Source organism: Roseiconus nitratireducens (genome assembly GCF_008629675.1).
Taxonomy (GTDB): Bacteria; Planctomycetota; Planctomycetia; order Pirellulales; family Pirellulaceae; genus Stieleria; species Stieleria nitratireducens.
In genome coordinates this window covers 346,029-403,299 of the sequence record NZ_VWOX01000007.1, presented here as the reverse complement: position 1 = coordinate 403,299, position 57,271 = coordinate 346,029, and the positions used below count along the sequence as shown (strand labels likewise).

The 57,271-nt window shown below is 59.6% G+C and carries 37 protein-coding genes (1 of these 37 running past the window's edge); 18 read left to right on the top strand and 19 right to left on the bottom strand.

The genetic code is table 11. The features are described 5' to 3' along the window. Positions 1 to 2: 2 nt before the first annotated feature. Entirely contained in the window at positions 3 to 542 is a 540-nt protein-coding gene (locus tag FYK55_RS14835) for a hypothetical protein (RefSeq protein ID WP_150077198.1), read from the bottom strand. Between the two features lie 181 nt (positions 543 to 723). Here FYK55_RS14835 and FYK55_RS14830 point away from each other — a divergent pair, with 181 nt between their 5' ends. Continuing rightward, the gene (locus FYK55_RS14830) at positions 724 to 3,126 is read left to right on the top strand and encodes an arylsulfatase (protein WP_150077197.1); all 2,403 of its coding nucleotides are present in this window, start codon (positions 724 to 726) and stop codon (positions 3,124 to 3,126) included. A 274-nt stretch (positions 3,127 to 3,400) separates the two neighbouring features. Here the strand turns inward: FYK55_RS14830 and FYK55_RS14825 are convergent, their stop codons facing one another. Both FYK55_RS14825 and FYK55_RS14820 read right to left on the bottom strand, forming a co-directional pair. After that, positions 3,401 to 4,807: a sulfatase gene (locus tag FYK55_RS14825; protein ID WP_235908705.1), complete on the bottom strand. Its 1,407-nt coding sequence runs from the start codon at positions 4,805 to 4,807 to the stop codon at positions 3,401 to 3,403. Between the two features lie 59 nt (positions 4,808 to 4,866). Further along, positions 4,867 to 6,525 carry a sulfatase family protein gene (locus tag FYK55_RS14820; RefSeq protein WP_235908704.1) on the bottom strand — a complete coding sequence of 553 codons (1,659 nt, stop codon included), beginning with the start codon at positions 6,523 to 6,525 and terminating at the stop codon, positions 4,867 to 4,869. 390 nt (positions 6,526 to 6,915) lie between these two features. Between FYK55_RS14820 and FYK55_RS14815 the strand changes: the two genes are divergently transcribed. After that, positions 6,916 to 8,829, top strand: coding sequence for a hypothetical protein (locus tag FYK55_RS14815; protein WP_150077196.1), 1,914 nt, complete (start codon positions 6,916 to 6,918; stop codon positions 8,827 to 8,829). A gap of 51 nt (positions 8,830 to 8,880) precedes the next feature. On the opposite strand, the gene FYK55_RS14810 is transcribed toward FYK55_RS14815, so the two are convergent. Then, positions 8,881 to 10,191 (bottom strand): TrkH family potassium uptake protein, encoded by a 1,311-nt coding sequence (locus tag FYK55_RS14810; protein WP_161604518.1) that lies wholly within the window; start codon positions 10,189 to 10,191, stop codon positions 8,881 to 8,883. 271 nt (positions 10,192 to 10,462) lie between these two features. Further along, positions 10,463 to 11,356 carry an archaetidylserine decarboxylase gene (asd, locus tag FYK55_RS14805; protein ID WP_150077194.1) on the bottom strand — a complete coding sequence of 298 codons (894 nt, stop codon included), beginning with the start codon at positions 11,354 to 11,356 and terminating at the stop codon, positions 10,463 to 10,465. Between the two features lie 279 nt (positions 11,357 to 11,635). Here asd and FYK55_RS14800 point away from each other — a divergent pair, with 279 nt between their 5' ends. Continuing rightward, positions 11,636 to 12,268 carry an efflux RND transporter permease subunit gene (locus tag FYK55_RS14800; RefSeq protein WP_150077193.1) on the top strand — a complete coding sequence of 211 codons (633 nt, stop codon included), beginning with the start codon at positions 11,636 to 11,638 and terminating at the stop codon, positions 12,266 to 12,268. A gap of 34 nt (positions 12,269 to 12,302) precedes the next feature. On the opposite strand, the gene FYK55_RS14795 is transcribed toward FYK55_RS14800, so the two are convergent. Together FYK55_RS14795 and FYK55_RS14790 are read right to left on the bottom strand one after the other, a co-directional pair. Next, positions 12,303 to 15,233 carry a hybrid sensor histidine kinase/response regulator gene (locus FYK55_RS14795; protein WP_161604517.1) on the bottom strand — a complete coding sequence of 977 codons (2,931 nt, stop codon included), beginning with the start codon at positions 15,231 to 15,233 and terminating at the stop codon, positions 12,303 to 12,305. A 158-nt stretch (positions 15,234 to 15,391) separates the two neighbouring features. Beyond that, positions 15,392 to 16,594, bottom strand: a complete 1,203-nt coding sequence (locus FYK55_RS14790) for a hypothetical protein (protein WP_235908703.1) — start codon at positions 16,592 to 16,594, stop codon at positions 15,392 to 15,394. Between the two features lie 599 nt (positions 16,595 to 17,193). Between FYK55_RS14790 and FYK55_RS14785 the strand changes: the two genes are divergently transcribed. The 5 genes from FYK55_RS14785 to FYK55_RS14765 all read left to right on the top strand — a co-directional run bounded on the left by FYK55_RS14785 (position 17,194) and on the right by FYK55_RS14765 (position 24,341). Next, positions 17,194 to 18,252: a heparan-alpha-glucosaminide N-acetyltransferase domain-containing protein gene (locus FYK55_RS14785; protein WP_150077191.1), complete on the top strand. Its 1,059-nt coding sequence runs from the start codon at positions 17,194 to 17,196 to the stop codon at positions 18,250 to 18,252. A 107-nt stretch (positions 18,253 to 18,359) separates the two neighbouring features. Next, positions 18,360 to 19,703: a lactonase family protein gene (locus tag FYK55_RS14780; RefSeq protein ID WP_235908702.1), complete on the top strand. Its 1,344-nt coding sequence runs from the start codon at positions 18,360 to 18,362 to the stop codon at positions 19,701 to 19,703. A gap of 255 nt (positions 19,704 to 19,958) precedes the next feature. Further along, positions 19,959 to 20,864 carry an ATP-binding response regulator gene (locus tag FYK55_RS14775; protein WP_201743719.1) on the top strand — a complete coding sequence of 302 codons (906 nt, stop codon included), beginning with the start codon at positions 19,959 to 19,961 and terminating at the stop codon, positions 20,862 to 20,864. 43 nt (positions 20,865 to 20,907) lie between these two features. Beyond that, entirely contained in the window at positions 20,908 to 23,760 is a 2,853-nt protein-coding gene (locus FYK55_RS14770) for a response regulator (protein ID WP_150077190.1), read from the top strand. A 389-nt stretch (positions 23,761 to 24,149) separates the two neighbouring features. Further along, positions 24,150 to 24,341 carry a hypothetical protein gene (locus FYK55_RS14765; protein ID WP_150077189.1) on the top strand — a complete coding sequence of 64 codons (192 nt, stop codon included), beginning with the start codon at positions 24,150 to 24,152 and terminating at the stop codon, positions 24,339 to 24,341. An 82-nt stretch (positions 24,342 to 24,423) separates the two neighbouring features. Here FYK55_RS14765 and FYK55_RS14760 read toward each other — a convergent pair whose 3' ends face one another. From FYK55_RS14760 to FYK55_RS14750, 3 genes are all read right to left on the bottom strand, one after another. Then, entirely contained in the window at positions 24,424 to 25,458 is a 1,035-nt protein-coding gene (locus tag FYK55_RS14760) for a molybdopterin-dependent oxidoreductase (protein ID WP_150077188.1), read from the bottom strand. A 43-nt stretch (positions 25,459 to 25,501) separates the two neighbouring features. Continuing rightward, positions 25,502 to 29,704 (bottom strand): ThuA domain-containing protein, encoded by a 4,203-nt coding sequence (locus tag FYK55_RS14755; RefSeq protein WP_150077187.1) that lies wholly within the window; start codon positions 29,702 to 29,704, stop codon positions 25,502 to 25,504. Positions 29,705 to 29,904: 200 nt separating this feature from the next. Further along, positions 29,905 to 32,247, bottom strand: coding sequence for a serine/threonine-protein kinase (locus tag FYK55_RS14750; protein WP_161604516.1), 2,343 nt, complete (start codon positions 32,245 to 32,247; stop codon positions 29,905 to 29,907). Between the two features lie 59 nt (positions 32,248 to 32,306). Here FYK55_RS14750 and FYK55_RS14745 point away from each other — a divergent pair, with 59 nt between their 5' ends. Both FYK55_RS14745 and FYK55_RS14740 read left to right on the top strand, forming a co-directional pair. Beyond that, complete coding sequence (locus FYK55_RS14745) at positions 32,307 to 33,671, top strand: hypothetical protein (protein WP_150077185.1); 1,365 nt, start codon at positions 32,307 to 32,309, stop codon at positions 33,669 to 33,671. 167 nt (positions 33,672 to 33,838) lie between these two features. Beyond that, positions 33,839 to 35,173, top strand: a complete 1,335-nt coding sequence (locus FYK55_RS14740; RefSeq protein ID WP_150077184.1) for a hypothetical protein — start codon at positions 33,839 to 33,841, stop codon at positions 35,171 to 35,173. 55 nt (positions 35,174 to 35,228) lie between these two features. Here the strand turns inward: FYK55_RS14740 and FYK55_RS14735 are convergent, their stop codons facing one another. From FYK55_RS14735 to FYK55_RS14725, 3 genes are all read right to left on the bottom strand, one after another. Further along, on the bottom strand, positions 35,229 to 35,471 hold the full coding sequence (locus tag FYK55_RS14735) for a hypothetical protein (RefSeq protein ID WP_150077183.1): 243 nt from the start codon (positions 35,469 to 35,471) through the stop codon (positions 35,229 to 35,231). Positions 35,472 to 35,481: 10 nt separating this feature from the next. After that, positions 35,482 to 35,991, bottom strand: a complete 510-nt coding sequence (locus FYK55_RS14730; RefSeq protein ID WP_150077182.1) for a CBS domain-containing protein — start codon at positions 35,989 to 35,991, stop codon at positions 35,482 to 35,484. A 533-nt stretch (positions 35,992 to 36,524) separates the two neighbouring features. Beyond that, positions 36,525 to 38,423 (bottom strand): redoxin domain-containing protein, encoded by a 1,899-nt coding sequence (locus tag FYK55_RS14725; RefSeq protein ID WP_150077181.1) that lies wholly within the window; start codon positions 38,421 to 38,423, stop codon positions 36,525 to 36,527. Positions 38,424 to 39,204: 781 nt separating this feature from the next. On the opposite strand from FYK55_RS14725, the gene FYK55_RS14720 reads away from it, so the two are divergent. Beyond that, entirely contained in the window at positions 39,205 to 40,629 is a 1,425-nt protein-coding gene (locus FYK55_RS14720) for a hypothetical protein (protein WP_150077180.1), read from the top strand. 24 nt (positions 40,630 to 40,653) lie between these two features. Here FYK55_RS14720 and FYK55_RS14715 read toward each other — a convergent pair whose 3' ends face one another. After that, positions 40,654 to 41,241 (bottom strand): hypothetical protein, encoded by a 588-nt coding sequence (locus tag FYK55_RS14715; protein WP_150077179.1) that lies wholly within the window; start codon positions 41,239 to 41,241, stop codon positions 40,654 to 40,656. A gap of 72 nt (positions 41,242 to 41,313) precedes the next feature. Between FYK55_RS14715 and FYK55_RS29130 the strand changes: the two genes are divergently transcribed. The 6 genes from FYK55_RS29130 (at position 41,314) to FYK55_RS14690 (ending at position 50,560) form a co-directional block, all read left to right on the top strand. Further along, positions 41,314 to 41,520, top strand: a complete 207-nt coding sequence (locus FYK55_RS29130; protein ID WP_161604515.1) for a hypothetical protein — start codon at positions 41,314 to 41,316, stop codon at positions 41,518 to 41,520. Next, complete coding sequence (locus FYK55_RS14710) at positions 41,501 to 44,593, top strand: WD40 repeat domain-containing serine/threonine-protein kinase (RefSeq protein ID WP_161604514.1); 3,093 nt, start codon at positions 41,501 to 41,503, stop codon at positions 44,591 to 44,593. The genes FYK55_RS29130 and FYK55_RS14710 overlap by 20 nt, the downstream gene beginning before the upstream one ends. A 178-nt stretch (positions 44,594 to 44,771) precedes the next feature. Beyond that, a complete protein-coding gene (locus FYK55_RS14705; protein ID WP_150077177.1) occupies positions 44,772 to 46,133 on the top strand; it encodes a hypothetical protein in 1,362 nt (453 codons plus the stop codon). Between the two features lie 336 nt (positions 46,134 to 46,469). Then, complete coding sequence (locus FYK55_RS14700; RefSeq protein ID WP_150077176.1) at positions 46,470 to 47,480, top strand: mechanosensitive ion channel family protein; 1,011 nt, start codon at positions 46,470 to 46,472, stop codon at positions 47,478 to 47,480. 173 nt (positions 47,481 to 47,653) lie between these two features. After that, positions 47,654 to 49,192, top strand: coding sequence for a zinc dependent phospholipase C family protein (locus FYK55_RS14695; RefSeq protein ID WP_150077175.1), 1,539 nt, complete (start codon positions 47,654 to 47,656; stop codon positions 49,190 to 49,192). Between the two features lie 126 nt (positions 49,193 to 49,318). Then, positions 49,319 to 50,560: a Glu/Leu/Phe/Val family dehydrogenase gene (locus FYK55_RS14690; protein WP_150077174.1), complete on the top strand. Its 1,242-nt coding sequence runs from the start codon at positions 49,319 to 49,321 to the stop codon at positions 50,558 to 50,560. Between the two features lie 27 nt (positions 50,561 to 50,587). On the opposite strand, the gene hemW is transcribed toward FYK55_RS14690, so the two are convergent. Both hemW and FYK55_RS14680 read right to left on the bottom strand, forming a co-directional pair. Next, positions 50,588 to 51,736 (bottom strand): radical SAM family heme chaperone HemW, encoded by a 1,149-nt coding sequence (gene hemW / locus FYK55_RS14685; protein ID WP_235908701.1) that lies wholly within the window; start codon positions 51,734 to 51,736, stop codon positions 50,588 to 50,590. Positions 51,737 to 51,850: 114 nt separating this feature from the next. Next, the gene (locus tag FYK55_RS14680; RefSeq protein WP_150077173.1) at positions 51,851 to 53,503 is read right to left on the bottom strand and encodes a hypothetical protein; all 1,653 of its coding nucleotides are present in this window, start codon (positions 53,501 to 53,503) and stop codon (positions 51,851 to 51,853) included. A 105-nt stretch (positions 53,504 to 53,608) separates the two neighbouring features. On the opposite strand from FYK55_RS14680, the gene FYK55_RS14675 reads away from it, so the two are divergent. Further along, complete coding sequence (locus FYK55_RS14675; protein ID WP_150077172.1) at positions 53,609 to 54,100, top strand: thiol-disulfide oxidoreductase DCC family protein; 492 nt, start codon at positions 53,609 to 53,611, stop codon at positions 54,098 to 54,100. Positions 54,101 to 54,330: 230 nt separating this feature from the next. Here the strand turns inward: FYK55_RS14675 and FYK55_RS14670 are convergent, their stop codons facing one another. The 3 genes from FYK55_RS14670 to FYK55_RS14660 all read right to left on the bottom strand — a co-directional run. Further along, on the bottom strand, positions 54,331 to 55,134 hold the full coding sequence (locus tag FYK55_RS14670; protein WP_150077171.1) for a phosphoribosylformylglycinamidine synthase subunit PurQ: 804 nt from the start codon (positions 55,132 to 55,134) through the stop codon (positions 54,331 to 54,333). A gap of 209 nt (positions 55,135 to 55,343) precedes the next feature. Further along, entirely contained in the window at positions 55,344 to 56,744 is a 1,401-nt protein-coding gene (locus FYK55_RS14665) for a sporulation protein (protein ID WP_161604513.1), read from the bottom strand. Then, positions 56,719 to 57,271 carry the 3' portion of a hypothetical protein gene (locus FYK55_RS14660; protein ID WP_150077169.1) on the bottom strand. It continues 191 nt past the right edge of the window, so the window shows 553 of its 744 coding nt (coding positions 192–744); the start codon falls outside the window, past its right edge — the gene reads right to left on this strand; its stop codon occupies positions 56,719 to 56,721. The genes FYK55_RS14665 and FYK55_RS14660 overlap by 26 nt, the downstream gene beginning before the upstream one ends.

The following is a 57,271-nucleotide window of genomic DNA, read 5'->3' as shown; positions in this document are numbered from 1 at the left end:
AGCTAAAAGTGCCTCGCGATCCAAGCCAGAAACACACACGCCGCGACCACCCCTACCAAAATCGTCGAGATGATTGTGGCTTGCAAAAGACCACTCTTCAATCGCAGCAATGAGTCGGTCTGCGCTGGAGTCGAAATCCAGACGCCGGTGACGCATCCGATGAACAATCCCGCGATCGAGGTGATGTAAGTCACAAGGAGGAGTTCTTGTTTGAAGCTTACGAGCATCCCTGCGATCGAACCGATCAAGAGTCCAAACGCCGACATGCTGTACGATACGATGCGGTTCGGTGCTCCACTCAAAACTGTTGTCACCCCGATGCCGAGAAGGCCTCCCGCCATGCCCCCAATAGGAATGCCGATCAGAATCGCACCGATGATTCCACCCAACGGACCAAACTCCTGGGCCGGAACAAGCCAGTTTCCAATGAGAAAGAACACTGGCGCAGCAATCACGGAACCGGCAAAAGCACCAAGGATGCCTCCAATCGATGATGCAAGAATCCGGATGCCCCCTTTCGTTCTCCCACTCTCTTTCTCCATCAGATTGCACTCCGGACGCGAGCGGCACGATCAATACCCCAGTTTCGGTAGTCTGAAAGTCGCCGGACTTCCGCGGGACGCAACTACGCTCAACCAAAACGCTTGCGTTCTTTATTCTGATGCGTTCCGGGCGGATATACTCGGCGGTTGACAATTCCCTCGCCCCTCGGAGTCCAGTCCCATGAAGCGTCTGTTGCACTTGTCAATCATCTTGGCCTCGTTAACCGGTGTGTTGCGGGCAGAAGACTTCAATCGAACTTCGCTTCCCATCCCGCAGTCTCCGTTTGACGGAAAGATTGGACTGACACCGGCTGAATCGACCAAGGACTTTCCGGCTGAGGTAAAGGCGCCCGAGGAGGCCCCCAATGTGCTGATCATCCTGACCGATGACGTCGGCTTCGGCGCCAGCAGCACGTTTGGCGGTCCGATTCCGACGCCCACCTTCGACAGGTTGGCAAAGTCCGGGTTGCGGTACAACCAGTTTCACACCACGGCGCTGTGTTCGCCGACGCGCGCCGCGTTGATCACCGGTCGCAACCACCACCACGTCTCCACCGGAGTCATCATGGAGGCGGGCGTGGGCTTCCCCGGATACAACACGTTGGTTCGCAAGTCGTGCGGCACGATCGGACAGATCCTGAAATACAACGGCTACAACACCGCCTGGTTCGGCAAGAACCACAACGTCCCGGATTGGCAGACGAGCCAAGCCGGTCCATTCGATCTGTGGCCCACCGGTCTTGGGTTCGAGTATTTCTATGGCTTCGTCGGCGGCGACACCAACCAGTGGGCTCCCGCGTTGACCGAGAACACACGTCCGATCGAACCTCCCGCTGACGATCCCGATTACAACTTTGATGAAGACATGGCTGATCGGGCCATCGCCTGGATGCGGATGCAAAACGCGGTCGCACCCGACAAACCATTTTTCTGCTACTACGCCACCGGAACGGCACACGCCCCGCACCACGCCCCCAAAGAGTGGATTGATAAATTCGACGGTCAATTCGATCAGGGCTGGGACAAAGTCCGGGAAGAAACGCTTGCCCGTCAAAAAGAACTGGGCGTCGTCCCCCAAGGCACTCGACTCACGGAACGCTCGAAGGGGATTGCGGCGTGGGATTCACTGAACGACAAGGAGAAAGAGCTGTATGCCCGGATGATGGAAGTGTACGCCGGAGCCCTCTCGCACGCCGACCATCAGTTCGGCCGCATCATTGACGCGATCGAGGAAACGGGCGAACTGGACAACACGCTGATCATCTACATCCAAGGTGACAACGGTGCCAGTGCCGAAGGCAGTGCGACCGGGTTGTTGAATGAAATGACCTTCTTCAACAACATCGAAGTACCGTTCGAAGACGTCTACAAACGCATGGATGAACTGGGCGGACCGATGACGTTCAACCACTATCCCATCGGCTGGGCACACGCCATGGACTCTCCATTTCAGTGGACCAAGCAGGTTGCTTCGCATTTCGGCGGCACTCGCAACGGCATGGTGATTTCCTGGCCGAAAAAGATCAAAGATGCCGGGAAGATTTGTTCGCAGTTCCACCACGTGATCGACATCGCCCCCACCATCCTGGAAGCGGCCGGCCTGCCCAAGCCTGAATCGATCGATGGCATCACGCAGGAACCGATGGATGGCATCAGCTTGGCCTACACCTTTGAAGACACCAAGGCAGAGCCGAAACGCACGACACAGTACTTCGAGATGTTTGCCAACCGCGCGATCTATGACAACGGATGGATCGCGTGCACCACGCCCCCGATTGCTCCCTGGGTGAGCGTCGCCGACCCCGTCGACGTCATCGAAGGCTACGACTGGGAACTGTACAACATCAACGAAGACTTCTCGGAGTCGAACAACGTCGCCGAAGAGAACCCGGACAAGTTGAGGGAACTGCAGCGTCTGTTTTACATCGAAGCGGTGAAGTACGACGTGCTGCCGCTGGATAACAGCAAGGTCGAGCGTTTGGACGTCAACAACCGACCCAGCCTGACGCGGGGTCGTGACGAGTTCACTTACTTCGAAGGCATGACCCGAATCCCTGAAGGATCGGCCCCCGACTTTAAGAACAAGTCATTCGGCATCACCGCCGTGTTGGAGGTCCCCGAAGGCGGTGCGGAGGGCTTGCTGATGACCCAGGGCGGACGATTTTCGGGACTCGGGTTGTACGTTCTGGATGGCAAACCCGTGTTCATCTACAACCTCGCCGACGTGGAACGCTACCGGGTGGAAGCGAAAGAACCGCTCGAACCGGGCAAACATGTCGTGACCCTTGACTTCAAGTACGACGGAGGTGGCATCGGAAAAGGCGGCGTGGCCACGCTCACCGTTGATGGCAAGGAAGCCGCCTCGGAGAAGATTCCTCAAACGATCGGCTATCGAATGTCGCTTGATGAAACGCTGGACATTGGCGAAGACACCGGCACGCCGATCAGCGAGGATTACGAGGTCCCATTCAAGTTCAGCGGCGAAATCGAGAAGGTGACGATCAAGATCACCGAACACGAACTCACCGAAGAGCAACTTCGCCAGTACCGCCAGCAACAGGTCAAAGCTGCGATGTCGCGTTGAATGCCAGCCATGGAGATGATGCCCGTTAGCTTCATCTAGCCAACGGGGCTGGTGCGGGAACAAACGGCCGGGCCGTCGGCCCTCCACCGTTTCCCTGTGAATTCAACACCCCAGCCCTGCCGGGCTGGGAGAAGCAAACCAACGGGCCTTCGGCCCGATAACTGAAAGGGGCAACGCCTCGTTCATTTGCCCAGGCCTGCCCAAGGGGCTGGGAAAGCGGCCACCATCGAACTCAGGGCCGGCGGCCCGATACATTCGCTCGTATCAATCCGTGCTAACGAGCGTCACTGTGGTAGGGCAGATTCGCGTTGACTTCTGTGAGCCACGCGTCCAGCTTGTTGCCTAGCTGCTTCGCCAACTCAGGCTGCTGGTCGACAAGATTGTGCTTCTCGCCGAGATCCTGCTTCAGGTTGTACAACTCGAGGGAACCATCGTCGTAGCGCCGGATCAACTTGTGATCCCCGGCTCGCACGGCGCTCGCGAGCCGGTTTCTTTTGTGAAAGGCGTAGTTGGGATAGTGGAAAAAGATCGCGTCTCGTTCGAACTCGCCGGTTTGCTTCAAAAGCGGGACCAGACTTTTTCCGTCAAGAACTGCATCGGGCAGTTTTGAAAGCTTCGCGACCTCCAGGATGGTCGGATAACAATCCGTGCTGATGACGGGGACGGAGCAGGTGGTTCCCGCTTCGACGACCCCGGGCCAGCGGACGATCCACGGGATGCGAATCCCGCCCTCGAAGATCATCCCCTTGAAGCCGCGCAGTGGGCGGTTGTCTCCGTTGTAACCGCCGTTGTCGGACTTGAAGATCACGAAGGTATCGTCTCGCATGCCGGCATCATCGAGTGCTTTCATGACGCGTCCGATCGCGCCATCAACGCCCTCGATCATCGCGGCGTAAGCGGGATCGCGGATTCCCTTTCGTTTTCGGTACTTTTCAATGGTGGCCTCGGGGGCCTGCAGCGGATAGTGGACCGAGAAGGGCCACCAGCTGAGAAAAAACGGCTCCTCCCTGGGCTCGGTGACGAATTCGATTGCTTCCTCCGCCAGCCGATCGGGAAGGTATTCTCCTTCTTCGCCATCGGTCAAAGCATCGTTGCGGTAGGGGGAGAAATAGCTGGGCGGGCCGCCAAGCCGTGTCCCACCGATGTTGAGGTCGAAGCCTTGATGCTGTGGCCTGAGTTCTTGCTCGGCGATCCGCGACTGGTCTTTCTTTGCCACGTGCGACAGGTGCCACTTCCCGATGTGCGCGGTTGCGTAGCCGGCCGCCTTCAGCCGTTCGGCAATCGTCGTGTAGGAGAGGTTCAGGTGCCGAACGGTCGGTGCTTCGCACAGGTCCGACCCTTCCAATGAGAAACCATCCGGATGCCCGGGCGCGTGGTTGGTGATCCCCAACCGCGCCGGCGTCTGGCCGGTCATCATCGCAGCCCGCGTGGGCGAGCAAACGGGCGATGCCGCATATGCATCGGTAAAACGCATGCCCTCGTTGGCCAGCTGGTCAATGTGTGGCGTATCGATTTGCGTGTTGCCGTAGCAGTGCAAGTCCCTCCAGCCCAGATCATCGACCATGATGACCACGATGTTCAGACGGTCCGCGGTCGCGTCGTTTTGCATCCCCAACGAGGTTGCAACGAAAGCCAGCCAAACGGGGATCCAGCGTGAATTCGAGAAAAGGTTCGTGTTCATGGAAGGATTCACTACACATCGCGAAGATTTGCCGGAGAACTGCGGCTGAGATGTTTGGCTCAGGGCGTCTCTCCCTGTTGAAGGTGATTGATGCCGATCGGATGACGGTCTCGCGGTGCCGTGCGTCCTTCACTGCCGACGAGACGTTTGAGCAGAGCTTGCATTTCCTTGCGTTTGTCGGCCTCAGCGAAAAACAGATTCTGCGTTTCCCCCGCGTCGCGTCCCAAGTGAAAAAGCTGCCCGGTCGCCCCGGGGGCGGTCTCGGGCAAGGCGTATTTTTTCAACATGCCGCGATCGTAGTTGTTGCCGCCCGAACCTGGGTGATCCAGATATTTCCAAGGCCCCTGGCGCAGCTGGAATTCTCCTCGGAAACTTTGCGTCAACATGTACGGGCGAATGGGCTGGTCGTCCGACCGCGTGCCAAGCATTGCCGGCAACAGATCGTAGCTGTCGACCGCGTCGTCATCGGACAACGGGTAACCAACGATGGAGGCAACCGTCGCGAACAGGTCCGTCGTGTTGGCAAGCTGGCGCGTGACGCGCCCGGCCGGAATTCGACCGGGCCAACGCACAATCAATGGCACGCGATGCCCGCCTTCCCAGCCGTCACGCTTCATGCCGCGGAAACCTCCACTCGCATCATGCTCGTGATCTTCTCGCATCCAGTCCGTGTGAACAGTTTCGGGACCGTTGTCGGAATTGAAGACGACCAACGTTTCGCGATCGATCTGCAACTCGTCAAGAAGGTCAAGCAAACGTCCCACCAGCGTGTCCAATTCGCGAACGAAATCCCCCCGCGGACCGGCCCCAGTCACGCCCCGGAATTCTTCCGCCGGCAGCACGGGAGCATGGGAAATCTGCGTCGACAACACGGCAAAGAAAGGCTGATCAGAAAACCGTTCCCGATGATCCCGAATGAAAAGAGCCGTGCGATCGTAAAACAACAAATCGGCGTCGACGAACCGATAGTTGGGCGCCATCCAGCCTTCGTCATTATCCCACCGCCACTTGCCACCGGGATTCGGCAGGTTCTCGCGGCGGTGCCGCTGGCTTGCGGGCTCGCGTACCATGCCGTTTTCCAGATACACGTACAGCGGATCGGTGGTCGGACAATTGGGGGTGACGAACGACTCGTCAAATCCGCGGTGATTGGGCCCGTCTTCCAGCGGTGTGCTTTTCTGGTAGTCGATCAGCAGCGCGTTTTCGAAACCGCCGCCCAGCCGCTTGCCTTCTTTGTCGTACCACGTCAGACCCAGGTGCCATTTTCCGAACACGCCCGTGCGGTACCCGACGCGTTTGAGCATCTGCGCGAGTGTCAATTGGCCGGGCGCGAGATAGCTGGGACCGCCAGGGCCTTCGAAGGCGGTCGAACGACGGCCGGTACGGCAGACCAACTGGCCCGAGAACAGCCCATAGCGTGAAGGCGAACAAATGGTCGACGGGCTGTGAGCGTCAAGGAATCGTACGCCTTCGGACGCCATCTGATCCAAGCGAGGTGTTTGATAGGCAGCCTGAGGGTTGTAGATCGACAGGTCGCCGTATCCCAGGTCGTCCGCATAGACGATCACGATGTTCGGAAGCCCCTCGGCGGGCTCTTGCTGCGGGGGCCGTTGCTGAGCGGGGCAATCCTGCGCCAACGTGCCAGACAGCGCGAACAGCAGGATGGCCAAAGAGCACGGCAGCATCCTTGGGGCGACGAATCGGAACGATGAATTCATACGAGTCTTCTGGTTCGTCTGGAGCAAATCGCGATGACGTTTCGATGCCATCCGAAACGAAAGGCGAGAAGACGGCATCCGCAGACAGAGTGTAGTCGATTCCGTCTAGTCCCCGGTTTTCACGCTGGCTAAGGTTTGAAAAACGGCAGCTCTGCCACCGTCCGACGAGGATCGCGACAGCTTGATCCATCAGTATTTCGCTCCCCGCGACGGGCTGGCCGCTCGCATCGCCCCGCCTGGCGTCATTCCATCCCATCTTTTCTACGTTTGACGCGAAGAATCTGGATTCGACGGGCTCCTAACGACGGGTGCGCGCCGCTGCCGAGGTAGAATCGGACTGGCGGTCGATTTCGCCGGAAATCAGCACGGGTTCTCAGCTCCGGATGGTTCATGGGCTGGAATCGAATCAATCCGTTCGCCGCTCACGTGGAGATCCAGCCCGTGCGATCGCGTCTCGCTCTTGCCATCATTTTCCTTTGCGGGGGAGGCGTGGTTGCCGACCGATGCTGCGGTCAGGACGCTCCTCCGAAGCTTCTTCGCAATATCGAGAAAGCGGTCGGTGCGATTCCTCAGGCCATCGGTGCGCCGCAGCCTGCCGCCCCGCTGGTGATTCCCGCGGCGCCGGCCTGGTCCATCGCCCCGTCGGAGACCATTGCTCTGAGCGTGGTGCATGACATGCAGGCGTTTAGCGACAAACTGGATCACGTCGCGAAGGCCTGCGGTAGACCCGCTCCCGCGATTCTGGAGTGGTCCATTTCGGAATCGAGAATCCGTGACGGGTTGGATCGCGGCGGATCATTGATCTGGATGTTCGGGAAACCCGAGAGACGTCATGACGGTGTCCCCATCGTCTATGCTCTGCCGACGAATGAATACCACCGGTTGATCGCGCCGCTGGACCCTCGCTACCGCGGCCCGATTGCCCAAGTCAATGCATACGGTACGACGCTCCACGCGAGAGCGACTCCGACACACGCGCTATTCGCGCAACCGGAAAACCTGCGTTGGCTTTCGGCATGTGCGCGGTCCAGTGGTGGTTTCGATCGCCGACTGGGACCGCTGAACGACTTTCTTTCTAGTCATGACGTCGCCTTTGCGCTGATGCAGGAAGGACTGATCGATCAAGGCGAGATCCGACTTCCCTTTTCGGAAGGGACCACCGTGGTTCCACCAGTATTGCGCCGGATCGCGAATGAATCATTCGAAATGTCGGGATTCACCGCCATTGCCAGCGGTATCGAGCTCGCCCCCGGGACTTCGCTGTCGGCCGCACTCGCCGCCTCCATTGACCCGCGAAGCGAGGTCAGCCGGTGGCCGGCGACCATGACGTTTCAGCCCAAACGGGCGATGGAAGATCTTCCCAACTGCCAGCCCGCCTTGATTGCGTCATTTGCAATGTGCGATCAATGGAACGAGTGGCTTGAGCGATTGCTCGAAGAACAACTCGCACGGGCTTCCCGTTCCACCCCCGATCAATTTTCCGAGTGGGTTGACTTCGACCAGATTCGCGGCGCAACCGTCCTGATCGCGAATGAATCCAACCCGGCCGGTGATCGCATTGACCAGCTGTACCATCTGCAGCTCCATGTCCAAAACGCGCACCAGGCGCTCGCGGGGATGGAAGATTGCTTGCAACACTTGCTGCGGTTCTACGAAGACGAATCTCCGATCCAGATCGTGCCGGAAGAACGGGAGGGCCGTCAATTCTTGCGAATCTCTGTGACCGGGTTGGAAACGCTAGGTTGGCAGCGGCGAGAGGAACCGCTTGTCATTTCGGCGTCAACCTTGAATGCGACGACCGTGGTGGTCCAAGTTGGCGAAGCACGCCGATTGAGCGAGACCATTGCCGAGATTCAGACGGGCGAGGGGCTTGAAGGCGTTCCCGGTGTCGCAAAGTCGCTGGACCTGGTGGCCGACCGCGCCCAAGCGTTCATCTTGGTGGATCCTTACAGCGCTGCGACGTTGCTGCCTCGGATGGGGTTTGGTCAAGAAGTCGCAATGACCTTTGCAAACCGGTTTGGTTCGATCAGCAGTTTGATGTCCATGGCGCCGCTGATCGCTCTTTCAAAAGACGCCCCTCCGCTGGCCATTGACGCAGAGTTCCAGCCCAGCCATCTGGTGCTGAACGTCGCGGCGACGGAGGAACTGGTGGCAAAACTCGGCAAGCCCACCCAGCGAGTTTTCCCACAGGTCGGGCGAGCCCCCGGAACACCGGTTGGAACACCGGTTGGAACACCACTCGGCTCACCCCGAGCTACCGGGGCACAGCTGATCAAAGTCTTTTCGAAAATTTTCTTCTGGTAGCGACTGAAACGAGTCCACGGATCCGCTGGAGTCACCCTCGATCTTTTTAGATCAAACCGCCAGATCATCGCGTCGCCTTTTATCCGGCTCGCTCGCAAACAGCGCCAACCCGAACGTGATCGGTCCGACGCGGCCGATAAACATCAGGGCAATCACGACCACCTTGCTGAGCGGTTCTAAATCACCGGTTAACCCACGTGACAGACCAACCGTGCCCAACGCGGACGCCGCCTCTAAAACCACGTCCTCAAACATGCTGCCCGACTGCAAGAGCAAAAGGATCGTGGCGCCAACAAAGAAGATTACAACGTAGAACACGATCGACGCGAATGCGAGCAGCAGACGATGCTGTGGGACTTCCACACCCCAGAAGGTGATCTTATCGCGTCCGCGGAGAGTACTATACACGGTCGCAAACGCCGCCGAAACAGAAGTGGACTTCAACCCACCTCCCGTGCCCGATGGCGAAGCCCCGATGATCATGATTGCCAACAACAAAAATGTCGGTGCTGCTGAAAACTCACCGATGGGTGTCGTGTTAAATCCGACGGTCGTCAGTGCCGTCATCGCTTGAAAGCCCGAGACAAGCAACCGCTCCTCGCTGGGCAGTTCTCGGTACGAAGGCTCCATCAGGAACAACAAGGCCCACGCCACGACTAGCGTCCAGAACGTCGCATGCAAAATAATCTTCGTCGTCAAAGTCCGTCGCTGCCGAAAACCCGTAAACGACCAGAAGAAGTCACTGAAAACGAGAAACCCTATTGCTCCCGACAGGCTAAGAATCGCAATGATCGCGTTCACCCAAAAATTGGACGCAAACTGTTCCAGTCCATTAGGAAACAAGCTGAATCCGGCGGTGCAGAACGCGCTTACCGCATGAAAAATTGCCTGCCAGAGAGGATCCTCAATACTGGCCGCACGAAACGCGAAAAAAAGGCATACCGCACCACAGATTTCAATCACAGCGGTAAAGAGCACGACGTTCAACAACAGCCCTCGAACGCTGAACCCTTCAGGCATCGCAAAAGTAAGCTTTGCAATCTCCTTATTGGTCGACGGAAGCTCCCGCTTTCGGGCAAGCAGAATAAATGAGCCGAGGGTCATGTAACCGATACCGCCCAACTGGATCATCACCAGAATGGTCGCCTCGCCCCAGAAGGAATAGCTATCAGGGGTACCAACGGTCGCCAACCCGGTGGTACTGACCGCTGACGTTGCCGTGAACAGATTATCGAGCGCTGAGATTCGTTCGTTCTGATGACAGACCGGCAAGCTGAGCACGATCCATCCGACAGTGATGTAAAATGCATAGCCGACCAGCAACAACTTAAGAGGATGAAGGGATTGGATGCGACTTCTCATAAACCCAAACGCCGGTAACCGGGGGAAAGTGATCGACTTGTTCGGCTTTCTATCTTCAACCAGAGGTTTTCGGCAATAGCTGCGAATCGATGCGGTTACCAAAGGGTCGTAACGGGAACGGAATGGTCTCCAGGGCAACCTACGAGACGCCCTGGAGTTGACGATCCCTGAAACGCGCGGCATCACCCGGCAATCCACTGTTGCATGCTGTGATCGTCCCTGCCCCAACGCGCGGTCAAAGCACGTTGCTTGAGGATGTGCTGCCGTTGCGTCACAGGATTGTGCCCATGTGGTCCCCGACGTGCGCGTACAGCTCTCTTTTCTGTTGCGACTGGACAAGCAGGTCGTCGTCGAAGCGGATGCGACCGGGCTCGAAAATCACGATGGTCGACGAGGCGCCGAAGCGGAAATACCCTTTCTCGTCCCCCTTCGAAACGTTCAAACCCGCCGAATAGGTCTGACAAATCCCGCCAACGCACGTGGCTCCGATTTCCAGAAGCAGCACCCTGCCTATCGTCTCGGTATCCAGCACGGTCAGGACACGTCGATTGGTGGCCAGGATCTGGATGTTCTGCCGAAGCGCGATCGGATTCACCGAATAGAGCGGGCCGTTGACGTGCCGGGGTGGTCCAGGACATCCCGCGACCGGAAAGTGAAAACGATGGTAGTCGACCGGACACAGACGTGAGACCAACAGCGATCCACGCGCGTAATGCCGCGCCAAATCCGCATCGGCCACCAACGTCTCCAGGTCCAACCGCTCTCCCTTGACCAACAACCCATCGCTTTCGGAGAGGTCCGGAATGCACAGGTGGCGTCCATCGGCGGGAAAGACAACCGTCGTTGGATCGGAATCGATCGGCCTCGCCTGGGGCTTCAAACGTCGATAAAAAAAAGCGTTGAAGTTCTCGAACTGGTCCGGGGCCCGCACAAATTCGTCAGCATCAATTTCGTACCGTTCGATGAACGGTGCAATTTTCTCGCGCGAGCTGCGTCGATCCATGAGCCAGCCGTAGAAGCGTGAGAACCACAACCGTTTGACGACCGTGGCCAACGCGATCTTGCCACCGACCGATCCATACGTCCAACGCAACGACTTGTCACCGTAAACCTTTTCGACGCATGTCTGCTGTCGGTACCGGTCAAAAAAGACGATCTCGTCCACAAGCCTGATTGATCATGGGTGGGGAAACTTTCGGCCGCGTCAGAGAGCATCTCGAAACCGATGCATGGCCGCTGCTGGGCGGATCGATTTTGCGACCGCGATCCGCCGCTTCACGATACGTCGCCAGATCGGTCCGGGGAATCCCAGGGGCGGTGGCGGATCCCAGAGCGACCTGAGCAGAGCGACCTGAGCAGAGTGACCTGGGAAGAGCGGCCGGACTTGCGTTTGCCGTGCGGCCCACCTACGTTGCAGACTTGTGAAGCACCGCGAGCCGATGACATGTCTGGGAGCAGCGCAACCGTGGAAACCGATCCGACCACGTCCGACGGGCCGTTGTCCCCCGATGGCCCCCAGGCCCCCGATGGGCCTTTGACTCCAGAGCACTACGACGAGCTGGCGCGGGCGAAAGATCGTATCAAGCCGATCCGCCGAGCCGCCGGCGTGGCGGCTTTCAACGGCTGGACCATCGCAATCATCGCGGCGTTGTCGCTGCCATTTGCCGTTCTCGGCTGGGACGGACTGCTGGTCTCCATCGGCCTCTTTATCGTTGCCTATTTCGAATTCCGCGGTCGCCGCCAACTGCTGAAGTTCGACCCCGGCGGGGCCTCCCTGCTGGGCTGGAATCAGGTCGGTTTTCTCAGCCTGATCATTGTCTATTGCCTGTGGATGCTGTTCGGAGGCACGTCGGATATTGAAAACCATCCCGAACTTTCCCAATTCCTTGGCACGGCCGGGAAAGAACTGTATCGATCGCTCGTGATCACACTTTACGGGAGCGTCATTGTGCTCAGCCTGGTGTTCCAGGGAGGCAACGCGATCTACTACTTCACCCGGCGCAAATACGTCGACGCCTATCTGCACGAAACTCCTCAATGGGTGAGAGACTTCCAACGCGCAACGGCCGCCAACTGACGGCTGTGGAACGGAAAGGAGAACCGCGGGGTCGCTATTGGTTGCAGGCGTCCAGCAGTGACCGTTCCAAAATGGGAAGGGATGCTTCCAATTCTGGCACCAGCGACGCGGCAGCCTTCATGTCAGCCTCGGCGGCGAAGGCTTCCAGCCGTTGCGAGGTTTCGAAGATCTGGCTGGCGCCGAGGGTTCGGGCATTGCTTTTCAACGTGTGCGCCGCGCGGCGCAGCAACTTGTCATCGCCCTGCTGCAATCCGTCGCGAATCTGCGAGAGCAAGATGGGATACTCCTCACAGAACGCCTGAACAACATCCGCGAACAGGGCTTCGTCTCCGCCCATGAACTCCAGGGCCGCGGCTCGATCGAAGGTCACGACCGGTTGCTGCACGGACGGTTCTTCATCGGACGCTTGCTGATCGCAGGGTTCCTGATTACAGGGTTCCTGATTAACCCGTTCGGCCCCGTCGGAACACAGCGAAGCCGATGCTTCCGTCGTATGCGCCGCCTCGGAGGTTGGTTGGGCCGAAGCGTTTTTTTCGATCGTGTCGAACAGGTCGCTCGGATGCAAGGGCTTGGAAACATAGTCATCCATTCCCGCATCCAGACATCGCTGGCGGTCACCCTCCATGGCGTGCGCGGTCATCGCAATCACCGGGACATGACCACCCGTTTGTCGTTCGCGTTGACGCAGCGCGATGGTCGCGTCAATGCCGTCCATCTCGGGCATTTGAACGTCCATCAACACCGCGTCAAATGTTTCCTCGGCCACCGCCGCAATCGCTTCCCGACCGTTTCCGACGACCTTCACCGAGTGCCCCCGCTTCTCCAGCAGGCGGATCGCCAGCTTTTGATTGACGGGGTTATCTTCGGCCAGGAGCAATCGCAAGGGCTTCGAACAGGTTTCCGTCGTTTGTGGTCCCTCCGGTGGTTGGTTCTCGGCGGCAGCGATCCCCAATGCTTCATTCAGCGATTCCATCAGCTCGACACGTCGAATCGGCTTGCTCAGGTAGTGCGAGACACCGATCTTCTTGCAACGGATTGCATCTTCACGGCGCGCCGCTGAGGAGATCATCATCAACGTCGCGTCGACCAATTCCGGATGGCGTCGGATGTGTTTGGCCAATTCAAAACCGTCCATCGTCGGCATCATGTTGTCCAGCAAGACCAGGCGATAGGGCTGGCCGGATTGGTGCGCGCTATCCAGCATCGCCAGTGCTTCGCGGCCGCTTTCGGCGGCTTTCACCGCCATGCCCCAATGTGACAGCATTCGGGTCAACACATGCCGGTTGGTTTGGTTGTCGTCGACCACCAGGACGCGGATGCCCTGCAGGTTGCTCGACGGCGGCGACAGTTTGCGTGGCACTTCCGCGTCGGACAGGCCGAACTGGGCCGTGAAGTAGAACGTGCTGCCGCGGCCCGGTTCGGCCTCCACCCAAATCCGGCCATTCATCATCTGGACCAACTGGGTGGAGATCGCCAGTCCCAATCCGGTCCCGCCGTACTTTCGCGTGGTGGAGGCATCGACTTGAGAAAACGCGACGAACAACCGCTCGCGTTTGTCGTGCGGGATGCCGATCCCGGTATCGGACACGGAAAACTGCAGTTCGACGGTCTGGTCATCCTGATGCAGGCTTTCGGCGTGCAAAACGATTTCCCCTTGCTCAGTGAATTTGATCGCGTTGCCGACCAAATTGAAGATGACTTGGCGGAGCCGTCCCGGGTCTCCGACCAGCGTGTCCGGCACATCCACGGAAACATCTTCGATCAATTCCAGCCCCTTCGCTTGGGCCCGCATGCCGAGCGCGGCGAGGATGTCGTCCAAACAGGCGCGAAGCGAAAAGGCGATGGACTCCATTTCCAGCTTGCCGGCTTCGATCTTGGAAAAGTCCAGGATGTCGTTGATGACCGCCAACAGATGGTCGGCCGATGATTTGACCATGCCCAGGTATTCACGCTGCTCCGGCGTCAACTCGGTGTCCAATGCCAGATCCGTCATGCCGATGATTCCATTCATCGGAGTCCGAATCTCATGGCTCATGTTGGCAAGAAACTCACTCTTCGCCTTATTGGCAGCTTCAGCATCACGTTTGGCTTGTTGCAGTTCCGCATCCGAACGGTTGAGCGAAAAACCCATCCACCAGATCAGCAAGCTGAACACGATGATGTTGGCGAGCACGAACAAGGACAGCCCCATCCCTTCATCGAAAAGGGCGTGCTGGCGGGCATACCAGCGCAGCATGCCGATCAGTGCCGGGATCAGAACGGCGGCGGGCAGCAGTCGACGTACCATCAGGCCGCCGGAGCCGCCACTACTGACAATCGCCATCAGGCCCTCGGCGGGCCGGGCGCACAGAATTCCAATATTCAAGACCGCGAATGCTACGGCGGTATTGAACGCCATCGGTATGAACGACTCGATACCGGTCAAACTCATGGCACGGTAGGAGTAGCCGACGATCGCCAGCAAGCTGATCAAGGACGCCAGTAACGCCAGGGATTCCGAAGGTCGAAACAGACGCCCGATGCGCACGTTCAACATCAGCAGAGCGGCACCGCTAAGCAGAAAGCAGGCGGCGGTGTTGGGCGCCATCCGGTTGGGAATCTCGTAGGCCTCCAGACTTTGACGAAACAGCCAGCGATCGGGCCCCTCGTCCCAACCGTAGGCGTATCCGACCAATCGCACCGCCGCCAGCGCGGTCACGCCGGCCGCCAGCCCCAGCCCCGTGGCCATGTGGCGCTTGCCGGAAGCCTCCTGCATCAACCACAAGGCGACCCCAGCCAATAAGAAACCGAGCGCCGTCCCGCCCGGGTTCATCGCCACCATTCCCGGGAAGACCGTCTTCAGCGTTTCGGCGTTCACAGCCCAGCCCAGCAGCACCAGCAGTGCCACGGCAACGACGGCAACCGACGCAGATTTCGAAGCGAAACGAAATCGCTGAACCAGATTCGGATCGTGAAGGACGTCCACCGCGAAAACCCCAGAAATTGGGCTCGGCCCCACCTTCATCGTATCCCACCCCCCGAAGAAAAACAGCCGCGTGGTGCCGGTTCATCGGTTGGAATCAAGATTCTTCAGGCGCATTCCCTGAGCGTCACGGCCGCCGAACGACGTCCAGCGGTTAACCGTCAGGCCGCTTTGCGGTCATGGCTGACGCGACCGCCCAGCCATTTGCGGATTGCTTGGCGGTCTTGTTCCCAATCGTCGCTGATGCGACGGTTGACGTAGGTCTGCAGCATCAGATCGGTCGTATCGGTCAGCTGGCGGATCGCGTCAATGCGGTCTTCGTCATCGAACTCTTCGTCGTCTTCCAAGTGGATCTTCGCCCCGCTGATACCGAATGACTCCGCTTGCAGCGTTAAATCAAATTGACGCCCTTCGCGGACGATCGTCATGCCGGCTTTTCGAGGCAGTTTCCCAGACTGAATCGCCTGCATCGCTTCGGGCAATTTAACGGGACATTCCGCGGCGATGGTTTCTTTGCCGGATTCGCCATAGGGGCATTCCAGGCTAAGCGTTTTGGCAAGCATCACCGTGACTTCGGATTCGTCGACCAGGGTGATCGAGTCCGATTCGTTTTCGAGCGTCCACCACAACCAGACCAGGAACTCATTCCCCAGGAAGTCGGGAGCCTGAGAATGCTCGTTGGACCAGACGTGGTCCCCGGCAATCAGATCGCTGACAAAACTGATCGGATGCAGATCATCCACTTCACCGAACACCTTGTTGTCAATCGCCCATTGGGTGGCGATCGAGCCGGCGCCGCGATGACTCAGTTCCAGACCGAAGGTACGTTGCAACAGCTCGATGCAATGACGGGCCGAGTTACCAACGGATCCTCCGAAATACAACATCTCCTGCGAAAGATCCCAGAGCAGCGGGAAGGTTTGCATCTTTCGATACTTTCCGGTTGCCGCTTCCTGCTCGCACCGTTGCTCGACCGCTTCTTTGGCCTCTTTGCGTTGAGCCTTGGTGATCACCCCGTCCTCGCTGTCTTTAGCAAATCCGGCCAATTCCATCTGCAACCATGCCGCACGATAGGACGCAGGGATCTGGTTTGTATCGATCCGAACGGCGGCGTGCAGAGCATTGTTGATCAGATTCTTGCCAAGATTAAAGTCAACATCGAAGAGATGTTCACCGGCCAGAAACCCGACGGACACGTTCTCAGCTGATGCAGTCTCGAAACCGCCAGCCGCCTGACCGGCGAGCGCTTCGAGGTGCTCGTCATCGAATGAGTCCGATTCGAAACCGGAGACACTAAATCGTTGAAATCCGAGGCTTCCACGCAGAAAAGGCATCGACCACCTACAAACGTTTGGGGGGAGCAAGACGACATCTTCGTGATCCTATCGACGTTTGTCGGCGAAAGTTTGAGCGAACCTTGCGGGAGGCTCCTGAAGCTGCCGTCGCCCCCTTGACCCGGTGCTTGGCGGAGCCAGACGGGAGGGTATGCGCGGGCAGGAACCCGGGGATGAGAGGGGGAGCCTCCCCAGCCGGGTTGCAACACTCCGGTCTTGGCAGCGACCGTCTTGCCGCGCTCGGCCGGCCAAATCAGCAAAGTCGTGTGTCGGAATCGCGACGCGTTGGGGAAAGGAAAGTGTCGCGCCGGATGCGTCGGGTATACGGGGAACCTCCACCCCCGAAGGACGCGGCGATGAGCGGTCAAGCCTTCTTAGCGATTCGTTGCCTTGCCCCACGCACGTCCGCACCCGAACGGTTGCCCCGAAGCAGGCCGTTGGTTTCCTGGCCCAGTCTGTTTCAAGGCAGTGTGTTTCAAGGCCCAGTGTTCTGCAAAGTCGCGTTCAGCTCGTCGTGAGCAGCCGGAATGGACGCAGCTTTCACGGAGTGCAAGGCGACGATCAACAATCAAAACGCCGCGTTTCTGTCTCTCGAACAATGAAGCCGGTTTCGGAAGACCGGAGGAATCATGGAGCACCAGACATCGAAAGTGCGTTACGTCCAACTGGACCAGACGCGAGGATTGGCGATCGCCGCGATGATCGTCGCGCACTTCGGCCCCGGTTTCTATGAACGGCTGGACATCAGCGGTGTGCTGCTAGACTCGCTCTTGTTCTTTGGACGACTGGCGACCCCCTCCTTCATCATTGTGTACGGAATCACACTGGGGCTGGTCTATCTGCCGCGGTACATGAGCAGTCGCGAGCAAACGTCCATCAAGTTGTTCCGACGCTCGGCGACGGTTCTGTCGTACGCGATTCTGATCAGCATCCCCGCGGTGATCGATTTGGTCGCCGACGCGGAGCCGAGTGACGACGATTTCACCTGGCAGTTTGCACTCTGTCTGTATTCGGTCCTGCTGTTCTACACCCTGGCGATGCTGATCACGCCCCTCGTGCTGGACTGGATCAAAGACGAACCGATGTGGAAGTCGATCGCGATCGGATCGGCGCTGATCCTCATCGGCACCAAACTGGCTTTCAGCGTTTGGCCGTACACCGGCCCGGGGCCCCTGGAGTACACAAGACTGCTGCTGGTGTCGGGCAAATACGGCCTGCTGACGTGCTATGGATGCGCCGCTTGCGTGATCCCCATCGGATACGCCTTGCACCAACAGATCCGTGCGCCGGCGGAAGTGGAACGACGGATTCTGTATCTGTCGTTCGCAACGATCGGGCTGTCGCTATCGGCAAGCTTTCTGGTGGGCGCCAGGCAGATCGGTGATTACGCAACCCAGTACGGCAACCCGCCCCAATTCTGGTACATCTTCTTGGCCGGCGGTTTGAGCGTGTTGTACATGATCACAATCGCAAAGGTGCACATTCCCTTCTACAGTCGCTTTCTGGAGAACACCGGCAAACACCCCCTGCAGATCTACGCCGCTCACGAGTTCGTACTTCCGGTTGCGAGTTGGTTGAAGGATGTGGTCGACCCGACGGTCGCCGTCGTGGTTCCACTTGCCACGTTTCTCCTCTACTGGGTTCTCAAAACGGGGATTGTCCGGACGTCTTCTCAGGCCGGTCCCTGATTCCATTCGCAAGCACGCATCCTCCCGCGGCGATGATCGCGGACCGTGTTTGATCGCTTACAATGCGGCTCCTCCAAAACCGCGATGTCTCTGACGGGAGTCCCTTTGTGAAGCCAGTATTGTCGACCGCTGCGTTCATCTTTGCCGTTTGCCTGGGCATGAGCGGCCCGGACATCAGCGGCCTGGGCATCAGCGTCAGGGCCGGCGAAGGGGATTCGCCACAGCCTCATCCGTCCCAAGGGCCAACGGAGGATTCGCGGCTGATGGCCTACGTGGGCACCTTCAGTTCGCCGATCAAGGACACCCTGCCGACCCAGGTGGATCTGCCGCCGGGCAATGGGCGGGGCATTCACCGTTTTTGGGTCGACCGGGAATCCGGTGCGCTGACCGAGGCGGGCGTCTACGAGATGGGCACCAGCCCCAGTTGCCTGGTCGTCAATCAAGCCGGCGATCGGTTGTACTCTGCCAACGAGACGGATCGGGTTGGACCCCATGGCCACGGCAGCATCAGCGCGTTTGCGATTGATGCGTCCGATGGTAGCCTCCGCCTAATCAACACGGTCCCGTCCGCCGGGGCGGGGCCCACGTACGTCAGCATCCATCCGTCGGGCAAGTACCTTCTGGTGGCCAACTACTTTGGCGGCTCCATCGCCGTGCTGCCGATCGAACAGGACGGCCGACTCGGCCATGCGGTGGACGTCAAGGAAGACTCCGGACAGCTTGGCCCGACGCGGGCAACCAACGCGCCGCTCGGCAGCAAAGCATTCAGCGGGCATGATCACACGCATGCTCACATGATCCAGTCCGACCCGTCCGGCAAGTTCGTGCTGCACGTCGATTTGGGCTTGGACCGAATCTTCGTTTGGAGAATCGAGATGACGACCGGAAAGCTGACGCCGGCCGCCACGCCGTTCGTCGCATTGCCACCGGGCGACGGCCCGCGACATTTTCATTTTCATCCCGACGGTCAATGGCTGTATTCCATTCAAGAGGAGGGCTCGACCGTGGTGTTGTTCGACTTCTCCAGCGAAACGGGTGAGCTTTCGCCTCGACAGACGGTTTCCACGCTACCGCCAGGGTTCGCCGGGAGCAATTTCTGTTCGGAGATCCTGGTCTCGCACGACGGACGGTTTGTGTACGCGGGGAACCGACTGTACGACAGCATCGCCATCTTTTCGGTCGGTCCCAAGGGCCGGCTTGAACGTGTCGGAGAAGTATGGACGCGGGGTGATTACCCGCGAAGTTTCACGTTGGATCCGTCGGGTCGATACCTCTACTGTGGCAATCAACGGGCCGACAATTTGGCCGTCTTCAAAGTCGATCGGGCGAGCGGCGGATTGGAGTTCACGGGGCAGTTCGTTCCCGTCGGAAACCCTTCCCATATTGTGTTTCTAAAACTGGCTTCGTCGACGCCCCAGGTTCTGACTGACAACCCGGTCAACGAGAATTGATGAGCCGTGGATGTTCGCGGGGTCACGCCGCCCGGTCGCGGGATGCGCGTTGATCACGAAGTCGATGGAGCTACCGTCGCCGGACGGTGGCGGCGCTGTCATCGCGGTCGCGTGCCCCCTCCGGACGTCTCGCCAGAATCCCCGATTGGATTTGATTCCGCTGACCCTTGACTCTCGCGATCGTGTAGAATTGCCTTGGGGGGTCGGGACGACCCTCGAATCCCCAACAGCGTCTTCCCGACGAGGAGAGTAGCGATGGCCAAAGTGCTTTTAGTTGAGGACAGCCCGACGCAGGCCGTCGAGATGCGAATGCTTCTGGAAGAAGGGGGGCACCAGGTTCGCCATGCGGCCAACGGCAAGGTCGCTTTGGACGTTCTTTCGAACGAGTCCACCGACATCGTCGTGACCGACTTGGAGATGCCGGAAATGAACGGCTTGCAGCTGGTTCAAAGCATGAACTCGTTGCATTCGTACGTCCCGGCCATCTTGGTCACGGGGCAGGGATCGGAAGAACTGGCGACGCAGGCGTTGCAAAGCGGCGCGGCCAGCTACGTGCCCAAGAATCACCTGCAGTCGATGCTCAATGACACGATCGCGAACGTCTTGGGGATTCTCCGCAGCGACGCGAGTTATGCGCAGCTGATTGCGGCGATGCAAAAGAGTGTGTTCGTATTTGAGCTGGGCAATGACCCCGCCTTGATCAGCCCGCTGGTCAGCCTGGTCACGCAGATGGTAGCCGGCATGGACCTGCTCTGCGGCCGCGAACTGACTCGACTGGGCGGCGCGGTGGAGCACGCGGTGTTCAACGCCATGTTTCATGGCAACCTCGGGCTGGGCTCATCGGTGCTTCCCTCTCACCGGGCGGTGATCTACGACGGGGCCACCACCGATTCGATTGAACGACGCAAGCAGGAAGAGCCCTTCAAAGATCGCAAGGTCTATGTCGAGGTATCGGCAGCGAAGGATCAGATTCGGCTGATCGTGCGTGACCAAGGACAGGGGTTTGCGAAAAGCAAAATCCCGGATGTTGCCAAGTCGGGCACGCTGGAGGCCGAATCCGGCCGCGGACTGGTATTGATCATGAGCTTTGCCGACGAAGTGACCTTCAATGACGAAGGGAACGAGATCACGATTGTCAAGAACTGCGTCCCCACGGAGTAATGACAAGCGTTTCCTTTGATACTCCTCACCGGAGAGAAGACCGATGTCCGAGCAGGGCATTCAAAACGTGGCGTCCGACGACGCGCGATCGACCTATGAGTCACTCGTCAACACGCTCCCCCTGAGCGTCCTGATCAAGGACTTGGACGGCCGGCGACTGTTCGCGAATCAAACGTACCTGGAACTTCGCGGTTTGAAGTGGGAGGACGTGATCGGCAAGACCGACGCGGACCTTTTCCCCGAAGAGATTGCCAACCGATACTCGCATGACGATCAGCGCGTCATCCGCGAGCACAAGGTCCTCCACGACGTCGAAGAATCCGTCAACCAGGATGGCAAGCCCTGTTGGATCGAACGCATCAAGAGTCCGATCTTCGGAGAAGACAATGAGATCATCGGGATTCAATTGGTGTTCTGGGACGTCACCGCCCGCCATTTGGCCGAGCGTGAACTGCAGCACGAGCGTCATCTGTTGAACGCGCTGCTGAAAAACATTCCGGACAGCATCTATTTCAAAGATCGCGATAGCCGGTTCATGCGAATCAGCAAGGCGATGGCCCACAAGTTCGGGTTCTCCGGGGAACAGGACGTGGTGGGGAAGACGGACGCCGACATCTTCACGGCCGCCCACGCCGAAGCAGCGAGAAGCGATGAATTGAGGATCATCGAATCCGGCAACCCGCTGGTCGACCTGGTGGAACGCGAGACGTGGCCGAACCGCGATGACACCTGGTGCATCTCCACAAAAATGCCGCTGTTCAATGACGACGGAGAGATCATCGGGACCTTCGGCATTTCTCGCGACATCACGGAATTGAAGCGTTACGAAGACGACCTTCGCGAGGCGCGTGATGCGGCCGACGCCGCCAACAAAGCCAAGGGCGATTTCCTGGCCAACATGAGTCACGAGATCCGCACACCTATGAACGCCATCATCGGCATGTCGGAATTGCTCGCCCAGTCGGAACTCAAAGCAAAGCAGTACGACTACGTCCACCTGATCCGTGATTCCGCCGAATCACTCCTGCAGCTGCTGAACGAGATCCTGGATTTTTCCAAAATCGAGTCTCGGAAACTGCAACTGGAATCGATCTCCTTTTCCCTCCGCGACTTGATCGAAAAGTCAGGACAGACGCTGGCCATTCGGGCCGCGGAAAAGAATCTGGAGCTTGCGTGTCGGGTCGCACCGAACCTTCCCGACCGCTGGGTCGGTGACCCGGGACGGTTGCGGCAAGTGTTGATCAACTTGATCGGCAACGCCATCAAGTTTACCGATGAAGGCGAAGTGGTCGTGGACGTCAGCAAGGGGAAACCGCACTCAAGCGATCCTCCCGGAACGACGCCCCTGCGATTCAGCATCCGTGACACGGGAATCGGAATTCCAAAAGACAAGCAGGCATCCGTCTTGGATCCGTTCACACAAGCCGACGCCTCGACGACACGACGCTTTGGCGGCACCGGATTGGGGCTCGCCATCTCCAGACAACTTGTCGAATTGATGCACGGCGAGCTTGAATTGAAGAGCCGGCCCGGCCAGGGGACGGAGTTCTATTTCACCGCGCACTTCCCTCTGGCCGACGAACAGGTGATCGACCCCAAGAAAGAACTCAATCGTTTGGCCGGACTGCCCGTGCTGTTGGTCGATGACAACCAAACCAACCTGCGAATTCTGAAAGAGATCTTCTCGACGTGGCGGTTGAAACCGGCACTGGCGACCGGAGGCTCCGAGGCACTCGATTTGATACGCGAGGCGGACGAACGAGGAAAACCATACGCTTTGGCCGTCCTGGACTGCATGATGCCCGGCATGGACGGATTCGAATTGGCCAAACGCATTCGAGAAACGCATTCGCGTGACCAGATGAAGCTGATCATCTTGTCCTCCGCCACCAGCACCGATGACACCGGCCGCTGCGAAGAATCGCAGATATCGCGGTACATGACCAAACCCGTCATCCAGTCCGAGTTACTGGATGCGGTTTTGGACGTGATGCACATTCGAGAAAGCGGCGAGCCCCGGAAGCGGAATTCGCTTCCGTCCTGCCCGCACTTGCGTGTTCTGGTCGCCGAAGACGGCTTGGCCAATCAGCAGGTGGCGATCGGGATGCTGGAAGCGGCCGGGCATTCCGCCGTGGTGGTCAGTGACGGGCGTCAGGCGGTCGCGGCGTGGAAAGAGGAGCCGTTTGACTTAATCCTGATGGACATGCACATGCCCATCATGGACGGATTGGAAGCCAGTGAAGCGATCCGAAATCACGAACGCACAACCGGAGGCCACATTCCGATCGTCGCGCTGACCGCCGCCGCGATGAAAGAAGACGCCGAAGCATGTCTCAAGGCTGGGATGGATGCCTACCTGGCCAAGCCCATCCATCACCCGGATCTTCAGGAGACGATGGCTCGATTTGCTCCGGAAAAATCAGTCCTGGAAGGACTCGAAGCGACCCGTTCGACGCCCGATACTGGATCTCCACCGGATGTGACCGAAGAGCCCTCCCCCGAATCGGATTCCGAAGCCGACCCACCGACGCGATCCAGCGATATCATCGACCTGGGTGCCGCGGCAAGCCGCATCCCGCATGGGCTGCGAGGCGTTCGGCAACTCGCCAAAGTGTTCGTGAACGAGTGCACGGACATGATCGCTGCGTTGCACGAATCCGTTTCGCAGACCGACGGGCCGGCCATCCGACGCACGGCGCACACGCTCAAGGGTTCTGCAAATCTCTTCTCGGCTAAACGAGTGCACGACGCCGCAGAAGAATTGGAAACGGCCGCGCGCAACGAGCAGTTGGACAATTCGCAATCGTTGCTGGAACGCCTGGAAACCGAAGTCGAGATGATGCTCGACGAGTTGAATCGGTTCATGGAATCAGGCGAGGAATCTTCCGGCGGTTAATTTCCTCAAGGGCACGTGTCGTCCGGCGTCGTGCTGCCGCGATTTCATTCGCACCGCCCGTCTGATGGTGAACGAAGCCACCGAAAACGGGGACTTGGTTTTGGAAAACGCACGACGAAGACGCTGATCGACAACGGCGCGATCATGCTCGCCGCAACGACGCCGCCGCTGGCTCAAGCCGATTCTTCACCGACACAAACGAAGTTTGGTGACACGAAATGTCACCGATCGATTTCGATCTTGATGTCGACTTCCCCCTGGAATCGCATCAACGAACGCATCTATCATCGAAGAACTGCTGGTCGCCGACCGATGAGTGGAACCTAGATCGGTCCCATCGAACCGCACCGCGAAACCACCGACAGTGACTGCGTTCCGGTCAACTTTAGATGAGCCAATCGAACCCCTACCGACCTCCGCGAAAGTCCGAGGAAGGTTCAAACGACGCGAAACCGCCGGGACGCAATCACCAGCATCTGGGAAAATTCATTGTGCTCTGCTTCGTCGCAATGATCGCGCTGACCGGCTTCCTGTCCGCCATCGACTACCTCGCGCGGACGCTTGTTGATTGGATCTGGTAGTTCCGCCGTCAGGATTAAAGCTGCACGACCTCCTTGCGGGAGCGTGCGACTTGACTGTCCAGTTCGTTTGCGTTTCTTTGCATCAGTCATGAGAGGACTCCACGAACTGACGTTGTTCGGCGGTCAGGCCCTGCAGCGAAGTCGGATCCAATCGGGTCGAGGAATCGATTGTTGCCGCCGAATGAGTGAAACCGGTCTGGTCGACCACGCAAAAAGTGGCGCCAAAGAGTGACGTCCCGCGCAAGTCAGCGCCACGAAGATCCGCGTCGCTCAGATCGGCCCCCTCCAGATCCGCATCCCGAAAGTCGGCGTCCCGAAGATCGGCCGACTGCAGGTGCGCGTTGGAAAGGTTCGCCCCGCGGAAGTCGGCATTGCGCAAATTGGCGCTGCGAAAGTCGGCGTTGCGCAGCAGGGCTCCCGTCGCGCGAAGCTTTTCCAAGTTCATCCCGCTCGCCTGCAGACTTAACAAATCACGCCCACTGAAATCCCGTTGCCGAATCAGCCGGGAAGCCTCTTGCTTGCCAACGGATGCCGCGATGTAACGCTGCTCCCGCCAGGGATCCGCGCCGTTGTGGTATCCTGCTTCGCCCTCCCAGTAGCCCGGCCGATCCGCCCGCAGGAACTCGATCCGCTCCAGCCATTTCACGCTTTTGTAAAAGTACTTTCCCGGGACCACCATCCGAACCGGCCCGCCATGCTCTTGGGACAGCGGCTGTCCCTGGGCGGAAAACGCGAGGATCGGATCGAGTCGCAGTAGCTCGTCCAATGGGAGCGAAGTCGAATGGCCCCGATCACTGCGCGCGACGAAGGAAACATGGGTGGCATCTTTCTTCCACAGCGGGTCGCCGGATTGGTCATGAACGATCTCGGCAAATCGCACCCCTTCGAACGGCATCTCCAACTTGCTCCAGCGGGTGACGCAGTGCACGTCGACCTGACGATGAACCTGCGGAAGCGATCGCAATTCCTCCACCGTCCACGTGCGACAGGACTCGACTTCACCGCACAGGGTGACGGTCCACGGGGCATCGTCCTCTCGTGGGGCGCGTTCGCCAACCACCGGCCAGCGATCGCCCTTGACCAATTGCTGGTTTGGGGGAAGTTGATCGTGATGCATCGCCATCCTGGGGGAACCGAAAAACGAAAAGGACGCTGTCCAGCTAGCGTGACATTCTGGCCCCGGGACGAACCAGTTCGTTGAACCGATCGACGGGCTCTGACGCCGTCCAGGCAATTCCCCGCAGCAGCAGGATTCGAAACAAGGGATCGTCGAAGGTCCAACTGTAGTGACCCGGGATGCTGACGAAGACCCGACCGCCCAGTCGTTCGGTCGCCCACATCTGCGGCGTGGCCTTGCCATCCTCACGGCTGGTCGCCAGCAAGGTGATTTGGCTCGGATCGCCGCTCAGCTCCCAATAGCTTTCGTCATACAACTGCAACTGTTCAAAGTTTCGAACGATCGGATGTTGCTGATGGTGGATCTTCAGCGTCAGCGGACCGTGACGGTACTTAATGCTTCCGCCCTTGGAAGCCAAGCCGATACGGTTAGCAAACTCCAACGATCGATCGTTCCCATTGACGGCCCAATGAATGTAGACCGCGCCACCGCCTTGTTTCAGGTAGGCATCCAGCTTCTGCTGACGCAGCCCACCAAAACTGCCCTTTTGAAAAAACACCACAACATCGGCCTGATTCAATTGCTCGTCCGACGGGAAATCAAACGCCGTGGAGACGGTTAACGTTGGGTCAGCCAAGAACAGCTGTTCCCAGACACGTTGCCAGGCCGGGTAGTCGTGTTCCCCAGGGCCGTGATCTTTGATGCCATCGACCAGGACCAGATTCAGATGCTTGCGGGTCGGATCGGCCGCTTTCGACCCGGCCAACGCTTGGGCAACTTCCGCGGCAGTTCGGACCGGCGGGGCGTCGAGCGGCGAATCCTCTGGCATCCGCGGCGGAGCGGACAGCAGGTACGTCATCAAGTCCCGACGCTGGCTGTCATTCAACGAATCCAGCAACCCCTTCGGCATGACAGAAACCGCAGACGGTTTCAGCTGGTCGATCCGGGATCGATCCAGCGTCACCGACTTGCCATCCTTGTCGCCCAGAATCAATTCCTGGCCTTCGGTACGCAGCACGCCCGTCATGACCCGTCCGTCATCGAGCAATGCGATGTGCGTGACATAGTCCGGATTGATCGCGTAGCTTGGCTGTTCGATGTCACGTCGCACCGAAGCGTAGTCGCGGTGGACCAAATTGCCGAGGTCCGGCCCAATCGGAACACCGCCGCTTTGGCTGAGGTGACACTTGAAACAACCGACCTGTTCGCTGAAAAACAGGCGACGCCCCCGTCCCCAGCTGCCGCCCGCGATTTCCGGCGGCGGTTCCGTCGCGGAACCTTCGGTGGACTCGGAATCTGACCGGACTTCCAACCAAGGGAGAATGAAGCGTCGCAACTTTAGCGGACGCTCGGCAGAATCTTCGTTGGTGGAAACGGTGCAGTGAAGTTTCAACGCATCGCCCCGGCCGGTCGGGACAACCAGCGAGAGCCGCACGGGCTCAGTCACGTCGGTCGGCATCTGAACCCGGTGTCGTTTTCCTTGCTCCGTCGACTGAACCTTCAACGCGGTCCGGAGCGTCGCGTCGACGGTGCACGGGACGTTGCAACGAAGACTCAGCTCCACACTCTCCGGCGGCCACTGGTAGTCGAGTTCCGCCCCGGGCTGCACCGCCGGACGGAGCACATCGCTTAGATCAACCTGGGTCGACAGGGTCAGCTTCCCCGGCTCGGACAATCGTTGCCAGAGGCTACGGTGGGCGGTGCTGCTTGAGAGCAGATGCCGGGAGACGTCCAGGTCCGGGTGCGGAACCCAGCCGCTCCATGACTCCATCTCGCTCGCGGAATCGGGAACCCACTTCACCGCGACGCCGCCGAGCGAATAACCGAGATCGATTTGATCCTGTTTCCTGTGTCGGGTTGCCTTCGCGGGATCGCGTTCCGTCGCGGAACGATCCACGGCATCGTCATCATGCGTCGCTGCCAGACGTCCCGGCAGGGTGATCGCATAACCGACGTGACGCAGCATGGGATCGGTCTGCAGGATCACGGTGTGCAGGTCGGCCGAAACCGACAGCCCTCGCACGGGAAGTTCAAAGCGTGGTGCCATCTGCTGACGCTGGACGACGGCATAGGGCGGCGTCAGATTCTCAAATCGATCACCGGGCTGCACGAACTCTCCGTATTCGATCCGGATTTGCGATGTGGCTTCGCGCAGCGACAAAGGATCCAGCGGGTGGTCAAACGTGATTCGGACCTCGCGATCCGTTTCGGCCCATGCCGCGACGGGTCGGGGAATCTCGGGCTGGATCATTTGGATCCGAAAAAGTTTTCCCGGACCCTCCGGACCGGTTCCCCAGTCCGGTGGACCGCTGTGGCAAGCGACGACAAGGTCACCGTTGGGTGCAACGCACGCATCGACCGTCAGCATTTGAAGACACGCCAACAACTGAGACTGGGCGACGTAGCCTTCAGCCGTTTTCACCAAATCAGTCTTCCAAAGTTTCCCCCGCGACTCGCCACAAACCAATGCCTGATTCACCCATTCCGGGGGACCAAACGTCGCGCCTTCGGACGCCGGCGGATTAAAGACCATGCCGCACGTGGACTGGTGTTGCGGACGGTAGTCGTAGGTGGAGGGTTCGTCGATCACATCGGGGTTGTGCCTCGGATGTCGAGGCGGAAAGCCGTAGTGCCGGTCCGGACGAATATGAAGCAATTCGTCGAACGGATTGCCGTTGGCCAGCCAGGTCGCGCCCTCCTGTTCGGTGCAAAACAAGTCACCGTGTTGATTGAATGCAAACGCGATCGGAAACCGGATGCCGGTGCACACGGTTTCGCGTGTCTGAAAATCGGCGGAGACTTTTTGAACGGTCCCTCGGTCACTTTCGAGCGAATACTCCGCGACGCCCCGGTCGTTGACCAGGTAGGCGTTTGCGTAATTGGCCGTTCCCAGTCCGAAATAAAGATTCCCGTCGGAATCCAACGCCATTCCAACCGCGTCCACGTTCTGCGGGATCTCTTCCCAGCCGTCCGCGACCACCGTTTCCTGATCCGCGCGGTCGTCACCATCGGTGTCCACGATCAGCGAAACCTTGCCTTTGCTTGGGACGAACATGCCCTGTCCCTTCGGGTAGTTCGGCGGAGTGAGGGCCAGCCCGATCGGCCCGCGAAGGCTTCCCTCGTTGTCATAGAACAGCTCCGATCGGTCCTCCAGCCCGTCGCCGTCGGAATCGCTTAGCAGATGGATATCGCCGTTGTATCCGAGCGTCACCAACCGACCGTCCGCCCGAAAACGCACGTTGTTGACGTTGGTCAGTGCCACCGGAATCTCCTGAACACGGAATCCCGGCACCAGCATTTGAATGGTCGGCGGATCCTGTACCTTGACCAACGGAATCCCCGGCTGCGAGATACCCGGCACCGTGTCAGGAATGGCCTCGGCCAGCTTCGAGTGCTTGGACAGCAAGTGTTTGCGAATCGACTGTGATTCTGATTCGTTGAGCGCCTTATCGTAGATGACGATCTCCGCGACGTCTGCTGCGGCGTGACCTTGCGCCCGCTGTTCGCCCGGACCGATGGTATGATGCCTCGCGCCCACGGTCAGCTGCTGGATCGAAAACGAACCGGGCTGGAACGGGCGAGTGCCTTCCCGATTGCCATCCACCCAAACTTCGACGCGTCTCGCGATCGGATCGATACGAATCTCGATCAATTGCAGGGTTCCGAATTCACTCTCCTGAGTGCGCAGATTCCTGGCCCCTCCGAAGCCACGTCCCTCCACATTCAGCTGGCTGAAGCTGCGAGTGGGACCCGCCCCCAAATCGACATTGAATCCCGATTGGTAATCGCGTTGTCCGTCCTGATTGGCTGCCAACAAAGCGCGATACTCGCCTTCGTTCCGGTGGGGCGCCGCGACGATGAAGATCGACGCCGCTTCCAAAGCCGTCGGCGAGGACTCTTCATGCAGGAAGTCGTCTTCGCCGTCAAAACGCACGAACCAATCATCGCCAAGCTGCATCAGCTTTGGCTGTCGTGACGCATCGCGCTGAACGCAATCGCGGCGACCCGCCGAAGCATCGGGCCAAACGGGCAGAGCGTCGCCTGAGTCGATCTCGGGGTCGCCGTTGGCGCGTCGTTGATCGTTGATTCTGCCGGCATCAAGCCAGAGCTCCAAGTCCGCAGACACCGTCGGCAAATCGGCCGCCGGCACCGGGCCGCCGGACGCCAGCAAGACGCAAAAGAAGGCACCAACGATCATCGCAAGCGACGGGCGAAACGGCAGCAAGGCATTCGCAGTGGACTGCATGAGAAAACCTTTCCGCAGGGAACGCGGAGGGAGGAGTCATCGCGGGGGAGAATGGGGCATTGATTCTACACAATGGGCTTCCTGTGCCGGGCAATTGAATACACCGTGACTTTCAGTGCAATCAGCGGGAAGCCGCAAACAGCCTTCACCGCTTAGAGGAAGTGTGAATCAGAGAACGTATGACACTCATTGCCAGGCACTCATTCGGCGTGCAATCGGCCGAACAACAAGACGCCGCGTCCGGTCGGATCAACGTAGAAACGTCGCGCGATGTACTGGTCTTCGACGTGAAGTTCGAACGGCTGCGGTTTCCCCATCAACTTTTCGGCGACCGCCTCCGGCAGGTCAGGGATCTTTTGCGCCGACGCTGCCATCCGCACGCCACGCTCCGGATCCGCCATGGCCCACACCTGTCCCTCGCCGTCGGCAACGAACAGTTCGTATTCCAAAGTCCCCAGGCCGGCGAGTACCTCTTGAACGCGGGTGGAAATGTCCGCCTCAATCACGGTCATGCCGAAGCATTCGCCCGACGCACCGCTGAACACCGGCGTCGCGACGATCAATCGCTCCAGCCCGAAAGAATCGATCGGATCCTGCTTGCGCGGCTCAAGCGATAGCTTCACATCCCCCGGTTCAAGCAATGCCACCTGATCCGCCAACGGATCTGATTCGATGGTTTTCAAACGACTCTGGGGCAGCACGCGGATCAAGGATGGATAGGCTGGATTGCGTTCCACTCGCACGATGTCTTCGGCATCCCCGCCGTTCTTCATCGCTTCGAATCCCAGCGTCAAGTAATCCGGGTTGGACCGCAACATTCCCGTGAAGATTGTCTGCAGACGCTCACGCCACGTTTCTTCGTCCTCGCCTTCCTGGCCGTTCCGGGCGGCGATGATGCCTTCGATGGGTGGAAGCGAGGCGGTGAAGCGAACGTCCCTGGAAAGCTCGGTCGCGACGCCCCTGAGTTGAATCTGGAGTTCGCGGACATCGCCGTTCATCTGCGAGAATCGGGTGTGCAGGGCCGCCAGCCGGTTTTGTCGCGCGGTCATTGCCATGGTGGTCAAAACGACCAAGACGACCATGGCGGCGGCGATCAAGAACTGCGTCAAACGCTGATGGGAAGACACCCAGCGGTTGACACGCTGCCAATGGTTCTCGCGGTAGGCGGTGACCGGTTCTCCCGCCATCCAGCGCTGCACGTCTTCCCCCAGGTCGGTCGCCCGCTGGTAACGTGCATAGCGGCGCCGCGCCATCGCCTTGCGGCACACGGCGTCCAACGCCGGATCCACGGACGAACTGGCCTCGCGGGCCGATGGGGTTTCGCCCCCGGCGATCACACTGATCATCCCGCGCGCCCCCACCCCAGAATTGACCGAATCTCGCTGCGTCTTCTCGTGCGGCGCGTGACCGCTGACGATCGCGAACAGGATCGCACCCAGACCATAGATGTCCGTTCGGTAATCCAGTTCGTCCAGGCGACCGGCGGCTTGCTCGGGTGCCATGTACAACGGCGTCCCCAGGACCTGTCCCTCGGCCGTTCGATCACCGCTGCCGATGGTTCCGGAATCCATCAGGCTCTCGACCGATGTTTCGTCCACCACCTTGGCCAACCCCCAATCGATCACGATCACCTGACCGAAACTGTCGATGACCACGTTCTCGGGCTTCAAGTCACGGTGGATGACCTTGCGTGAGTGCGCGTAACCGATCGCGTGACAAACGTTGACGAAGGCGGTCAACAAGTGACGCAGCAACATCGGGTCTTCGTCGCCGTCTTCCCGCCGCTCGTGGTACTCGATGATCGAGTCCTCCAGGGTGGAGCGTCCGAGGAAGCGCATGGCATAAAACAATCGCTTCGACGCAACGTCTTCGCCCAGTTGATAGATCGGGACGATGCTGGGGTGGTCCAAACGGCCGGTGATCTCGGCCTCGTGCTTGAAACGTTGGACCACCGCGTCACTAACGCCCTTGGACCGGCTGATCTCCTTGAGTGCCACGTAACGGTTCAGGTTGACGTCGCGTGCAAGCCAGACTCTTCCCAGTCCCCCCTGACCGATTTTGCGAATCAGCTCGTAGCGACCTTCCATCACGCGCGCGTCCTGCTCGCCACCACGACTGGCGACGGTCACGCCCAACAACTTGGCCACGCGCCCCGAACCATCCAGCCGCTCCAGCGTCGCCAGCAGCAGGCTTTGCCCCCCACCGCCGGACCCGCTGCCAAATTCCGAACCACCCGCGGCGCTCATTCGCGCCCCATCGACACGTTGCAGCGCCAATTGGCGAAGGGAGTCGATCTGCTCGGGCTTCAGGAACGACCGCTTTTGGAGATGCTCGGCAAGCGAAACATTGCCGTGAATGGACCAGTCCGACACGTTGGCGGCAATCTCCCGTTCACTGGCGATTCCCGACCGCATCAGCTCCGCCGCAAACGCGATGTCTTCTTCCTGGCGTGAAATCGTGTCGTCCGGCTCCCAGAGTCGCGTTTCGGCAAAGTGGTTTCCGTCAGTCGTTGGCGAGTCCGAGGCTGGTTGGAAATCTGCCATGGCGCAGAAGCTTCTCTGAAAGTTCGATTCGGGACCCATCGTCGATGCCGCCATCTTAGTTGACCGCACCAAAAAACCGCTGCTTTTTCAGCGGATCCGCCGCCAAATCGTTGCCCCGCAGCGTGAGCGTCGGCGGATTGGCCGGCGCGCGGGCGGTTCGCCGACGGCGGACTTGGTCCGCCGTTTGCACCTGCCGCGATGCCGCTGCCGGCGGTGGAGACCGATGGAGTCCCTGGTTCCGCCTGCGCGTCTTTCAACGCATCGCTCTCCCCGCTTTTAATGCCCCAGCATTCCTGATCCGCTTTGAGTTCTCAACGATGGTTCCCTGGCACCGCGTGTCCTGTCACTTCTTATCCCTGCCCGTCCTCGTCGCTGCAACGTGCTTGTCCCTGACGAATCCCAGCACCACGTTCGGCCAAGATCAGCCAGCTGCTGAAGTCGATGCGCCGGTTCCCGAAGCGCTTCGTGCGACCATGGTGTTGCGAATTTCCGAGGATCTGCTGCAAAAAATCTTTGCGCGAGACATCGACCGCCAAACGCCTGTCGATCGTTGCATCTTGGGAACGCATTCACGGGGCACCGCGGTGACGACGGGGCATGCCGACGTCGAAACGAAGCACGACATCGACGATGGTGTCTTTCAAATCCAGGTCCGCGGAACGACACGCTCACGAACCGTCGGCCGCAACGGACCGGCCATCATTCACAGCCAAGCGGTTGTGAACTGGACCGTTGCCAAAGTCATCCGGTTTGACCAGGGCCAATTCATCACGCGGCCGGGGTCGATTCGCAGTGACACCACGCTGAACCTGATCCGGGTCGATTCGAGCCTTCCCGGCTTGCGAGGGGCATTGGTGCGAAGAATTGCCAACAAGCGTTACTGTCAACAAAAGCCCACGGCGACCGCGATCGTCGATCGACTCACGCGACAACAGATTCTCGATCACATCAATCATTCGCTGGATGAACGCATCGAAAAGCTGAATCACAGGATTCAATCTCGTCCCTTTCTCAGCTATCTGTTGAACTCGCTGGACTCTCCCACCCTTCACCTTTCAACCAGTGAGAATTGTCTTCGCTTGGCCTTCCTTGACGATCGCGAGGACGCCCCCAGCTGCCCACTGGAGCAACTCGATCCGTCCGACACTGAACTCTGGATCCATGCGTCGTTATTTGGTCTGCCAGATCTGAAAAGCGTCGATCTGCCGGCCATCGACGAGGATTGGATGAAGACCCTGTTCCCGGACATGCCACTGGCAGCGCTCGGGGCGACCGCAAGCGATGCTCCGAAAGCGAAAGCATCGACGCCACTCGCGGCCCAATGGGTCGACCAATGGATCGTGCTGCGGCCGAAGCTGGCCCCCGAAATGGCTCAGCCAGAAGTCGCCGGCGAGACGTCCACCGGATCGCCCGAGCAAAAGTGATCGGCATCTCCGCTGTTTTACTTGCCGGTCCGTCGCGGGGTGATCTATCATCAGGCGTGTTCGGACAAGGAGTGCCCTCAATCTCGGCCTGCTGCGAAACCACCGCCGGTACGAAACACGCGGTTGCGGGCTCTCTTCTTTCTAACTCCTCAGGCGATGGCGGTGCGATGAATCGAACCTGGAGACTTTTGTTGGTCCTGCTTGTCTGGACCTGTGCAAGTGTTGCCGCTCGGGCACAACAGCGCGATCCGTTTTCCAACTCGAACGATCCAAACGATCCGTTTGTGAAATCCCAGCCCGCCGCTGGCAAACCGGTTGAGATCACGTTCAAGGTGCTGGACGAGAACGAACAGCCTGTTCCCGACGTGGTGATCCATCCGAGGTCCAGTCGCGATCGGTTTGTGACCGACAAAGACGGGATTGCGACCTGGAAGACGACCGAAGAACGGATTTCACAACTTGCCGCCGGCACACCCAAACAAATTGGATTCGCGACGGGACCAGCCCGAGACCGACCGATGCCACGGATCACCGCGCGGTTCACGGTGGATACTCTGACCGCTGGATCGGTGCTCACACTGCGCGGCAAAGCCGGCGTTCGGCTAAGTGGTCGCGTCGTCGGCGCTGAAAACGGAGAACCGATCAACAACGTCCGAATTTACTGTGCGGCGATCGAATATCCCAAACCATTGCAGTCGAATTGGTTCACATCGACCAACGATGCGGGCCAGTGGTCGATGGTGATTCCGAGAGTCGACACCAAAGTGATCGCGGCGGGTCAGGGTTTGTTGGGATACAAAATCGACCATGACCTGCGGTACGCCACCGACGTCAAGATCCCGGAGAACGTGGACGCAATCACGGTCCCCGATTTCAAGATTGATCCGATCCCGCCACTGAAAGTCGTTGTCCGGGACGCTGACCAAAAAGCCGTCGCCAACGCGATGGTGAAGGCGTGGTACCACCATTGGCTCAGCGACGACATCGTGATGCCGGAATCTTTTTCAGACTCCGTTTCAACCGACGAACAAGGACGCGCAGCCTTGAAAGTAAAAGAGGTCGAAGGGGTGACGGCCTTCGTGAAAGCGACGCGGGTGGTCGATGGTGTCACGCTGACCGGTCGGACAAAGATTTCCCCGGATGTCCCCGAATCGACCCAGCAACCCATTGAGATCGTCTTGCAACGTCCGGTCGCCGTCACCGGCAAGCTGACCCGCGATGGCCAACCGGCCAGCGATGTGGAGGTGGTGATCTACGAATCCATCGACGTGCCCAAGCGGTCACCTCCCTGGATCACGACGGGGCTGCGAGGCGAATCCACGACCAATGCTTCGGGCGTTTACGAGTTACAGGTTGAGCCGGGAGTCCGCTACGTCGTGGCATTGAAGCAGCGGGGCAACGATGGACGCCAGACGTTGCTGCATCGAACTTCCGACGCCCTCATGACCTCCTACACGGTTCCCGCCACTGAACTCAACTCGGTAGCCAAGCCGAGCAGGTGATTCGGCGGCAGTCCGGTGCGAAAAAAGGAACGGCACGGGATACCGCCGAACGACTTCACAGACACCAGCGTTTGATCCGTCGGTGATTCAACTGGGAGTCAACGACCGGCGGGCTGATGACCGGATGCTTGGGGTCATCTTGATGATGCAGGTGCTCTCCGGCTTCCAGACGCGCCTTGAGCACCTCCAGCTTCTCCGGGGTCCCGGGCAACGCGTTGGTCGGCGCCGGTTCTCGACAGGGGACGAATTGACGATCGTCTCGAAAATGAGTCAGGTGATCATGGATGGAAAGAATCATGATGCTCTCCTTAATGCCGCGACGAATCAACCAAGAAACGCATGTTCATAATCTCGTGGACGTCGATCGGATGGTGCGGCCGATCCTGCTCCTGCACCCAATCGCGATAGTATCGATCCATCGCTTTTAAAACGTCTCTGCGGCCCACGATCCCGACCAGGACTCCTTCCTCCACAACCGGAAAGTGACGCAGTTTGTGACTGGTGAAGATGGATGCCAGCGTGAACAAATCGGTTTTGGGGCAGACACACACCGGGTGCCGTTGCATCATCGTGCGTGCCGTCAAGGAAGGACTCGGGTTGCCGTAGAACAGCTCGTTGCTCATCTGTTCCAAACAGTCGGCTTCGGACAGAAACCCCAACAATATGGGTTGCCCATTCTCGCTGCGCACGACCGGCGCGTTGGAGATCCGATGTTGGAGCAAAAAGGTCACGACGTCGGCCAACGGTGTCTCCTCCTGGACCGCTTGCACGTTCCGATTCATCAAATCTTCGGCCAAAGGAGCATTCTGGGTTTTCATCCCGGTAAGCCTCGAAGAACGGGCCGCGACGCATCGCCCATCTCGGTTCCACGCTGGATCCAGCCGCACACCCAACGGTGATGTGCGTCAGTGCACAAAAGTCGCACCGGAATGTCCCCGACACGCCCGATTTCATCGCCGAAAACAGGTCCGCAGAATTCAACGCAAAAACGGTGCCGCGTCCACCGTTGAAAACGGCATTTCTCCCGGTTGCTCCACCGCTCGTTCTGAAAGCCCGGGCCACAGCCGCTGAAGATTCGACCGGTCGAGATTCAGGTCTCAATCTGCCGAAGTGTCGATGCGTCGAACCGAGGCGAGGGTGTGCGGTTGAGGCCTTTCAGCCGGTCCCCAGCTGTCGCTCGACAGCCTCACCTTGAAGTCGCCACGCTCGCCAAAGCGGACAGTGGGCGGCAAAGCCATGGTTCGGCGATGGTGGGTTCATCAAAGTTCGTCGTCACGCTCGGTCGAGCGCGGCGATCGGTGCTTCGATAAAAACCATCCGAGCCCGGTGCGGCGGACGTAGAGTCGCGGTGTCAACGCTGCACAGGTCGACGACTGACTTCCGCAGCGACATAACGCTGCTGATCCTCGTTCAGCTCTTTAAGGTCCTGCATCGATTCGCAGGTGCACTGAAAATGGCAGATCAACATCTCGTCCGTCGAGTCGCTGCCCCAATGAACCGTTTTGGGCGGTGTGTTCGGGTTCAACGGATTCCCGGATGAATTGTCGTACCACGCTTCAACCAGGATTCGAGACCCCTTGGGCAATTCCACCGGTTGGTCGTAGGCATATTGACCCTGCCAATTGAAATCCCAATCCTTGATCCACAGCAACGGAACGATCTTGCCGTCAGGCCGCTTCGCTCGCACTTTCATTTCCCGGCCCAGGACGTGCATGTGAGGCACGACATCCAACAACGTGGTGTCCACGGGCAAGGTGTACAGGGCCGTTTCCTTGTGGCGTTCGGCTCCGGCGGGGATCTCCAAGTGCAAACTTCCTACCTGCACTTCGGTCACCACCTGACGTGCCGATCGTGGCGCAAAGTACAGCCCGATTTTGGACCGATCCTGTTCCGGTTTGCCGGTGCTGACGTAATGAACTTCGGCGACCAAATCGCTGCCGCGCGGAATCAGTCGCCCCATCCCCTCGGGAAGTCGTCGCGCACGCATGCCGGGAAACCAACTGGTCAGCGTTCCCTGCGGTTGAAACTGCGGACCGCCGAACCCGCCGTAGCCGGGCCCCGGGTCTGCTTGATCCAATTTCCGCCCGTTCCCCTGGGTGTCCAAAAAGAAACTTGCGTGATGGATCGCATTGGGGGTGCCCGGCTGAAAGTCAATCGCGCTGACCAATCGGTTCTCCGTCAGCCCCGTGGGAAGAACAAAGTACTGACGCAGGTCGGGGCCGCTGGCTGGGACATTGAACACATCCTTCATCTCCAAAACCAAATCCGGCTTACCGAGTCGCCAGCCCCGAGAGGGTTCCGGCAGCACAGGAAGGTCTTCCGGATTTCCCTCCGGCTTTCCAGACCGGACCCAGGACTCCAGCAGTTCCAGATCCTGATCGCACAACCGCTGCTCGTCGCGAAATCGCGGTAAGCGAGTGGAGGGTTTCCAGGGCGGCATGAACCGCGAATGCGTCACCTCCAGGATTTGACGCGCATGCGCACTGACATCCTCGTAAGTCAACAGTGCGAACGGCCCCGAACCGTCGGGATGATGACAACCACTGCAATGGGCGTGGACGATCGGAGCGATGTCGCGCGAGAACGTCACGTCCCCCGAGGCTGCCTTATTGGGCGGGGCCTCCAACAAACATCCGATCGGCTTTGTTTTCGGCACTTCAACGATTCGGCCGGCCAGAACCGCCTCCAATGCATCGACCAGGTAATCCTCCGTCGCCGTTTCTTTCTTCCGGCCCAGCTTGACGTAATGGTCATCAAGAGCACCGCTATACAGTTGCTCTCCAGATCGATCCAACACGATCGCATGCGGCGTGTGAGTCGGCGACAGCGTCCGCCGCAATCCACCCGATCCGTCAAACAACACGGGGAAAGCAACGTGAAACTGGCGCCGATGCTCCCGTGCCTCTTGTCGCGTCACCGACGGATCGGAGATCACTCCATACACCCGGACTCCCTGGCGATGAAACCGTGATGAAACGTCATTGAGCAACGGCACGTAGCTGTTGCTGATCGGACACTTCGTCGAAAGAAAGGCAAATACCAACGCGCGGCACTGGTCGTTCTCACCGAACAGGTGAACGTTGCCATCCAGGTCAACGCCCCGCGATGGCAGTCGCCCCGCAGCGTGCTGCGCGAACGCGGACCCACCGTTCAGGACGCCGATCAGAACCAGTAAGCCGGTCCAGACTTGCCGAGCGGCGACCGCCCCCGCCCAGCCGGACGTTGCCAGCCGACGGATCGCGGACCACAAATCATGGCGGAAGAGGAGAAGGAGAAGGGGGTGATGAGACGTCCGGTGTGAAAAGTCGCTAAAAGTAGAAACGGCACTATCTCCGTACAGTAAGAATCCTCCCTGGGAGTTCGGTCGCGGTAAACGTCGGCTATGAACGACATCGCGCTCTGGCAGAACCGGGTTCCGTCAAACAGCGTTCCGTCGATCAGCGGCGGGCCGACCGAACGAGTCGGAAAGAATCGATAAGCGAAGAGGAAAAGGGAGTCGGGAAGCCGGACGCCAATCCGCGGGGACGGTTGATGAGGATGATCGCCCAGGAATCATCGCCAGGGGCAATGGCCTGAAGCGGCGATCAAGCTTTGGCGTCACGGTGCTTTGGCGTCACAGTGCTTCGACGTCACGGTGCTAGGCTCCGATTGCAGACACCAAGCTCCGGGCGGGAAAGTCTAACGGTGCCTTCGGCATTCGATCAAGAAAAACCGGTCACGAATCCAAACTTCGACCGGTGTTCCATCAAACTGACGACGTTTTGCTTCCCTCATGTTTGCCCCGCTGCCAGGGAGGCAGAGTTATCGCAAGGAGTGCCGACTGGAAGGATGAGACGAATGTGCAGCCACCGTGATAGAATGCGGCGGTTCGGACATGGAAGTGACCGGCCGACCGCCACAGGACAGTTGAAATACGTTCACCGCCGCGCCGCGTTGGCGAAACCGCCCCGACAACGCTCGTTTGACGACGGCGTCTGAGGCTTCGTGCGTCCAGCGCCCCGCCACTTTCACACAGCGAAACCGGAATTGGCATGTCAAAACATCCCCCGGACAAAGATGTTAAGCCGCGACGCTTTCGCAAAGCTTGGCGTCTGATTGCTCTGGTCTCGGTGATCGGGCTGCTGATGCTGGGCATCGCCCCCTGGCTGATCGCGAACACGCCGCTGCGTGACCGCTTGATCAACACCATCATCGGTGGTGACAAGATCGTCGCGACGACCAATGCGGCGTCATTCGGCTACGCCAGCCCCGTCTGGATTGACGGGTTGTCACTGAAAGCGTCGAACGGCTCGGCAGACGTCGCGATCGAATCGATCACGTCGGAAAAGTCCTGGCTTTCGATGGTGTTTCATCGAACGGACCTGGGGACGTTTACCTTTGATCATCCGCAGATCGACGTGGTGACGGGCATCGAAACCGCTGCGGAATCCAAGACGGATCCGCCCGAAAATCGGCCCCATCCGAATCAATTCCCGCAGTTGACGTCGGTGATTCGCGACGCGGGAATCACCGTCCGAGACGTGAGCCGCCCCGAGCCGTCGATCGACCTGAAGCATCTGGATGTATCGCTGCATCTGGACCAGGGTCCCAGCGGATCGCTGGTCCGAATCGAACCGGTCACGCTGTTGGACCAATTCCCACTGACTCCAGACCTCTGTGATCGGGGACTGCAGTTGATTGCTCCCATGTTGGCCGACGGCGTCGATGTGCAGGGCCGTTTGTCGTTCACACTGGACCGATTCCAGGTGCCCATCGGACCGATGGATGAGCAGCAACGGAAGGAAGCGATGGAGATCGCCGGGGAGATCCGCTTGCTGGACGTGACGGTCGGCTTCAACAATCCGTTGACGGAAAAACTGTTCGGATTGGTATCACGACTGGGCTCGGTCGAGTTACCCAAGACGCTCACGGTTTCCGAGCAAACGGCGGTCACGTTTGACGTCCACAACGGTCGCGTCCACCACCAGGGGCTGACGTTTCTGATGCCGTACCAGGACTCATCGCTGGCCATCACCTCGCACGGTTCGGTCGGCGTCGATGAGACACTGGACTTGGAGTTGTCCGTCAAGTTGCCCGGAGTGTTGTTGGGAAAATCCCGTTTGACAAAGTTTCTGGTCGAGAAGCCGCTGCTGGTGCAAGTCCGAGGAACCGTTCAGGAGCCGCAAATCGAGTTCGCTCCGGAAGACGGATGGACCTCACGATTGGATTCGTTGCTGAAAGGCTTCAGCGGGATTGCAGCGGGCGACGGTGCCGACGACGCGTCCACTGCCGAAGCGTCCACTTCCGAAACGCCCGACCCCGACACGAACAGCCTCGACCCCTCGGCACAGCAGGCCGCCGAATCGGTGCTGGAAATCGTTGGCGGATTACTGGAGAACGCCGGAGACCGCGAGCGTCCCGACCAATCCCTGCGGGACCGACTGCGTGAGCGGCGTCAACGTCGTCGGGAGCGATAGCACCAATTCAGCGCCCCCGCGTCGTTAGCGTTTGCGAAACAGATCGATGGAATACAGCAACGCGACCAAGTACAGCCCGGTGCAGGCCCAAAGGCAGGCCAAAACCAGACCAAATTGTTCACTCCATTGACGCTTCGCCCCGCGGCGGCGGCGGCGGAGTCGGCCGCCGATCAACAACGACGTGGTCACATACAAGCCCATCAGGGGCGTGCCCCATAGCCAACACACGCTGCTCCAAGGCATTTCCGACTTTCCCATCACACGCCAGGCGACGATCGGCGGCCACAGCAACCAGGAAGACATCCCCTGGGCAAACCAGGCGGACTTTCCGGGACCGAATCGCCCGCCACCTTTGCAGCGTTGCAACAGCAAGATGGGAACGCCCACCAACGAGACGCCTCCCAACACGGTGATGATCCATCGCAACCACAAGGGAATGGCCGAAATCGGGTCGTTGTCGTCCGAATTGCCACCTGCCTCCAAGATCGGGCCCAGCACTCCAAAGGCGATCGCAATCCCAGCCACCATCAGCATCAACCGCGCGATGCCGAACCGGTCGCTTGGGGCAGCAGGTCGACTTTCGTCAGGCGGGCCAGCACTAGGGTTCGTCATCCGGCGGTCCCGAATTCAAGAGCGACACAACACGCTTCCCATTGTGGCTTGAACCCACGGCACGATCCAGCCTTGACCGCGGACTTCCCCGTCCGCATGCAACCGTCCGCCGGATCCATTGAGGGATTCAGCCAATTCCCCGCAAACCACTCGCGAGATGTCCCCCACCGCCACGAAGATTCGGTCATCATGGCGACATCGACCGGGGGCAACTCAAAACGCCGCATCGGATTCGCCCTGGCCGCCCAAGAGACATGGGATGAGCTCCGTCTGTCCTAATTGCAAACGCACCATCGCCGACGAAGAGACCGTGATCTCCGTCGACGACCCGGAAGATCGTAGCGTGACCAAACAGGTCCGCACCTGCCCGGACTGCGGCGCCTATCTTTCGCTGGATCAAATTGACGGCTTGGAGTTCCCCACGCAGGCTCAGTTCCCAACGCAGGCTGAATCGCTGACCTCCGACGAATTCGCCCACTTTCGTCTGATCCAGATGTTGGGCAAGGGCGGTTTTGGAACGGTCTGGCTGGCCGAAGACCTGCAACTGGATCGACAAATCGCCCTGAAGCTGCCGTCGTTCAAACGGCCTGACATGGGCAACTTGATTCGCGAAGCCAAAACCGCGGCCAAGCTGCAACACCCGAACATTGTCAGCATCCATCAGGTCGGGGAGTCCGCCGGCCAGGTCTACATTGTTTGTGAATACATCAAGGGCATGGACCTGCGTGCCCTACTTTCCAAGGGCACGCCGCCGATCGCCCAATCCGTAGAACTGTTGCGTGGCATCGCCAAAGGCTTGCAACACGCACACGAACACAACATCGTGCATCGTGACATGAAGCCCGGAAACGTGCTGGTCGACGATGCCGGGACGCCACTGGTCACGGACTTCGGCTTGGCCAAGCGGATCGACATCGACGAATCGATTTCATCGCGAGGTCGAATCATCGGAACGGTGATGTACATGGCTCCCGAGCAGGCCAGCGGCGACAGCGATCAAGTCGACCGACGTGCCGACCTGTATGCCTTGGGCGTGATGATGTACGAAATGCTGACGGGCGAGCGGCCCTACCGAGGCAATGTCCAAGCGGTGCTACACGACAAGGTCAATGAAGATCCCGCGCCGCTTCGCCGCTTGCTGCCCTCGGTGCCACGCGACCTGGAAACCATCTGCCTGAAGTGTTTGCAGCGTTCTCCCGCCCGCCGCTATGAAAGCGCCGGAGAATTCATCGCTGAGCTGGATCGTTACACACGCGGCGAACCGATCGAGGCACGACCGGTTTCCAGCCTGGAATACGCTTGGCGGTGGTGCACGCGAAACCGAATGGTCAGTGGCTTGGCGGCCCTGCTGTTCGCCAGCCTGATCATCGGCCTGGCTAGCACCACGACCTTCTGGTGGCAAGCCACGCAGCAGGCGGAAAAGGCCAGACGGGCGCTCTACGCGTCGCGAATGGCGTTGGCCACCTATTACCTCGGACGCGGTGACATCACCACGGCCCGATCCTCCCTGGATGAGTTTCTCACGCCGGAGCTCGCGCACCTTCGCGCTTTTGAATGGTATTACTTGGACTCGCAATTGCGGCGATTCAAGCCGACCGCTCAGCACGGAAACCTGATCCACGACGTGGCGATGTCGCGTGAAGGCGATTGGTACGCATCGGTCGGCGACGATCGCAACCTGCGAATCTGGGAAACGGAAACGGGGAAGGTTCTCCGTGAAATCCCGGCCAGGATTGGTCGCTGGCAAGCGGCCGCCGTTTCTCCGCGCGACAACCAGCTGGCCGCCGGATCGAAAGACGGCAGCGTCTACGTGTGGGACGCTGTCGGAGACGCCCAGCGCCCCCCTCGCGTGATCCAACACGGACGCGGCGTCAGCCGCCTGGTGTATTCGCAAGACGGCCGCCGTCTGTTCTCGGCGGCCGACACGGGGGCGGTCCGTGTTTGGGACACCAAGGATTTCAAACTGATCAGCGAAATCCCCACTGGAAAAGACGGCTTGGTCTGCTTGGCCGTGTCCGCCGACGGTGCGACCCTGGTGGTCGTCGGAAGCGGTGGCATGATCCGAGCCTGGGAGGTGGATACCAGGGCCAAGATTTGCACCATCGAAGCTGGCCAGCGCGTGGAAGCGGTCGCGATGCGTGCCGACGCATCCCAGTTCGTGACCGGTTCCTACAGCGGAATGCTAGCGATCTTTGACACCAAAACGGGAAGCCGACGGCAAGAATCGGACACGGACTACGGCTGGATCACCGACCTGGATTTCCTGGACGACAGTCCCATCATTGCACTGCTGACCAGCGGTGGTGAAACGGTGTTCTTCGACACCGAAGAGTTCTCGCAGCGAAATATGATTTCCACGCACGACCGAGCGGGCGGCCGGCTCGCCGTCTCCAAAGATGGGCGAACGCTTGTCGTCGGATCCAGGAACGGAATGATCGCGGCGATCGACAGTTCCGATTTCCGGTCGTCATATGTGATGAACCTGGGGCGTCCGGTTCGAACGGTTCGGGTCGTTTCGGATCGCGTCTTCGTGGCCTCCGGCACCGACGGTTCGGTTCAATGGATGGATCTGGACAAACGGGCGATCCGTCCGCTGGAACCACCGTCGGATGCCGGCGTTGCCGAAATCGCCTGCTCGCAAACGGCCGCATTGATCGCAATCCACCGTCCCAACGGGCAGGTGGATGTGTTGGATGCTTCCGGTACCCCATTGCGTTCGATCCAAGTCGGTGCCGGATACCCCGTTCAAATCGCGTTTTCCAATGCCGGCGATCGTCTGCTGATTGCAAAGAACGCAACCACCTTACTGATGTACGACATGGATCCCGATCAGGAACCTTTGCTTTCGAACCGCACCACGATCACGGCGCCCCCATCGGATGGTGTGATCCGCGATGTTTGCTTCAGCCATGACGATTCCGTGGTAGCGGTGGCCTGGGATGAGGGGCACGTCCGATTCTTCGAAACCGATTCCGGGCAATGGCGTGCGAAGGCGTTGACCTTCGACGACCTCCCGGTTTCCCTGGCGTTTCAATCGGACGCCTTGGCGGTGGGGTTGCGAGATGGCGACATCGCTTGCTTTGACAGCAAGTCAGGGAAAGAACGCTGGCGATCAAAAGCCCACATCGGTCACCTGAATATGGTGGTGGCCATCCCCGGCAGCGCCGCTTTCGCCTCGGTCGGTCGTGACCGATCGCTCTACATTTGGGACGCACTCAGCGGCGATCTGCGGACCGGACTGCTGGGACACCGGCATCAGGTGTTTTCCGTCGACGCAACCGCCGACGGGAACGCATTGGTCACCAGCGGACTGAAAGGGGACGTGCGACTGTGGGCCAGCCGTGAAGACTGACGTCAACTCGGCGCCCGTGATTCCTTCCGTGCCGGTTGGCCCCCCGATCCCGGGATTGACGATACTGCAGGCTTTTTTGAAAACGACATCATCGCCGACCATCCTGGCGGATCGCGACCGGCAGAAATCATTGGATTCAAGTTCACGCCCCATTGCCACCCTTTCGCGGAAACCCTGCATGTCCGTCCTGCACCTGCCCAAACGCCTGCCAAAATCCGCGTGGATCACGTTTTCGATCGCGTGGATCTGGGTGGCCGGTATCAGTGCCGTGTGTGCCCAAACGAACCTGCATGATCCGCCGATCCGGTATCGCGAAACGCCCGGCGAGAATCCGGTATCGGAATTGTTCGCGAAATTGGATCGCGGCGAGGTGGTCCTGAACTACGAACCGGGCTTCGGCTCTCTGCGGTCGATCCTTCGGTCGCTTGACATCCCTCTGTCATCGCAAGCGTTGGTCTATTCAAAAACCAGCTTGCAGTCCGGCCGGATTTCGCCGGCAAACCCGCGGGCGATCTACTTCAACGACGACGTCTACGTCGGCTGGGTGCGTGGCAGTTCGCTGCTGGAGATCTCGACAGCGGACCCACACCTGGGTGCCGCTTTTTACACGGTTCAAATGTCGCCTCGAGGTGCCAGGACGCGACGAGAGAACGATCGGTGCCTGGCGTGTCACCAGTTGCCCACGGACATGGATCGGATTCCGGGTCATACCGTTCGCAGCGTGATGACGCGCGACTCCGGAAAGATCAATTTGCTGTTGGATCACTTTGTCACCGGACACACCAGCCCGATTTCTCAACGCTGGGGCGGTTGGTACGTCACGGGTGACCTGGGCAGTGCGAAGCACCTTGGCAATGCCTTTTTGGAAGGCGACCGGCTGATCCCGACCGGATCCCCGAATCCTTCGACGTTGTCTGAACGGCTTGAAATCAGCGCTTGGCCGACTCCCCACAGCGACGTCGTGGCGTTGATGGTGATGGAGCATCAAACCCAAATGCACAATCAACTGACGCGGGCCAACTTCGCCGTTCGCCGCGCCCGTCACGGGGACTTTTCTTCCGGGGAAGGTGAGCCGCTTGCGGAGGATTCGCCGGAAACGTCCTCGCGAGAAACGCTGGATCAAGTCTTGGATGAAGCCTCCAAATGGGTCGTCGATTACTTGCTGTTCGTCGATGAAGCTCCTTTGGAAGAGCCGGTTCAAGGCTCCAACGCCTTTGCAGCGGAGTTCGCCGCACGCGGTCCGACCGATTCCGAGGGGCGATCCCTGCGTGATTTCGATTTGACCCGGCGCATGTTTCGCTATCCCTGCAGTTACCTGATCTATTCCGACGCATTCGATTCGCTTGACCAGGACTTGCAGCAAAGGGTCTACCAACGGCTGCTCGACGTGCTGACCGAGCGAGACGCTTCGCCAGAATACGCGCACCTGAGCTCTCAGGACCGGGCGGCCATCTTGAGCATTCTGAGACAGACCAAGCAAAATCTGCCGGACGACTGGGGCGACCACGAAGAGGCCCCGCGCGACGTCACGTTGCCCTAGCAGGACAGCGGTACTTCGCGCTAGCCGCGTGGCGCTAGTCGCGGGTTTGCTCGCACCAACCGGCGGCGAGCGTCTTGCCGCTCATTGCACCGCAAATCACGGTGTGATTGATTGAAAGTGGCGTTGCCTGGCTGGGCGGAATCGCCGGTGCCTGGCGGGCATCCCATCGGTCACATCTCGGTTGCTATCAACACTTGCCCGGCCATCCATCTCGTGACCTCGGTGGCCGCAGTACGCCATCGACTTTTCGACCAAACCATCTTTACGGCGGGCGCGGGAAACACGTATAGCAGGAGGTCTCCGAGGCGACCGGGGTGCTTATCAGGGACGATTCAAATGTTGACGGACAGCCAAACGGTGGATGCGAACGACGCGGCACCGGAAAACATTCAGGGCATCTCGGTGGACGAGGCCATCACGGCGGTGATGGACGGCGACTTCGCGAGCATTGATTTATTCTTGCACCAGTCGGTCCTTCCCGCCCTGCTGTGGGCGTCGGTCGGATTGGCCGTTTTGTTTATCGGCTACTTTGTGGCCAACTACCTGTCGCGGGTCATCAGCCGCCCGATCCGCAACCGCATCGACGAAACGCTGGGTCGCTTCTGCGGCACCGTGATTTTCTACACGGTCATGGGAGGCCTGGTCGCCTCGGTCGCCAGCAAATTGGGTGCCCCGCTGGGTGGCCTGGCGGCATTGATCGCCGCGGCCGGCTTTGCAATCGGCCTAGCTTTTCAAGGAACGCTTAGCAATTTTGCGGCCGGAGTTTTGATGATTGTCTTTCGCCCCTTCAAGGTGGGGGACATGGTCAACGTGGCTGGCATTGCGGGCAAGGTCAATGAAATCGATTTATTCACCACCACGCTGGACACGCCGGACAACCGCCGATTGATCATCCCCAACAGCAGTATTTCAAGCAGCACCATCGAGAACATCAGCTACCACGCCCACCGCCGCGCCGAAGTGCTGGTGGGTGTGGAGTACGCGGCCGACTTGGACCAGACTCGCGAAGCACTGCAACGGGCGGTGGACTGTTTTGCCGACCAAATGATTCCTGGTGAAGGCCGAGGAAGCGCGGTCGTCCTGGCGGGACTGGGTGACAGTGCGGTGCAATGGAAAGTGCGGCTGTGGGTCGCCGGCACGGATTACTGGCCGATGCAGGAATGCTTGACCGGGGAAGTGAAACGCCAACTGGACCGGGCGGGAATCGGGATTCCGTTTCCGCAGATGGATGTCCATGTCCGTCAGACCGTCACCCAGGACATCCGTCCGACAACGCGGCCCCGCATGCGACCGGCGCGGCGGGCCCAGGCAGCCAACGAACCTCCTTCGATGCGTCGGGCGTCCTAACGTTTCTGCCTCCGTGAAAGCTGCGTTCAACCAAGCGACTTTTGCGAAGTAAAAGGCGACATGGCAGTTCGCAGCCTTGCCACCGTCTGGCGACGGTAGCCACACCCGCGCGTGATCGACGAGCCTTCCCCGACACGAGGGCGTTGCTTCGCGCCCACCAGCATCGTCATTCCATGTCTCGCCCAACCCCCGCATTCCGAACGAGCACATTGCACCGGATCGTTCGCCGAACGCGGTGCGTCCAGACTCATCAGCGATTCGCGATCGATGCATTGCCGCTGGTGGCGACGGCCGGAGGAACGCGGCTGGCATCCTGGCTCCTGGTCCACCATGCCCAGTATTTGCGGGGAGCGATTGATCCGGACATCCGTTTCCGCGATTACCACAACCACGTGATCCACGTTCGCGAAGGATGCTGGGGCGCCGCCCCGCGGGTCGCCCGCCACTGGTACTTTCGTCTGCAGCAGCATTTGCGATCGCAGAACTTCGCCCAGGCGGCCTATTCCGCCGGCGTCCTGTCGCACTACTTCACCGACGTTTTCCAACCGTTGCACACCGCCTGCAGCGAACGCGAGAATCTGGTTCACGGGCCGTTGGAATGGAGCATCGAACAGGCCTACGACCAGATTCTGGGCTGTTGGCAAACCGATCCATCCAGGATGGTCATGCCAACCATTCACCAGACGGATTGGCTGACCGGAATGATGCTTCACGGCGCCAAGCGGGCCGGTCAACATTTTGACCTCTTGAGTGAACGATATCGGTTGCTGCGTGTGTTCGAGAATCCGACAGCAGGTCTGGATCCGGTCTCGCTGCGGGTGTTGGCGGAACTCTTCGGGTTGGCGATCAGCGGTTGGGCAAGAATCCTCGAACGCGCCGCGGGTGATGCCGAAGCCAACCTCCGCAGGCCACTTCCATCTTGCGGCCACCGCATCACCCTTGCCGGAACGATTGCCGGATGCCCCATCCACCTGCTGAAAAACCGGGTAGCGTATTGGCGTCGCAGGCGGCTGATCCGGGCCGTCACCGACGAGTACCTGAGAACGGGCCATCTGGATCGGTGCCTTCCCGCGGAGGTCGATATCAAACGTCGCGTCATCGCGGTGTACCGCGACGAGCAGCAACGAAAGGCCAAGTTGCGACAAGACGCCAACGCGCGGCGAATCCTTGATGCGTCCATCGGCCCACAGCATCTCGGGCAGCACGACACGGTAGCGAGTTCGGAACGCCCTGCCGCACCGGCGCGTCGAACTGAAGGCGGGCTGAGCAAGAAGGATTCGATCCGTTGCCTTTCTTCACTCGGTCCCGCCATCGCCCGTCGCCTGGAAACGATCGGAGTCAACACGATCGGCGACTTCTTGCAGTGCCCGTCAAGGAAACTTGCCGACCATCTGGCAACGGGCTGGATTGACAAGCGTTGGTTGCGCCAGCGGCAGATGGAAGCCAATCTGCGATGCGAAATCTCGGGGCTTTCTTGCTCGGAGGCGGCCTGGTTGGCCGAAATCGAAATCGCCGATACGTTGCAGCTAGCCGATGCGGACGCGTTCGATTTGGATCATCGGATCCGGCAGCGACTCGCCAATCCGGATCAGCCATGGCTTCGCCAGGTAGCTCCCCCGTCGCCGGACCGACTCGAGTCCCTGATCGCGATTGCGAGACGATCCACGGCATGCCAGCCGCCAAACGCGTCACGCCCCCCGCGAGCCGCTTGAAGATCGGTGACAATGGCGTGAACCTCTAAGGACATCCCGACACGAGAACATCAAGGAGCCCGCAGGCAGACCAGCGGGTACACTCAAGCGATGACGATTCCTCCCTTTGAGCGACAGAATCAACCGATGAAAGCTTTTGAGGCCACGCGGCTGTTTTTCAACTCCGCTGCGGAATTATTGGACCTGGATGAATCGCTCCGCGAATCCATGCTGATGCCGCAGCGAGAAATTCAGGTCCAGGTTTCGATGCGGCGCGACGACGGTTCGCTGGCAAACTTCGTCGGATTTCGCGTCCAACACGACAGCAGCCGCGGTCCGATGAAAGGCGGTCTGCGTTACCACCCCGAAGTCGACTTGGACGAAACACGTTCGTTGGCAAGCTTGATGACTTGGAAAACCGCCGTGGTCAATCTGCCCTATGGCGGTGCCAAGGGCGGGATCGGCGTGGATCCGCGGTCCCTGTCGCTGCCCGAAGTCGAACGGCTGACACGAGCCTTCGTCGACCAGATTCATGACATCGTCGGACCCGACACCGATATACCCGCCCCGGACATGGGGACGGACCACCGCGTGATGGCCTGGTTTCGGAATCAGTGGGAAAAGTATCACGGGTTCAATCCCGCGGTGATCACCGGAAAACCGGTGGAAGAATACGGGGCCAAGGGGCGCGAGGAAGCCACCGGCCGCGGCGTCGGCTCTTTGACCGTCAAAGTTGCCAAACGATTGGGGATGAAAGCGGAGAAAACGCGTGTCGCAATCCAGGGTTTCGGGAACGTCGGATCGCATGCGGCAAAATTCCTGTCCGAGGCCCAGTTTCCGGTGATCGCCGTCAGCGACACGACCGGAACGTACTATCGCGAGGAAGGCTTGGACATCAATGCGGTGCTGCACCACACGCTGCGTCACTCGTACGGGCTGTTGGAAGGGTTCGCCGAGTGCGAAGTGCTGCCGGTCGACGCGTTGCTGTCCCTTCCGGACGTCGATGTGTTGATCCCCGCCGCCGTGGGTGGCGTCATCACGGAACGCAATGTCGACAACATTTCCGCCAAGGCGATCATCGAAGGTGCCAACGGTCCGGTGCATCCGATGGCCGACCACGCGCTGCACGAGCGCGGCGTGACCGTGTTGCCCGACATCCTTGCCAATGCCGGCGGCGTCACGGTCAGCTATTTCGAATGGGTGCAAAACCGCCAACACTATCGCTGGACGCTGGACCGCGTCCGTCAAGAACTGGACCGCACCTTGTCAGAAGCCTTCGAACACGTGTGGCAGACCGCCCAGGAGAAAAACGTTTCCCTGCGGACGGCGGCCTACATGATCGGCATCGCGCGCGTGCGTCGGGCCTCGGAGTTGGCCGGGATGCGTTGAGCCGAGTTCCCACTGCCGACCGGCTGTTCAGAGGAACGCCGCCGCGACGGTGTCGGCAAAGTGGATGCCACGCTCCGTCAATTTGACGTGAGCTCCGGATTCGGCAATCAAGCCTTGAACGCGAAGCTGCCGCAACGCGTCGCGGCAAAGCTCCCGAAGGTCGACGCCGGTTTGTTGTTGAACCGAATGCAAGTCGACTCCCTCAATCAGACGGACGCCGAAGGCGGCTATTTCTCGGGCGTGCTGCTCGGCCGTGATCGGTTCACTCTCGACCACCGGGCTCTGACCCCGCTCCATGCGTTTCAGATAGGTCGTGGTGCTGCGGTGGTTGACGGTGCGGGTCTGATTGACAAAGGCAGCGGCCCCCGGGCCAACGGCTAACCAGGGGTCTCCTTGCCAGTACGCCAGATTGTGCCGGCAGCGATCTCCCGGACGGGCGAAATTCGAAATCTCGTACTGTGAGAACCCCGCCTCGGCCAAGATCGCCCGCGCCGAATCGTACATCGTCACTTCCAGGGATTCCTCCACACCAACCAGGTCTCCGCGACTCTTCCTGGTCCAAAACGAGGTCCCCTTTTCGAACGTCAGTGCGTAGGTGGAGACGTGCCGAACCGGTAGCGACGTCGCGATTCGCAGGTCCCGCTGCCAGCCGCCGAGCGATTCACCGGGCGCCGCGAAGATCAAGTCGATCGACACGTTGGCGATCCTGGCAGCCACCTGCCGAACGATCTCCGTTGCGGTCTCTCCCCGATGCCCCCGTTGCAACACATCCAGTTTGGCATCGGAGAACGATTGCACGCCCAGACTGACGCGGTTGACGCCGTGGGCAGACATCAACATCAGCTTCTCGTCGTTGATGTCCTCCGGATTCGCCTCCAACGTCCATTCCCGCAATTCACTCAGATCGAACTGTTCGCGGACGACCGTCAGCAAGCGATTCAATGGTTCCGGCGGCAGATGGGTGGGAGTTCCGCCGCCGATGAACACGGTATGCAAAGGCGCCGATTTGAGCTCCTCGGGAATCTCGATCAATTCCCGCGTGATGGCCGCCAGATAACGCTGCATCAAGTCATCGCGATCGGCCACCACGCTGAAGTTGCAGTATCCACATCGGTGCCGGCAGAACGGGACATGAATGTAGATCGATCGTGGCAGCTTCAAGACGGTGTTTGGCAAGGCACGATCCGATCGAATCGCCACGACCGAGATGGCGGTGGCGGACCCGACAAACGGTGGACAACGGGAAACAGGCAACGGGGAACAGGGTCTTGGCCGCTGGGCCAAAACAGATCAATCCCCGGAACGCAGTTTGTTGAAGTAGTCCCGGACGTGTTCCTGCTCGTTGCGAGGCAGCGTCTGGTTCTCCAACGGATCGCTTTCTTCGCTGAAGGAACTTTCGATCGCGCGTTTCACGTCTTCGCGGCTGATTCCTTTTCGGTTGGGCCCGTCGGCGAAACCGGAGATGACCGCCTTGCCTTTACGGACCTTGCCGCGCACTTGGGTTTCGTAGGTGTTGGTGTCGGTTTCTTCTTCGGGGCGATCTCCCTGTCCGTTTCCCTCGCCCATCCCGTTACCCGGTTTGTCGCCTTGTCCCATGCCCATCCCCTGGCACTGTTGGCAGCCGGCTCCGCCACAGGACTGGCAGCGCATCTGCTGCTTGGATTGCGACAGGTCATTCATGGCGGATTCCAGATCCTGAAGCTCACTCATTTCCTGCTGCATGTCACCCAGCTGGTCCGCCATTTCTTGCAACGAGTTGGCGGCCTGCTGGGAATCACCGCTTTGCATCGCTTGCGCCGCCTGGCCCAGCTGATCAGCCATCTGCTGCATCTGCTGCATTTGTTGTTTCGACTGCTGCTGCATCTGGTTGAGCTGCTGCTGCATCTTGGCGGCGTCCTGCGAGCGACCTTCGCGTTTCGCCTGCTCGATCTTTTCCTTCAGCTGTTCTTGCTTTTGTTTTTGAGCGTCGATGGCTTTCTGCAGCTGATCCTTCAACTGCTCAACCTGTTTTTTCAGTTGCTCCTTTTCTTGATCGCTCATCTTTCCGTCGCGCAACTTGCTGGCCAGTTCTTTGACGACTTGGGACGCCTTTCCGAAATCACCTTTGGCAATGGACTTGGCCGCTTCTTCGGCGGGCCCGGCTTGCAAGGACTGCATCTGGGCCATGGCCTTTCGCATCTGATCGGAGGACCCGAGCTGTTCCCGCCGTTCCTCCAATTGCTTCTTCAGGTCATTCAGCGCGATCATCGCCTCCTTGCGATCGATATTCTTCTTTTCAGTGATCTTATTCAGATCCGTCTCCATCTTCTCGAACAGGTCGCGCGCTTCCTCAAGACCTTTGGCATCGGCATTGCGACGCTGCTGCTCGATCCGCTTCTTCAGCTGCAGGGCCGCGCGCTGGACCTGAGCCGCAACCGCCGGATCAATCTTGGTTTCGCTGCTCGCGTCGGTCGGACGGGCCGGTTCCACCAGCAGCACCACGATGGCCAGGATGGGCGTGACCGAAAGCGGCAGCCAACCGAGCTTGTTCAGATGAAATTGAAACTTGTCGGCGATTCTGATTTTGTCGGCGCGGCGATCCGCATCTTCGACCACCGCGATTCCAAAATCGCTTTCGCGATCCGTCGCCGACATGCTCAACGAATTGCTCAGCCGCTCCTGCAGCCCGAATCGCTTGTCCACCTCCAACGCCACCCGCTGGGGGCTGGGGGCGGTCAGCAAAGAGTACCCCAACGCGATCAACACCGCGGCGGCGAGGGATCCGAAGATCCAAGCCCGGTTCCAAAACGACGAGTCAACCTCCAGCACGAAAAGACCGGGAATGGCACACGCGATGCTCGCCACAATCAGTGCCACAAACAGTGCGATGCACAACGAGCGTCCGAACGTGCCCAAAATCAGTCGGCGACGTGCGGTTTTTACTTGCGATTCAATACGGTTCATTACGGTAGCCTAAGTTCGGGGTCGGGCTATGATTCAGTATACGAGCCGGAACCGCACGATCGGCAGCGTGTTTTGGCTCCAAACCACCCGTTTTTGCGTGATTTCATGCCTCAGCAAGCCATTCCAACACTCGCGAGTCCGGCCGACGGCAACAAAATCGACGCCGGCCTGCCCGATCCGAGCCAGCAGCCACAGGCCGATGTGGTCATTTTTGACGGTGATTGCAACTTTTGCACCGCTCAGGTTCGGAATCTGCGCCGGTTGGACTGCTGCGGCGGCCGCCTGTCGTTTCTGTCGCTGCACGATCCGCGGGTCCGGGAACGCTATCCCGACCTGACACATGACCAGCTGATGGAGCAGATGTACGTGATCGACCAGCATGGCGGGCGACACGGCGGGGCGGATGCCGTTCGGTATCTCAGCCGGCGTTTACCCCTCCTGTGGCCGGCCGCCCCGGTGCTGCACGTGCCGGGAACCGCGCGGCTGTGGCGTTGGATGTACGGACAGGTCGCCAAGCGGCGCTACAAACTGGCCGGCAAGCGGGACGGTGCGTCAGGCTGCGAAAACGATGCCTGCGCGGTTCATTTCGGCGACTAGCTGGACGGTGACAGTATGTCGCCACGCTCGCCAGAGCGTGGACGATGCACCTTTGGCACCCGTCTGACGGCTATAGTCGTTAAATGACGCAAATTGTTAGACGCGCCCTGGCCCGACGGAGCCGCTGCGAAGGTGGAGCTGATTTGCAGCGTGACCTCTCTCCCCGCGTTCAGCTCACATGGCGAGTCACGAACGTCCCACGCCTTCACTTGGTCGGGTGAAGCCGCCGGTCACTGAAAATAGTCGACCGCATTTCTAAACATCGCCAGCCCGTCGCCGTCCTCGGGTTGCGTCGGACGTCGGGTCCAAAACGGATGCTGCGTGGGATCGATGTGGCGTTCCGGGTGCGGCATCAATCCGAACACCCGTCCGGTCGCGTCGCAGACTCCGGCCACGTTGGCATCCGCGCCATTGGGGTTGGCGGGAAAGTCCAGCACCTGGTCTTCGACCCCGGACGCCTCGTCGGACGTGTACCGCAGACACAACCGCCCGGCGGACTTCAGCTCATCCAGGACTTCCGGGCTGCGGGCCACGAACTTTCCCTCCGCGTGAGCCATCGGCAAGTACATGTGCCGGATGCCGCGCAGAAAGACGCAAGGCGTCTGGTCACAGGCCAAGTGAACCCAGCGGTCTTCGAACCGGCCGTGATTGTTCCACGTCAACGTGGCCGGTTGCTCGTTTCCCGCCGAAGCGACCCCCTCGGTTAGCACACCCAATCGCATCAGGACCTGCATTCCGTTGCAAATTCCCAGGACCAGGCGGTCCGCATTGCCGTGGACGAACACGTCCAGCAACTCGGCCAGGTGCTTCCGCATCCGCGTTGCCAGGATCCGGCCGGCAGCGATGTCGTCTCCATAGCTGAAGCCGCCCGGCAGACACAGAATCTGATACCGGTCTTTCAACGCCGGGTTGTCAATCAAGCGATTGACGTGGACCCGCTCGGCCGTGGCACCGGCCCGCTGGAAAGCATGCGAGGTTTCTTCATCACAATTGGTGCCGGGGGCACGGAGAACCAAAACACGGGGAGACGGCATGACGGAATGTGGCGTCGAGGATCGCTCGGATGAAACGGCCAGAAGTCTATTCCTTCTGCTGCCGGTTTCCTAGCGGCGGTCCGTGGTGCGTCCTCGGCCCGGCGAGATTCGCCGGGTTTCTTCGGGTCGGCGTGCTTCGCCGGGTTTCTGCGGCGCGGGGGATTCCGGGCGGGGCGCGTTCCGCAGCCGCCGGCCCTCCCGTGCGACCGTCAGTGCGTCAGGACCTTGATCTGCAAGCGGCGGTGATCGTCATCCCAACCCACAATCGTGCCACGAAACCGCCAGGGTTCCCGACCGGCCTGTTCAAACTCGTCGGCCAATTCGTGGGGCACGTAAAGCACCAGCGGCAAGGGGGGATCGGTGTGATGGGCCCAGACGGCATAGCCGTCCCGGTAAACGTGCGGGTCTTCGCTGCCGCTGTAGAGCAACCGACGTTCGACGATCGCTTCCATGTCAAACGTCAATCCGGTGACGGCATCCACCAGCACGTTGACTTGTTCGCCGTCATCGCGCAGTTGCCACAGATGAGACGCGGTTTCGACAAAGGTGATTTCGTCGTCGGGGGTCGCGGCGGTCGCTTGAGCGTCCGGCATCGCGTGTGGGGCTGGCGATTCCGTTTTGGGCCGACTCCCGTCCGGAACGACCTGGAATTTCAGCTTCTGGTGCCAGTCGGGCCAACGAGGAATATCGACGCGAAGTTCCAGTTCCCAATTCAAATCGTTGTCGTTCAGATCGAAGGAGTAGGGCACGTCGGCGGGAATCGGCAGTGCCAAATCGAATTGCTTCGCCTGGCCGGCCTGCAGCGTGGTGGCACCCTCCAGTTGATGACGTTCCTCAAAAAACACATTGCGGTGCGTGGTGCGATTGCTGCCGCTGCCACTGACGCAGACCTCCGAACCGGTCAGGGTGGCGGAGATTGAATTGATTGCGGTCCCCCGACGCGGCTCGAATTCCAGGCGGGCCCGAAGGGTGTCGCCGGGAGACAACTGGGTGTCCTTCAGTTCGCAGGTCACGTTGCCCAGCAACCATTTGGGCAACAGGTACCTGGCGGTCAGGAACGCCGCAATCGGAACCAGAAACAATCCGATGAAGACCGCCACGAATGGGTTGGCGACCAACGCGACGAAGGCGCCCCCACATCCGAACAGCATGATGGCTCCGACCAACCCCAGCAGTCCGAAACCGACGCAACCGTTGGCTTGATTCTTGGTTGCGATTTGGTCGGCCGGCGGCGCGTCGGTCGGCCGCATCATGTATTCCGCCGACGCTTTCGGATCAAACGCCCAAGGGATCTTCGCCCTGGCATCAACGTAGTGATCCAGGTTGATGTAGTTGCCGTGATAACTGGGTGGCCAATAGGGCACCCGCAACTCGAATCGGTAGGACTCGCGCTGTCCGGCTGACCATTCGCCTTGAAACACGGTGACGGTGTCGTGGTTGCCCTGGGCGATGTTTCCGCGGCCGTGCGTCCGCCAAGTCGATTGCACCTCCAGGCCTTTGCAATGGACGTCGGCGTCGGCAATGACATGCACCGTCCCGGTGATCTTGTCTCCGCCAACGTACACCTTGTCTGGATCGTCCAGATCAATCGATAAATCGCATTTCGCCATGGTCATTCACTTGGGATTGCACGGTGTCGTACAGGTAGCCTTCGATGGCACGCACGTCCGTTCCGAACCGACGGATCAATTCGGCCGCGTCACGTAAAGAGATTCTCGGGACGGGGAGCTGTGGGTCGCGACGCGACGCGAGGATGCGTCGGTTCAGCATCTCCGCGAGTTCAGACGGTCCGAGTGTCAAACCGATCCGTTGGGTGAAGACCTGGTAGCCGGCACGCCTGAGCGGCCTGGTGAGGTCTCGATGCGTTGCCAACACCAGCGTCACCCCGGTCGCCAGCAGATCCTTTCGCACCCGGCGGGGTAGACGTTGGGCTTCGTCAATCAACAACGGCTCCCCTTGCGGAATCGACGGGCACGGCTGGTCTTCAGGCAAATAAACATAGCAAGCCGTGGGAAAGGCGCGTTGGATGGCCAACATGCGGGTCGTCTTGCCGCGGCCACAATCACCGACCCACTGCACCGCCGTGCGGGGAAGGAATTGCGCCGGGCCGCAGGACGGCCGTTGCGTGATGGCTGCC

Bases quoted from the DNA above. Each gene is read 5' to 3' on its own strand.
- FYK55_RS14760 (WP_150077188.1), bottom strand. From the start codon at position 25,458: ATGCATCACGATCAACTTCCCCCAAACCAGCAATTGGTCAAGGGCGAT.
- FYK55_RS14670 (WP_150077171.1), bottom strand. From the start codon at position 55,134: ATGCCGTCTCCCCGTGTTTTGGTTCTCCGTGCCCCCGGCACCAATTGT.
- FYK55_RS14690 (WP_150077174.1), top strand. From the start codon at position 49,319: ATGAAAGCTTTTGAGGCCACGCGGCTGTTTTTCAACTCCGCTGCGGAA.
- FYK55_RS14735 (WP_150077183.1), bottom strand. From the start codon at position 35,471: ATGATTCTTTCCATCCATGATCACCTGACTCATTTTCGAGACGATCGT.
- FYK55_RS14750 (WP_161604516.1), bottom strand. From the start codon at position 32,247: ATGGCAGATTTCCAACCAGCCTCGGACTCGCCAACGACTGACGGAAAC.
- FYK55_RS14835 (WP_150077198.1), bottom strand. From the start codon at position 542: ATGGAGAAAGAGAGTGGGAGAACGAAAGGGGGCATCCGGATTCTTGCA.
- FYK55_RS14755 (WP_150077187.1), bottom strand. From the start codon at position 29,704: ATGCAGTCCACTGCGAATGCCTTGCTGCCGTTTCGCCCGTCGCTTGCG.
- FYK55_RS14810 (WP_161604518.1), bottom strand. From the start codon at position 10,191: ATGAGAAGTCGCATCCAATCCCTTCATCCTCTTAAGTTGTTGCTGGTC.
- FYK55_RS14825 (WP_235908705.1), bottom strand. From the start codon at position 4,807: ATGAACACGAACCTTTTCTCGAATTCACGCTGGATCCCCGTTTGGCTG.
- FYK55_RS14830 (WP_150077197.1), top strand. From the start codon at position 724: ATGAAGCGTCTGTTGCACTTGTCAATCATCTTGGCCTCGTTAACCGGT.
- FYK55_RS14710 (WP_161604514.1), top strand. From the start codon at position 41,501: ATGAGCTCCGTCTGTCCTAATTGCAAACGCACCATCGCCGACGAAGAG.
- FYK55_RS14770 (WP_150077190.1), top strand. From the start codon at position 20,908: ATGTCCGAGCAGGGCATTCAAAACGTGGCGTCCGACGACGCGCGATCG.
- FYK55_RS14665 (WP_161604513.1), bottom strand. From the start codon at position 56,744: ATGGCGAAATGCGATTTATCGATTGATCTGGACGATCCAGACAAGGTG.
- FYK55_RS14815 (WP_150077196.1), top strand. From the start codon at position 6,916: ATGGGCTGGAATCGAATCAATCCGTTCGCCGCTCACGTGGAGATCCAG.
- FYK55_RS14740 (WP_150077184.1), top strand. From the start codon at position 33,839: ATGAATCGAACCTGGAGACTTTTGTTGGTCCTGCTTGTCTGGACCTGT.
- FYK55_RS14675 (WP_150077172.1), top strand. From the start codon at position 53,609: ATGCCTCAGCAAGCCATTCCAACACTCGCGAGTCCGGCCGACGGCAAC.
- FYK55_RS14730 (WP_150077182.1), bottom strand. From the start codon at position 35,991: ATGAAAACCCAGAATGCTCCTTTGGCCGAAGATTTGATGAATCGGAAC.
- FYK55_RS14800 (WP_150077193.1), top strand. From the start codon at position 11,636: ATGTCTGGGAGCAGCGCAACCGTGGAAACCGATCCGACCACGTCCGAC.
- FYK55_RS14700 (WP_150077176.1), top strand. From the start codon at position 46,470: ATGTTGACGGACAGCCAAACGGTGGATGCGAACGACGCGGCACCGGAA.
- FYK55_RS14820 (WP_235908704.1), bottom strand. From the start codon at position 6,525: ATGAATTCATCGTTCCGATTCGTCGCCCCAAGGATGCTGCCGTGCTCT.
- FYK55_RS14680 (WP_150077173.1), bottom strand. From the start codon at position 53,503: ATGAACCGTATTGAATCGCAAGTAAAAACCGCACGTCGCCGACTGATT.
- FYK55_RS14765 (WP_150077189.1), top strand. From the start codon at position 24,150: ATGAGCCAATCGAACCCCTACCGACCTCCGCGAAAGTCCGAGGAAGGT.
- FYK55_RS14720 (WP_150077180.1), top strand. From the start codon at position 39,205: ATGTCAAAACATCCCCCGGACAAAGATGTTAAGCCGCGACGCTTTCGC.
- FYK55_RS14775 (WP_201743719.1), top strand. From the start codon at position 19,959: ATGGCCAAAGTGCTTTTAGTTGAGGACAGCCCGACGCAGGCCGTCGAG.
- FYK55_RS14705 (WP_150077177.1), top strand. From the start codon at position 44,772: ATGTCCGTCCTGCACCTGCCCAAACGCCTGCCAAAATCCGCGTGGATC.
- FYK55_RS14785 (WP_150077191.1), top strand. From the start codon at position 17,194: ATGGAGCACCAGACATCGAAAGTGCGTTACGTCCAACTGGACCAGACG.
- FYK55_RS14715 (WP_150077179.1), bottom strand. From the start codon at position 41,241: ATGACGAACCCTAGTGCTGGCCCGCCTGACGAAAGTCGACCTGCTGCC.
- FYK55_RS14695 (WP_150077175.1), top strand. From the start codon at position 47,654: ATGTCTCGCCCAACCCCCGCATTCCGAACGAGCACATTGCACCGGATC.